We start from the raw sequence: 57,671 nt of genomic DNA on the forward strand, positions 1-57,671 counted from the left end.
TCACTGGTCTACGCTACTGGCGGCCCGGGCGCTGGACACCACCTGCTATGTGATAGCGGCAGGGGAGTGCGGCAATAAGAATATCGGCCAGAGCCGCATAATCGATCCTCTTGGCGTAACGATAGCGGCAGCCGCCGAGGGGCCTGCGCTGCTGCTGGCAGAGATTAGCCGGGAGCGTATCATCCAGGCGCGCCAGCAGTTGCCGGTCCTGCGCAACCGACGCTTCGCGCCGCCGCAATTATTGTGAGTTTTTTAAACAACGCTTGATTCACCTTGTTACAGATTGCTATTGTGTGCGGGCGTCAAATGACCGTTAATAAGGTCGGGTTTTTAAGGCGCGCAATGCAGCCTGTTTACGTCAAGAAGGTATCTATGGGTGAAATTAGTATTACCAAATTGCTGGTGGTAGCCGCACTGGTTGTCCTGCTGTTTGGTACCAAAAAATTACGTACGCTGGGCGGAGACCTGGGTGCTGCCATCAAAGGCTTTAAAAAGGCGATGAATGACGATGACGCAACGGCGAAGAAAACTGCCGACGCGGATATCGCAGCCGAGAAACTCTCTCACAAAGAGTAACGGCAATTGCCATATGGCTTTTGAAAGAAAAAAACCGGCCTGTAAGCCGGTTTTTTTATGGGGGAACTGTAAACTTTTGTGACGGGTTTACTTCACTTCTTCGCCTTTCGCCTGCATATCGGCATGGTAAGAGGAACGCACGAACGGACCGCAGGCAGCATGGGTAAAGCCCATCGCCATCGCTTCGGCTTTCATCTCGTCAAACTCTTCAGGGCTTACGTAACGCTGCACCGGCAGGTGATGACGGCTTGGTTGCAGATACTGGCCCAGGGTCAGCATGGTGACGCCGTGGCGGCGCAGGTCGCGCATCACTTCAACAATCTCTTCGTTAGTCTCACCGAGACCGACCATCAGACCTGATTTAGTCGGGATATCCGGATGGGCTTCTTTAAAACGCTCCAGCAGCTTCAGCGACCAGTTGTAATCTGCGCCCGGACGAACCTGACGATAGAGGCGTGGTACGTTTTCCAGGTTGTGGTTAAACACGTCTGGCGGATTGGCGTTGAGGATCTCAAGCGCACGGTCCATACGGCCACGGAAGTCAGGAACCAGCGTCTCAATCTTAATGGACGGGCTCTTTTCACGAATGGCATTAATACAGTCAGCAAAGTGCTGAGCACCGCCGTCGCGCAGATCGTCGCGGTCAACGGAGGTGATAACCACATAGCGTAATGCCATGTCGGCGATAGTCTGGGCCAGCTTCTGCGGTTCATTGGCATCCGGGGCGACAGGACGACCATGGGCAACGTCACAGAACGGGCAACGGCGGGTACAGATGGCGCCGAGGATCATGAAGGTCGCGGTACCGTGGTTAAAGCACTCGGCAAGGTTCGGGCAGGAGGCCTCTTCACACACGGAGTGTAGGCCGTTTTTGCGCATCGCCGCTTTGATTCCCTGAATACGCGAAGAGTCCGCCGGAAGTTTAATTTTCATCCATGCCGGTTTTCTTAACAGCGCTTCGCGCTCCGTAGCCACGTTTTTAACCGGGATTAGGGCCATTTTATCGGCATCACGGTATTTAACACCGCGTTCCATCACAATGGGTTTACTCATAGCGTGCGTCTTCCAGTTGCGAAAATCGAAGGAAAGCGTTTCAATTCAAGGGAATGTTGTATTTATCAACTATTTTTGAACGAACGACAGGCAGTATATCATTGATACGGACGATAAAGCAGCCTGCCCGGTCGCCAAATTGTAAAATAGTTGTTGTTTAGTGCTTTTTGCGTGGTTCAGCGCAACTTTACGTGGGATGGCCCCGATTAAAAGGCCTGGCGGATAACGTTTATCAGATTTTCCAGCACCGGGTCGCGCATGCTCAGCTTATTGTAATACAGCGAGATTTCGACGGACTCGGCATTCAGCGGGGCGAAGGGGATCTGTTCCACCGGCCAGCAGTGACGCACCATATTAAACAGGCGCTCCGGGATGATACCCAGCAGATCGCTACTGCCAACCAGGGCGGCAATGGTAAAAATATTGTAACTGCTGAAATTCACCAGACGTTCCGGGAAAATATCCTGAACGCGCTGTCGCAGCCCGTTGAGGTTTTGCCCCTCCATCAGCAGCAGCGTTTGCTCGTAGCGCTGCAGATTTTCAACCGTAACTTCCTCCTGCAGCGCCGGATGGCCTTTGCGACAGATCAGAAGTAGCTTATCTGCAAACAGCACGTGGCGGCTTAAGGCCCGGGCATTCAGGGTGTTGCTGTCCACGATCAGATCGGTCTGAAACTGGCTGAGCTGCGCTTCGGGGTCATTAACCGAGATATTGCGTAACATCAGCTGAGGCGCATGCGTCTTCACGGCCTGGTAGATCAGTGGCATCACCAGCGCGCCTATGGCTGGCGTTGTGCCAATGGTGATGATTCGCTGCTTGTCGTAGCTGCCGGTTAAATCCAGCGCCCCGAGGATGGATTCAAGCCCCTGACTGATATATTCATGCAGATGCGTGGCATAGGCGGTAGGCGTCACGCCCTGGCCTTTACGGATAAACAGCGGGTCGGGAAAAATGGTGCGCAATTTCTGGATAGACTGACTAATTGCTGAGGGAGTGAGATTCAGAATTTTCGCAGCATTAACGATCCCTTTGTGCACATATACGGCCTCAAAAATCGTCAATAAATTAAGATCTATATTACGTAAAGTCCGAAAAATTTGTGGCTTTGCATCACTGCCTGGATCGCTCAAGCGCTTTTCTGGAAGATTATTATTATCCACGCTGTCCCTCCGTATGTATTCACAATATAAATAATAGTTGAATTTAAATAATGTGCTTATTGTTATGCTTAAACAGTTTCAAGGAATTAAGAATGTTAAGTAAACTCATGGGGTTGTCTGGTTTTTGCGCAGGCATAATCGCACCGACCGGGTGGCCCTGTCGATGCTGAAAGCAGGCGATCGCGTATACGCAGTTAGGTTGCGGGTGTTTTGAAAATATAGAATCTGCGAATTAATGTAAAGGATAAATGCAGTGGAATAAGAGTGGCTCATAAAATAAATGAGCCAAATGCGGAAAGTCATTAAGCAGGGATATATTTATGCGGCGGATTGTTTAGCAGCGCTAAAAAAGAGTTAACTAAATGTGGCTGTACGATTTCGGGCGTAATGTTCTCTACCCACTGGCGCATTTGTGCCATTTCCATCCCGGCATAACCACAAGGATTGATGCGCTGGAAAGGCGAAAGATCCATATTAATATTGAGGGCAAGACCGTGAAAAGAACACCCTTTACGAATTCGCAGACCGAGAGAACATATTTTCATTTCGCCGACATAGACGCCCGGGGCGTCTGCGCGCGGGTGCGCTTCAATATCAAATTCAGCCAGCGTGTTGACTACCGTCTGTTCAAGCAGCGTCACCAGTTCACGCACGCCGAGCTTCCTGCGCTTCAGGTTGAGCAGGACATACATCACCTGTTGACCCGGCCCATGATAGGTAATCTGCCCGCCACGATCGCTCTGGACAACCGGAATATCGCCAGGCATCAACAGATGCTCGGCTTTGCCCGCCTGACCCTGGGTAAATACGGGGGGGTGCTCTACCAGCCAGATCTCATCCGGCGTGTTCTCGTCGCGTGTGTCAGTAAATTCATGCATAGCCTGGGAGACAGGCTCATAGGGCTGCAGCCCAAGCTGGCGAACGAGAAGGGTGTCCTGATACAAAACGATCTCTCCGAACGAAGGAAAAAACTGTAGCGGGGAGTATATCACAGAGGTGAAACAGGTTACCCGGCGATGCGGGTAACCGAAAGGCGTTACAGCACCATGCGAACGATATCGATGTTGCCGAGCTCTTCATACAGGGTCTCGACTTGTTCAATATGCGTGGCAGTGATGGTGATCGAAACGGAATGGTAGTTGCCTTTGCTGCTGGGTTTCACCGTCGGAGAGTAGTCACCTGGCGCATGGCGCTGTACTACCTCAACCACCTGATCAACCAGCTCAGGCAACGCCTGTCCCATTACTTTGTAAGTAAAAGGAGTAGGGAATTCAAGCAGTTCATTAAGTTTGGTTTTCATGGGAGCTCCGGCAGTACGTCAAAAAAATAATAACTCCCACGTCGGGTGGGAGTTATCAGGTTACATAGTATATGGGGACAGAAATCACACTTTCAAGTGTTCAATTCTTAACCAAACCAGTGATGGAACATCAATTTAATGTAATCAATGATTTTGCCGAAGAAATTGCCTTCAGGGATTTCATCCAGCACCACGAGAGGGCGCTGATCGATGGTTTTACCATCGAGCTGGAAGTTGATGGTGCCGACAACCTGGTTTTTCTGCAGCGGGGCGTGCAGCTCGCTGGAGTTCAGCACATAGCTGGCCTTCAGGTCTTTCATACGGCCACGGGGAATGGTCAGGTAGAGATCTTTATCCACGCCCAGTGAGGCACGGTCGTTATCACCGAACCAGACCGGTTCAGAGGCGAACTCTTTACCTGCTTTCAGCGGGTTCACGGTTTCGAAGAAGCGGAAGCCCCAGGTCAGCAGTTTCTTGCTTTCGGTTTCACGCCCTTTGAAGGTACGGCCGCCCATTACCGCAGAGATCAGACGCATCTGGCCCTCTGTCGCTGAGGCCACCAGGTTGTAACCCGCTTTATCGGTGTGACCGGTTTTGATGCCGTCAACGTTCAGGCTGTTATCCCACAGCAGGCCGTTGCGGTTGGTCTGACGGATACCGTTAAAGGTGAACTCTTTCTCTTTGTAGATGGTGTATTCGTTCGGCACGTCACGGATCAGCGCTTGGCCAATCAGCGCCATATCGCGCGCAGAGCTGTACTGACCGTCCGCATCCAGGCCGTGAACGGTCTGGAAGTGGCTATTTTTCAGACCCAGCGCGCTCACGTAGCTGTTCATCAGACCAACGAAAGCGTCCTGGCTGCCGGCGGCAAAATCGGCCATTGCCACGCAGGCATCGTTACCGGACTGCAGATTGATACCACGGATCAACTGAGAGACGGGAACCTGCATGCCCGGTTTCAGGAACATCAGGGATGAGCCTTTGAATACCGGGTTGCCGGTGGCCCACGCGTCGTTGCCGATGGTGACAAGGTCTGTCTCTTTGAATTTACCTGCTTTCATCGCCTGGCCGATGACATAGCTGGTCATCATTTTGGTCAGGCTGGCCGGGTCGCGACGTGCGTCAGCGTTCTGTTCAGCCAACACTTTGCCGGAGTTGTAGTCGATCAGGATGTAGGATTCCGCGTCGATCTGCGGAACGCCCGGGATCATGGTCTTGATATTCAGGTCATCGGCGTGAGCAACAGAGAGCGTGGCTGCGCAAAGCGCCGTAGTGAGCGCCATGCGCTGCATAAAACGAGCGGAGAAAGTGGTCTTCATGGTCAGAACAACGACATCCGTGATGGAATTAAAAAAAGTGCCTTACTATAGCAAATGCTATACAGGCAGGCATCCGACTTTCAGCATGAGAGTGTGAATCAGCATTACAAATACTGACAATTCGGATACCGCTGATTAATTATTTCGCAACAGCGATAAACGACTGTAACTGCGCTTCATTCTGCAGGCGTTGCTGTAACGCAGCGGCCTCAGATTTGATGGCAAACGGGCCAAGCTGGATACGCCAGACCGCGCCATTTTGCTCAACGCGACCCGGAACGCCAAACTGCTGGCCGAGACGCTGCTGATACTGCTGAGCACGCGCCCGATCGCTAACTGCGCCAACCTGAACGACATAGCCACCGGCCTGAGCAGGGGCGGAAACAGGGGCCGCAACCGGAGCCTGAACTGGGGCAGAGACAGGCGCCGTGACCGGCGCCGTCTGGTTCACCGGGGCGGTGACAACCGGCTGTGGCGCTGGCGGTTCACTGCCTTCCAGCACGCCAGAGGCGAGGGTCGTCGGTGCACCGAGGAAGCCGCTGCTGCTGACCGGCGCGCCCATGCTGTCTTCGCTTTTCAGCGTGTCGTTGCTGATGGGGCGCACGTCACCCTCTGCAGGCATTGGTTCGGATGCGGACGACGCGCTACCCATACCGCCGCTCAGGTCGGGACGCGCGGGCAGGGCATAAGTCTGTTTAGCCACAGTGGTACAGGCCATACCCGGGCCGGACAGAGAGCCGTCCTGGGCAACAATAATCGGGTCGATCCGGACTTTGGTGTTATTTGAGGTGTTCAGACGGTCAGCCGCTGCGCGTGACAGCGAAATAACGCGGTCGTTGCCGTAAGGGCCACGGTCGTTGATACGCACCACAATCATCCGGCCATTCGCCAGGTTAGTAATACGCGCGTAGCTCGGAATGGGGAGGGTGGGATGCGCAGCCGTCAGCTGCATCGGATCGAAGGCTTCACCGGATGCGGTCAGGTTGCTTCCCGGCTCGGCATCATAAATCGCCGCCAGGCCTGCCTGACTGAATCGGGACAGATCCTGAACGATTTTGTAGCTTTTACCGTCACGTTCGTAATCCTGATTCGCGGTAGCGCTCAGTGGTTCAAAACGCGGATCGGCTCCGCTGATCTCAACCACCGGTCCATTACATACGGCTGGCTGCGGCGGCGCGACGGTCGCTTGCTGCTGACCATCGTCACTTGTACAGGCTGCCAGTAAACTCACTGCGATGCAGATCCCAGACCACTGCTTACGCATTGCGTGCCCCTTATACGCTTTTTGACAACATTTTTCTGTGTGTGTGGATCGACATGACGATCCCGAACCCGGCCATCAGTACAATCAGGGCCGAGCCTCCGTAACTCACCAGGGGAAGCGGTACGCCAACCACCGGCAGAATACCGCTCACCATACCAATATTTACGAAAACATAAACGAATAAAATCAACATCAAGCCACCGGCCATGACGCGACCAAAGGTGGTTTGCGCGCGGGCTGCGATCCATAATCCACGCATGATTAGCAGCAGATAGAGCGCCAGCAGAATCAAAATGCCCACCAGGCCCAACTCTTCGGCCAGAACCGCGAAGATAAAGTCGGTATGACGTTCCGGCAGGAACTCAAGCTGTGACTGAGTACCGTGCAGCCAGCCCTTACCGCGCAGGCCGCCAGAGCCGATCGCAATCTTCGACTGTATAATATGATAGCCTGCTCCGAGCGGGTCGCTCTCCGGATCAAGCAGCATCATCACGCGCTGACGCTGATAATCGTGCATCAGGAAGAACCACAGGATCGGGATAAAGGCCGCGACCAGCACCACCGCAATCCCGATAAGCCGCCAGCTCAGCCCGGAGAGGAACAGCACGAACAGGCCGGAAAGGGCGATAAGAATCGAGGTGCCGAGGTCCGGCTGGGCTGCAACCAGCAGCGTAGGCAGGAAGATCAGCACCAGCGCAATCGCAGTATTTTTCAACGACGGCGGACAAACATCACGGTTGATGAAGCGCGCCACCATTAACGGGACGGCGATTTTCGCAATCTCGGAGGGCTGAAAACGCACGATACCCAGGTCAAGCCAGCGCTGCGCGCCTTTCGAAATAGCCCCAAAGGCATCTACCGCCACCAGCAGAATAATACAGAAAATGTAGAGATAGGGCGCCCAGCCTTCATAGACGCGCGGCGGGATCTGCGCCATCACCACCATGATCACCAGACCCATGGTGATCTGACCGATCTTACGTTCGGTCATCCCGAGATCCTGACCACTGGCACTCCAGATAACCAGAGCGCTGTAAACCAGCAGCGCCAGCAGGATCAGCAGCATGGCCGGGTCGATGTGGATCTTGTCCCACAGCGATTTTTTATTCGGATTATCGGTCACGATTATTGGTCCTCCGCGCCAGCGGCAGCCGGGCTCTCGCTCGGCAATTCAGTGTTGTTGTCACCCAGCATAATGTGGTCAAGGATCTGGCGCATAATGGTACCGACCGCCGGGCCGGCACCGCCGTTTTCCAGAATAATCGACACCGCAACCTGCGGGTTATCATAAGGAGCAAACGCAATCATCAGCTTGTGGTCACGCAGACGTTCAGCAATTTTGTGTGCGTTATAGGTTTCGTTCGCCTTCAGGCCGAAGACCTGCGCGGTACCGGATTTTGCCGCGATTTTATACGGAGCCCCGGCAAAGTACTTGTGCGCCGTACCGTTCGCGCGGTTGGCAACGCCGTACATTCCGTCTTTGGCAATTTCCCAGTAGCCGGAGTGGATATCACCCACCGGCGGCTCATGCGGCTGCGACCATGGCACTTTTTTGCCGTCTTCAACGGTGCTCATCAGCAGGTGCGGCACTTTCACCACCCCGTCATTGATAAGGATCATCAGCGCTTTGTTCATCTGAATCGGGGTCGCGGTCCAGTAGCCCTGGCCGATCCCCACCGGAATGGTGTCACCCTGATACCAGGGCTTTTTAAAGCGTTTCAGCTTCCATTCACGGGTTGGCATGTTGCCGGAGCGCTCTTCCGACAGGTCGATCCCGGTGTAATGACCATAGCCAAATTTGCCCATCCACTCGGACAGACGGTCGATACCCATGTCGTAGGCGACCTGGTAGAAGAAGGTATCCGCTGACTCTTCCAGTGATTTGGTGACGTTCAGGTGGCCGTGGCCCCATTTTTTCCAGTCGCGGTAGCGTTTTTCGGAACCCGGCAACTGCCACCAGCCCGGGTCGAAGAGACCGGTATTACGGGTGATCACCCCTGCGCTCAGGGCAGAGACCGCCACGTAGGGTTTCACCGTTGACGCAGGCGGATAGACACCCTGCGTCGCGCGGTTGACCAGCGGCGTGTTCGGGTCGTTGAGCAGGCCAGAGTAGTCTTTACTGGAGATACCATCGACGAACAGGTTCGGGTCATAGCTTGGGGTCGACACCAGCGACAGAATGCTGCCGCTACGCGGGTCGCTCACAATGACCGCCGCACGGCTGCCCGCCAGCAGGGTTTCGATATACTGCTGGAGTTTGAGATCCAGGGTCAGATAGATGTCATGCCCGGCCTGGGGCGGCACCTCTTTCAACTGGCGGATCACACGGCCGCGGTTGTTGACCTCAACTTCTTCGTAACCGGTCTGGCCGTGGAGCAGGTCTTCGTAATAGCGTTCAATACCCAGCTTGCCGATATCGTGCGTTGCCGCGTAGTTGGCGAGCTTGCCGTCTTTATCCAGCCTGTCGACGTCTTTATCGTTAATTTTGGAGACATAGCCGATGACGTGCGTTAGCGCGGAACCGTAAGGGTAGAAGCGACGTTTGTAGCCCTTAACTTCCACGCCAGGAAAGCGGTACTGGTTCACGGCGAAACGGGCAACCTGCACTTCGGTGAGGTTGGTTTTTACCGGGATCGACGTAAAGCGATGCGAGCGGGAGCGCTCTTTTTTGAAGGCGGCGATATCGTCATCATTCAGATCCACTACGCTGCGCAGCGCATCGAGCGTCTGCTGCACGTTATCGACCTTCTCAGGCATCATTTCAATCTGATAGATCGTGCGGTTCAGCGCCAGCGGCGTACCGTTACGGTCATAGATAATGCCGCGACTGGGGGCGATGGGGACGAGTTTGATGCGGTTTTCGTTGGAGCGGGTCTGGTAATCGGTAAAACGGACAATCTGCAGATTATAGAGGTTGGCGATCAGCACGCCCGTCAGCAGCAAAATCCCCAAAAAGGCGACCAGCGCCCGGCGCACAAACAGCGCGGACTCAGCCGTATAGTCGCGAAAAGAATTCTGTAGTTTCATCCGCTGCTTAATCTACCCAAGACTTAATCATTACTCACGGTGATAAGGGTGGTTGGTCGTGATGCTCCACGCGCGATAGAGGCTTTCAGCAACCAGAACCCGGACCAGCGGGTGGGGAAGCGTCAACGCGGAGAGAGACCAACTTTGTTCTGCTGCCGCTTTGCAGGCGGGGGATAATCCCTCCGGACCGCCAATTAACAGGCTGACGTCGCGACCGTCATGCTTCCAGCGCTCCAGTTCGTGCGCCAGCTGCGGCGTATCCCAGGGTTTACCCGGAATATCGAGAGTGACGATGCGGTTTTTGCCTGCGGCCGCCAGCATCAGCTCACCCTCTTTATCGAGAATACGCTTGATATCCGCATTTTTGCCGCGTTTGCCAGCGGGGATCTCCACCAGCTCAAACGGCATGTCTTTTGGAAAACGACGCAGATATTCAGTAAACCCCGTTTGTACCCAGTCGGGCATTTTTGTACCGACGGCTACCAGTTGCAGCTTCACGCATTAACCCCAGAGTTTTTCCAGCTCATACAGGCGACGGCTCTCTTCCTGCATGACGTGGACAATCACATCGCCAAGGTCAACGACGACCCAGTCAGCGGTGGCTTCGCCTTCAACGCCGAGCGGCAGCATGCCGGCAGCGCGAGATTCCTGAACCACATGGTCAGCGATGGAAGCAACATGGCGAGTGGAGGTGCCGGTGCAGATAATCATGCAATCGGTGATGCTTGATTTGCCCTGAACGTCGATGGCAATGATGTCCTGACCTTTCAGATCATCAATTTTGTCGATAACAAAATCCTGGAGTGCTTTACCCTGCAAGTTTTCCCCCTGGGAGAGTGAGATTGAATAACTGTAAATTCGTAGCCAGACAGTATACCTGAACTGGCTGCAGTGTCGGGACAAATGTCACCGGACGGGCATGCGAAGGCGGGTATCATCCCACCCTATGCCGGAGATTGCATCGCCATTTTTGTAAAACAGTTTTTGTAAAACCGTGCTGGCGGGAAGTCTGGCAGCGGAGGATATCAGCCTGGACGGGGGTGTCAATGGCGAGAGCGCGAATGGCACGCTTTTTCTCCCGCACGCCAGTCAGTTGCTGCTTTTCTGATACAGGCCCTGCTGCTGAATGTAACTTAACACCGGCAGCGGTAACATCTCATCACAGGGGAGTCCCTGCTGCAGACGCTGGCGGATAAGCGTCGCTGAGATATCAAACCAGGGGGTTTCCGCGAGGTAAATTTTGCCGGCCGGCAGATTGTGCAGATCCTCAACCTGATACGTCAGATACTGCTCCAGCCACAGCTGGTGCTGCTCCTCTTTCATCGTCAGGGGATAGCCCGGACGACGGCAGACGATTAAGTGGCTGTTATCGAGGATCGTCTGATACTGATACCAGGTGGGGAAATTGAGCAGCGAGTCCTGACCGATAATAAACGCCAGCGGTTTTTCCGGCCCTTGTTCGCTGCGCCAGGCCTGTAAAGTCTGCGCGGTATACGAAGGGCTGTCCCGGCGCAGCTCTCGCTCATCAAGAACAAACAGCGGCTTATCGGCAATAGCCAGCGCCAGCATCTCTTTGCGCTGGGCGGGGGTGGCTTCTGGCTGCGGGCGATGCGGCGGCACGTTGTTGGGCATTATCGTGACGCGCTGCAGGCCAATCTGGTTGGCGAGGATCTCGACCGGTTTCAGATGCCCGTAGTGGACCGGGTCAAAGGTGCCGCCATACAGTGCCTGTAAAGATTGCATCTCAACCTTCTATAAAGATATCGGCCAGCGCCTTGTGGCACAGCAGCAGGGAGAGGCTTTCCAGCTCAGACCAGATCGACTGACCGTAATCCTGCTTCAGGGTCAGCTCGGTACGCGTCAGAAGCTGAACGGCCTGGCGCAGCTGTTCCGGGCTCAGTCGGTTCAAGGCTTCGGTGGTCATGCCGCGGCGATTCTGCCAGACCCGGTGCTTATCAAACAGCGCGCGCAGGGGCGTATGCGCGGACTGACGTTTCAGCGTAACCAGCAGCAGCAGTTCGCGCTGCAGGGTGCGCAGCAGAATAACCGGCTCGCTGCCTTCGAGACGCAGCTGCTGCAGGATATGCAGAGCGCGTTTGCTCTTTGCCGAAAGCAGGGCATCGACCCAGTGAAAAGGGGTGAAGTGCGCCGCGTCGTTAACCGCCTGCTCAACGCGCGGTAAGGTCAGTTTGCCATCCGGCCAGAGCAATGACAGACGTTCCAGCGCCTGGGCAAGGGCCAGTAAATTGCCTTCGTAACAGTAACAGAGTAGCTGGTTCGCGGCGTCATCCAGCTGCAGATTCAGCTGTTTTGCCCGGGCCGCTACCCATTTGGGCAGATGTGCCTGCTCCGGGGTCTGGCAGGATACCTGCACCGAATGGTTTGCCAGCGCGGTAAACCAGGCGGCATTCTCCTGCGCCTTAGTTAGCTTGTTGCCACGAACAATCAGCAACAGATCGCTGTGCAGCAGGCTAACCAACGTGGCAAGCTGTTCGTTGATGGCCGCGTTAGGGCCATTTTCCGGGAGCTGAATAAGCAGGGTTTGCCGGGCGGCAAACAGGCTCATTGCCTGGCAGAGCGAGAAAATCTCCTGCCAGTCGGTGCTGTTATCCAGAGTGAAACTGTGGTGCTCCTCAAAGCCCTGGCTGGCCGCAATCTGACGAACGGCGTCCTGGCTCTCCTGAAGCAAAAGTGGGTCGTTTCCGAGCAGTAGATACGCCGCGCGCAGCCCTTCATTGAGCTGCGCGCGGAGTTGTTCAGGGTACAACCTGAGCATTACTGACCCAGCGTCGTGGAGACGCGAGATGAGGATGCCGCAGGTGTAGCCTTCTGGGCGTTCTCTTTTTCAGCGGAATGGACGCTCGGCAGCTTACGGATCAGCTGCTCCGCTGCCTTGTCATACATTTCGTTCACGATAATGGTCTGCTCAGCGTCTTTCGCAAGGGCTGTCTGCGGGTTATCGAAGAACGAACGGTAGACCTTGGTGCTGATTGGGTAAATATCGCTACCCGGGATCAGAACCGCAGCGTGCACTTCCATCACCATCTGGTATTCCGCAGTACGACCATCCTGGAAGATGGAGGCGGTGTCCTGGCTCAGGGAAGAGCTTATGACGCGGAATGACGGGATATCCTGGCGCAGCGTACTTTTTTCGATCAGATCAACGCCGTTCAGGCGCAGCTGGTTACGAATGGCACGGCTAAGCGGACCATTAGGATCCCCCGAATCGAAAATCATCGTTTTCATCTGTTCCGGCACCTGTGTGGTGTTGCGCAGGTGCCAGCCACATCCGGCGGTGACCAGCACCGCCAGCGATAATAGTAATGTTGCCAGTTGTCGCACGCTTCCTCCCGCGCTTAGCCAACGACCAGGTTCAGCAGTTTACCAGGTACGTAGATCACTTTACGTACGGTAACGCCATCAAGATACTTCGCCACCAGATGCTCCTGGCCGGCACGTTCGCGGACCTGCTCTTCGGTTGCATCAACCGGAACAGTGATTTTACCGCGGACTTTACCGTTTACCTGCACAACGACCAGGGTGGTGTTTTCAACCATTGCGGATTCATCCGCCACCGGCCACGGTGCATTGTCGATATCGCCTTCGCCGTTCAGCTCCTGCCACAGGGTAAAGCTGGCGTGTGGGGTGAACGGGTTCAGCATACGTACGACCGCCAGCAGCGCTTCACGCATGATGGCGCGATCCTGCTCGCCGTCCTGCGGGGCTTTCGCCAGCTTGTTCATCAATTCCATAATAGCCGCAATTGCGGTGTTGAAGGTCTGACGGCGACCAATATCATCGGTCACTTTGGCAATCGTTTTATGAACATCGCGACGCAGCGCCTGCTGATCTTCAGTCAGTGCAGCGGTATCCAGCGCCGGGGCGTCACCCTGAGAGGTGTGCTCGTAAACCAGTTTCCAGACACGTTTCAGGAAGCGGTTAGCCCCTTCAACGCCGGACTCCTGCCACTCAAGGGTCATATCTGCCGGAGAGGCAAACATCATGAACAGACGCACGGTGTCGGCACCGTAGCGCTCAACCATCACCTGCGGGTCAATGCCGTTGTTTTTGGACTTCGACATTTTGCTCATGCCGGTGTAAACCAGCTCGTGGCCCGCGGCGTCTTTCGCCTTAACGATACGGCCTTTGTCGTCGCGCTCAACGATGGCATCAACCGGGGAGACCCAGTTACGCTCGCCGTTCGCGCCCACGTAGTAGAAGGCGTCTGCCAGCACCATGCCCTGACACAGCAGCTGTTTCGCTGGCTCGTCAGAGTTCACCATGCCTGCGTCGCGCATCAGCTTGTGGAAGAAGCGGAAGTAGAGCAGGTGCATGATGGCGTGTTCGATACCACCGATGTAGATATCCACCGGCAGCCAGTAGTTTGCTGCTTTGGAATCCAGCATGCCTTCCTGATACTGCGGGCAGGTGTAGCGCGCGTAGTACCAGGAGGACTCCATAAAGGTGTCGAAGGTGTCGGTTTCACGCAGCGCAGGCATGCCGTTAACGGTGGTTTTCGCCCACTCAGGATCGGCTTTGATCGGGCTGGAGATGCCATCCATAACCACATCTTCCGGCAGGATCACCGGCAGTTGATCTTCTGGCGTTGGCATCACGGTACCGTCTTCCAGGGTAACCATCGGAATCGGTGCGCCCCAGTAACGCTGACGGGAAACACCCCAGTCGCGCAGACGGTAGTTAACTTTACGCTCGCCGACGCCCAGCGCGGCCAGTTTGTCAGCAATGGCGTTGAAGCCTTCTTCGAAGCTCAGGCCGCTAAATTCGCCGGAGTTAAACAGGGTGCCTTTTTCAGTCAATGCCTGTTCGGACAGGTCCGGCTCTGAGCCATCCGCAGCCAGGATAACCGGCTTGATCGCCAGGTTGTATTTAGTGGCAAATTCGTAGTCGCGCTGATCGTGACCCGGAACGGCCATAACTGCGCCGGTACCGTACTCCATCAGAACGAAGTTGGCGGCCCAGACCGGGATCGCTTCGCCAGTCAGCGGGTGCGTCGCGTAGAAACCGGTGGCAACGCCTTTTTTCTCCATCGTTGCCATGTCGGCTTCGGCCACTTTGGTGTTGCGGCATTCGTCGATGAAGGCTGCCAGTTCCGGATTGTTCTCTGCCGCTTTCTGCGCCAGAGGGTGACCTGCGGCAACGGCCAGGTAGGTCGCACCCATGAAGGTGTCCGGACGGGTAGTGTAGACGGTCAGAGTCTGATCGTAGTTCTCAACGTTGAAGGTGATCTCCACGCCTTCAGAGCGGCCGATCCAGTTGCGCTGCATGGTCTTAACGGTATCTGGCCAGTGGTCCAGATTATCCAGATCGTTCAGCAGTTCGTCGGCGTAAGCGGTGATTTTGATAAACCACTGCGGGATCTCTTTACGTTCAACCTTGGTGTCGCAGCGCCAGCAGCAGCCGTCGATGACCTGTTCGTTAGCGAGAACGGTCTGATCGTTCGGGCACCAGTTAACGGCAGAGGTTTTCTTGTACACCAGGCCTTTTTTATACAGCTCGGTGAAGAACTTCTGCTCCCAGCGGTAGTATTCAGGGGTGCAGGTTGCCAGCTCGCGGCTCCAGTCATAGCCAAAGCCCAGCATCTTGAGCTGGTTTTTCATGTAGGCGATGTTGTCGTAGGTCCATGGCGCTGGCGCAGTGTTGTTTTTTACCGCTGCACCTTCTGCAGGCAGACCAAACGCATCCCAGCCGATTGGCTGCAGGACGTTTTTGCCCAGCATGCGCTGATAACGGGCGATCACATCACCGATGGTGTAGTTACGCACGTGGCCCATGTGTAGTCGGCCAGAAGGATAGGGAAGCATCGACAGGCAGTAATACTTCTCTTTGCTCTCGTCTTCGGTGACTTCAAAAGTGCGCTTCTCGTCCCAGTGTTGCTGGACTTTCGATTCTATCTCTTCCGGGCGGTATTGCTCTTGCATGGCAGCCAGTGGTCCTGTGTTCAATACAGCTACAAACGTAGCCAATGGATGTGGTAATTCAGATCCGCATAGCATAGCCCAAACGCCCGCGTCAAAACAGCCTTTACCACTAAAAGCGACTTGCAGGTATTTACGCAGAGTGTGGATGACCTGACAAAGCGGGGCGCAAATAAGGTCTATCATTAGAGAGGTTTACTTACCCGGGAGGCAAAATGATGAACAAGGTTGCTCAATTTTACCGTGAACTGGTCGCCACATTGACAGAACGTCTGCGGAACGGTGAGCGTGATATAGATGCGCTCGTCGAGCATGCACGCGTTAAGGTGATGCAGACGGGTGAGTTAACGCGCACCGAAGTGGAAGAGGTGACCCGCGCGGTTCGCCGCGATCTGGAGGAGTTTGCCCGTAGCTATGGCGAGAGCCAGGATGAGGCTACCGACAGCGTATTTATGCGGGTGATCAAAGAGAGCCTGTGGCAGGAGCTGGCGGACATCACCGATAAAACCCAGCTGGAGTGGCGCGAGGTATTCCAGGATCTCAATCATCACGGGGTGTATCACAGCGGTGAGGTTGTCGGGCTGGGGAATCTGGTGTGTGAGAAGTGCCATTTTCATCTGGCCATCTATACCCCAGAGATGCTGCCGCTCTGTCCAAAATGCGGCCACGATCAGTTCCAGCGTCGGCCATTTGAACCTTGAATCCGTAGTAAAAAGTTATCTTCTTTACAGTAAATCGGTGCGCAAAACTTGCGCACCGTTGTTAAAGTACTGCTTATCTGGTAATGATTTCTGTCGCCTTAAAGTTCTGATTGCCACCCATGTTTGATGCATATTTATGGGAAGAATCCAGAATCATTTTGTTAGCGGTCAATGCACCAACGCCGCAGGTTTTTAAGTTCAGGAAACCACATTTATAACCACCGTTCTCAACTTTTTTGGCAGTCAAGTTCAGCGTATCCTGCGCCGTAATATGGCCGCGGTTAATAATGTTGCCTTTATTTTGCGTACTCAGGGTGAGATCGCCCCAGGAGCGAATCAGCGCTTCGTTATACAGATCGCCAGAGGTAATGACGCTAACCCCAGTACCCTCGATATGACCGTAGTTATCAGTTTTATTATTCTGAATCATGACCGTAGTATAAGTACCTCCCATATAACCGGAGTTGTTCAGCTAGTTGCTTGCCGTAGTCAGACTTTTGCTCGCCTTAATTTGGCTATTAGCGTGTTGGGTGATAGTGCCGTTAGTCTGAATGAGGATATCGCCACCGGACATTGAGCCTGAGTTAATGATTTCACCTGAGGAGAGTTGGTTGTCTTTGGTCGACGTAATTTGCAAAGTTTCAGTGCCATAAATATAACGGTCTGAAGTGAAACTGTTTCCGCCGAAGGTGAACGCGGTGTTGGCACCGTACATTGATCCACCTTTTTGAGTAATATTACCCGCTGCGGAGATGGTCAGCCTATTTCCAGAATGAATATATGCTGCACCCATATTTTCCAGATTGCCGTTGGTGGCAATTACAAGCTCGTTAATTGCCTTAATGGTACCTTTGTTAGAGATATCACTCGCTGCTGAAACGGCCATTTGGTTACCGCTGAAAATCGTGCCGGTATTAACAAGATTATTGGCGCTATTCAGTACGGCAATATTGGCGCTTGAAATATTACCTGTGTTTTTTATTTCGCCCGCAGACATTATCTGGGTCACCATACCACTGTTGGTAATAGAGCGTTCGTTTACCAGCATACCATTGCTGGCCATGGACAGAACGCCCTTCGCAACAATTGCGCCAGTATTGCGTACACCAAAGCCGAGATTATTGCCCACCATGGTAATATTGTCGGCTTTAACACCTCCCATTGCGCTGACGTCAATGCTGTATTCAGGGAAGAGCATCTGTTTCAGGGTGGCTGTTTTTCCGGCGGAGGTGATCTGACCAGTGCTATTGTTCAGGGTGAAGTTACCGGCGCTTATCATGGCATTTTTAACATTAACCTGGCCGTTGAGGCTGATAACGTCAGCCAGCAGAGCGGCATAGTTTTCTGCAGCGTTCATGCCATTACCATCAATGCTAATTTTGCCGCTGGTGATGGTATAGCTGCCGATAGCCCCGGTGTCGGTCATGTTGACTTTACCGGTTGTCATAACCACTTTATTGGCGTTGACAAAGCTACAGCCGGAGCAGGAGATGCCGTTCGGGTTAGCAATGACGACATCGGCTCTCTGACCATTGACCTCGATAAAACCGTTCAGGGCGCTGGATTTATTAGAAGTTACTTCGTTAAGAATGACGGAAGCGCTTCCGTTAGCCAGATTATTGTTCCTGGCAATATTACCCAACGTGCCGTGAACAACATCGCTCGCGCTGTTGTTCAGAATGGCACCTTTATCACTCACGTTAAATTCACGGTACATATTATGCGAAACACCGGCAGCATTAGGTGCTTCGATATCAATGACTTTTGCGCCAGATAAATGGTTATAGCTGAAAGGATCGGCATTTACGCCAGTTGCTGAAAGTGCTGCCGCCAGGGCGACATAGCTGATTTTAAATTTAAACATGTGATTATTCCTTTAATAAAAATATTTCCGAAAATTACTGCTAAATAAACGAGTGATTTTTTATGTTGTTTAGTACCTCCATTGCAATGAAAAACCCATATTAAGCGCATCGGTATGATAACTCTCGGGTTTCACAAGTGGTGTGCCGATAAAAAGATCGTATTGAGTTGCCAGTTTTTCTCCACGCAAACCCACTACCGCGCCGGATAATACTTTTCCGGATTGATACCGATCGCTGCCGATAATTTTTCCTGCATCCAGACCGACATAAAATTGCTGGTCGGGTGTTGGGATGTTCCAGATAAAATCATTGCGCAGATACCATCCCTGGTTACTGAATAGCGTGCTTTCACCATCAAATCCTCTTACTGACCAGCGGTTGCCAATATTAAATAAATTATCGCTGGATAAGGTATCAGGGCTAATTTGCAGACTAAAATGCGGAGCCCAGGCGAACTTTTCTCCGGTGTTGTCAAACTTCATTAATGCTTTAATGTCGGCACGAACGACGCGTGCCTGTTTATTATATAAACCCGCCTTTTCTTCAGGCGTTGGCGTTGAGCTCAGCCAGCCTAACCGATGCTGCATCGTTATTCCGGCATCGACGATCTTTTTGTTAAAGTAGTGCTGGTGGCGTACACCCAGTTCCCAGGCGGGATTTTGCTTACGCATTACCATCAATTCCTCACCGCCAAAATAGTAACGGGAACGGCTTTTAGACACTCGTGCGCTCAGCGAGGTTTTTTGGTCCCGGGTATGAGAGATCAGTCGTTCCAGCGTGGCGCTGTAATAACGGTTCTTGCTTTCATAATCTACCGTTGAGTAATTCCCCCTGAACTGTTGCAGGTAGGTGCTGTGAGACGCATAAACGCTAAGATTCCAGTAGCCGAAGGGAACAGAGTAATAGAGGCTGCTGTTATGGTTGCCGTCATTTTTCTGCTGATATTCCACATCGCCGCCTGCAGCGAGATAAAGGATATCGTCAAGGGCAGTCAAATCATAAAGGTACAGCGCAGCACCGCCCTGATAGCGTCCACTAGCGCGGCTTCCCGCATCATCCAGCCAGGCGCCGAGTTGCCACATTTTATCCAGCTTGCGAGTAATGACGATGTCGGTTTCGCCGTACTGCTTCCCGGGCTGTAATTTCATATGAGCCGATGTGCCAGGGAGGCGCTGGAGATTCGCCATACCCATTTCTAAGTCTTTCAGATTTAATATGTTATCTGAAGAGGTGGGCATTGTGTTCCACAGACGGGTTTCGTCATTTTCGGTTTTCGCATCATATGCTATTTCTCCTACCCGGCCATAAACCAACGTCAGGATTAGAATGCCATTCGCCATATCCTGAGAAGGGATATCAATCAGTGAAGTAATGTACCCACGCGCGATAAGTTCATTTTGTAACGCGTGCGCCAGTAGTTGAATGCCATTTATGCCAAGGCATCGTGATTTCGCCTGGGCGGTCAATTTGCCGAGCATTCTGCGGGTGAGGGCTGCGTCATCTGATTCGATGACCACGTCATTGATATATTTGCAGACGGACTCTTCAGGAAACTTAAGCATTTTCTCACCGGTATAAATGCTGCCGGGTGTATATTCCTGCTCCATCGGTTTTAACGCCGTCTGGCGTGCTTTGTCCTGTTCCGATTGTGTGGTGTCTGGATGACTATTACTGGCGTAGACATGTTTACCCCCCCCGGCATAAATAAACAGGCCAGTAATAAGCATAACGCAAGTTTTTCGCATAAAAGAAATCCATTTCATTTGAAGTTGATTTAATGACTTAATCATTCAGAGTTCCATCCCTGAATTAACGCCGTTTTTATAGTCGAGGTTATCGGAATAATAATAGAAATAAAGTGAATTATATTTTGAGGAGTACTTAATTCCGATTTACTTACTGAAAATTTACTGGGGTGATACCTTTATAAAAAGATGAGGGATAATAGCGAAAGCGCTAGCGCGTTGCTACGTGTCTTTTTCTTAATTCTTTATGAATTGATAGCTGAAATTATGATCTTAATAGATGTGCTGAATGATTCATCTCTGCGCTCTGGTCCTGGGACAAGAGCGCAGGTTTCTGAATTAATTGTAGAATGCAAGTCGCTGCGCCAGCAGATCAACAAAGGCGGCACGGTTTATATCTGTTAACACCGTGGCGTTAGGGGAGTTACCGGTTAAAAAGTAATAATCCACGACGGTCATACCCTGGGTATATTTCCCCTGCGTCTCGACGCCAACCCAGCGCTCGATAGCGGTGAACATATCGGGTTTAAGTAGCCAGGCGATGGTACAGGGATCGTGCAATGGCGCCCCGTGAAAACCCCATTTCTCGGTTTTATGGTACTCCATAAAGAAGTCCAGCAGCTCCGCCACTGTGGTCGCCACCGGGTTACCAATACGGCGACAACGCTCGATATCCTCCGCCATAATTTGCGCCTTGTGCGTCACATCCAGCCCGGCCATTACTACCGGGATGCCGGACTGAAAAACGATTTCGGCGGCTTCGGGGTCGACATAAATGTTGAATTCCGCCGCGGGCGTCCAGTTGCCCAGCCCCATCGCGCCGCCCATGATCACAATCCGGGCGATTTTTGCGTGCAGTTCAGGGTGAGCGTTCAACAGCAGAGCGACGTTAGTCTGCGGGCCGGTTGCCACCAGCGTCACCGGTTCAGGGCTTTTACGCAGTACCTTTGCCATCAGTTCCACGGCCGTGCAATCCTGCGGGGCAAAATCGGGCTCAGGCAGGGCAGGGCCATCAAGACCGCTTTCACCGTGCACGTTGTCGGCAATAATCAAATCGCGCATCAGAGGCTTAGAGGCGCCGCCTGCCACCGGAATATCGCTGCGTTTTAAAAGCGTCAGCATTCGCAGCACGTTGCGCAGGGTTTTGTCCGGAGTCTGGTTTCCGGCAGAAGAGGTCACCGCCTTGAGTTCCAGTTCCGGTGAGGCGAGGGCGAGGACGAGAGCGATCGCGTCATCATGACCCGGGTCGCAATCGAGGATAATAGGTAGTGCCATTGAATTCTCCATTTCTCAGTGTTGTTTTGTGACAAGGCTAACGCTGAAGAGAGGAGCAGACGAGGCAAACAGATGAAAAGCGTGAAGCGGTGCGCAATCTGAGCGATTGCGCACCAGAGGGATTAATGCAGAATTTTGGCGAGGAAGTCTTTAGCGCGTTCGGACTGAGGGTTGGCAAAGAAATCTTCCTTGGCCGAATCCTCGACGATTTTGCCTTCATCCATAAAGATGACGCGGTTCGCCACTTTACGCGCAAAGCCCATTTCGTGGGTCACCACCATCATGGTCATCCCTTCATTGGCCAGCTCAACCATGACGTCCAGTACCTCGTTGATCATCTCAGGATCGAGTGCCGACGTGGGTTCATCAAACAGCATGGCCACCGGATCCATACACAGCGCGCGGGCAATCGCCACGCGCTGCTGCTGGCCGCCGGAGAGCTGCGCCGGGAACTTATCGGCATGTGCAGAAAGCCCTACGCGCTCAAGCAGTTTCAGGCCTTTCTCGCGTGCTGCTGCTTTGTCGCGCTTGAGGACTTTTACCTGGGCCAGGGTCAGGTTCTCAATGATCGACAGATGCGGGAACAGTTCAAAGTGCTGGAACACCATCCCGACGTTGGAGCGCAGCTTCGCCAGGTTGGTTTTCTTGTCATTCACTTTGGTGCCGTTGACGGTGATCTCGCCCTGCTGCACTGGCTCAAGGCCGTTCACGGTTTTGATCAGCGTGGATTTACCGGAGCCGGACGGCCCGCAAACCACCACCACCTCGCCCTTTTTCACTTCCGTGGAGCAGTCGGTCAGCACCTGAAAGTGCCCATACCATTTAGAAACATTTTTCAGGGAAATCATTACACTGTCCTTTTCTTCAGCCAGCTGACCAACAGCGACGCACTTAAACTAATTGCAAAATAGACCGCACCTGCGAACAGGATCATCTCAACCTGAGTACCATCGCGCTCGCCGATGGTAGAGGCGGTACGGAAGAAGTCTGCCAGGCTCAGTACATACACCAGCGAGGTGTCCTGGAACAATACGATGCCCTGGGTCAGCAGCAGCGGAACCATGGCGCGGAACGCCTGCGGCAGAATGATGAGCTTCATCGACTGCCAGTGGGTCATGCCTAACGCCAGCGCGGCGCTGGACTGCCCGCGGGAGATACTCTGGATCCCGGCACGGATAATCTCCGAGTAGTACGCCGCCTCAAACATGGAGAAGGCCACCATCGCCGAGATCAGGCGGATGTCAGATTTCGGCGACAGGCCAAGCACGTCCTGCAGCAGACCGGGTACGATGAGATAGAACCACAGCAGCACCATCACCAGCGGGATGGAACGAAACACGTTGACGTAGGCCGTTGCAAACCAGGCGACAGGCTTAAAGCTCGACAGGCGCATCACCGCCAGCAGCGTACCCCAGACAATCCCGACCACCACCGCCGTCAGGGTGATCTTCAGGGTGATAATCAGCCCATCAATCAGGTAGGGCAGGGAAGGAACAATAGAACTCCAGTCAAACTCGTACATTATTTGCCCCCCAGGTTGCCCGGCAGGCGAACTTTACGTTCGACCAGGTTCATCACCAGCATAATCACAGCGTTAATCAGCACGTACGCCAGGGTAATGGCGGTAAAGGATTCCCACGCGTGGGCGGAATAGTCCAGCAGTTTACCCGCCTGCGCGGCCATATCCACCAGACCGATCGTGGAGGCGATGGCCGAGTTTTTCACCAGGTTCATCATCTCCGAGGTCATCGGCGGCACAATCACGCGATAGGCATTCGGCAGCAGAACATAGCGGTAAGCCTGCGGCAGGGTCAGACCCATCGCCAGTGCGGCATTTTTTTGTCCGCGTGGCAGCGACTGGATCGCCGCACGTACCTGCTCACAAACACGGGCAGCGGTAAACAGGCCGAGGCAGAGCATCGAGGAGACAAAGAACTGAACGTTCGGATCCAGTTCAGATTTGAACCACATGCCGATATCTTCCGGCAACAGTTCAGGAATGACCAGATACCAGGTAAAGAACTGCACGATTAACGGAACGTTACGGAACAGTTCGACGTAGAGGGTTCCCAGCGAAGAGAGAAAACGGTTAGGGACGGTACGTAAAATACCGAACAACGAGCCGACGAGAAACGCAATAATCCAGGCGGTGATCGACAGTGCGACCGTGACCTGAAAACCGCTCCACAGCCAGCCAAGATAGGTGGTGTTGCCGAACGGGGCTTGCTGCAGGAAAATGCCCCAGTTCCAGTCAATTGACATAGTAAACTCCAGAAAAAAAAGGGTAGCAGCGCTACCCTCGAAGATTGGTGAGAAGCTTTAATGTTCGCGCTGAGTGGGGAACGACCACTCAACGTTTAGTCTGTCCGCGCTTCCCGACAATCGAGAGGGCAGGAGATCCCGCCCCTTAGTGGTTCTAATTAGTTAAGTGCCTTGTCATTCGGTTCTTTAAACAGTGCTTTCATGTCGTCAGACAGTTCAAAGTTCATGTTCAGATTCTTTGGTGGGATTGGGTTCTTGAACCACTTATCGAACCATTTTTCCGCGTCGCCAGAGGTCTGAACCTGAGCGATGGTGTCATCGACCAGTTTCTTAAATTCCGCATCGTCTTTACGCATCATGCAGCCGTAGGCCTCTTTGGACTGCGCGGTGCCCACGATCTCCCAGTTGTCTGGTTTCTTCGCTTTAGCACGTTCACCGGCCAGCAGGGCATCATCCATCATAAAGGCAACTGCGCGGCCGCTTTCCAGGGTACGGAAAGAGTCACCGTGGTCTTTGGCGCTGATGATACGCATGTCCATTTTCTTCTCTTCATTCAGCTTGTGCAGCAGAACTTCAGAGGTGGTACCGGAGGTCACAACCACCGCTTTGCCTTTCAGGTCGGCAAAGTCTTTAATCTCGCCGCCTTTTTTGGTCAGCAGTCGGGTACCCACCACGAAGATCGTGTCGGAGAAGGCAGCCTGTTTTTGACGCTCAAGGTTGTTGGTGGTGGAGCCACACTCAAAATCGAAGGTGCCGTTTTGCAGCAGCGGGATACGGTTTTGTGAAGTGATTGGGATCAGCTTCACTTCCAGATTCGGTTTGTTCAGCTTTTTCTTCACCGCGTCAACGATCGCGTTGGAGTAATCCTGTGAGTAGCCCACGACTTTTTGCGTGTTGTCGTAGTATGAGAACGGAACAGATGACTCACGGTGGCCGACCACAATCACGCCGTTTTTAGCGATTTTTTCCAGGGTGCCGCCTGCTGCCGGCGCAGCATCTTCAGCGTGAACCACGCCTGCGGACAATCCCATCACCAGCATTGCTGTGGCCAGTTTACGTAATTGCATATCCAACTCCTTTTTTATCAGCGCCAGAGACGCATTGATATTCGGTGTGATGTTGTTATAGCTCGCGCGATACGAGTGCAGTGTTATACATGTTTGTTAACATTTAGTTTGGCTTAATGTAAAGATTTTGCTGCGTTATTGTTTATTTTTGCGAAGCGCGCCGCACCATTCAGAGGCATAAATCTTTCGTTGCACCGTTTCGGTGCTACCGGTGAACTATGCTGGTGCGACAAGGTTTCACATTAAGCCAAATCGCGTTTACGTGAATAAATAAAGCAACAGGCGTGCCAGAATTAACCCTCACCCCGGCCCTCTCCCTGAAAGGGAGAGGGAGAAAGGCAAGCAGGATGGGGCAAATATGCAAGGACGATCCCCTCTCCCCTAAGGGGAGAGGGTTAGGGTGAGGGGGAAAAAGCTACTTACGACGCTGGCGCAAACTCATCAGCAAAGCGCCGAAACCGAACAGGGCGGTGAGGATCCACAGCGGCCAGTTGCCGGTGCGGGCGTACGGCGTCAGCCCCGTGGCGGGCGTGACTTTTGCCGTCAGTACGTCGCGGGTGAACTGCGGGAGCATGGCCTGAATTTCGCCCTGCGGGCCAATCACGGCAGTGATACCGTTGTTGGTGCTGCGCAGCAGAGGACGCGCCAGCTCCAGAGAGCGCATCCGCGCCATCTGGAAGTGCTGCCATGGACCAATCGACTTACCGAACCAGGCATCGTTAGAGATAGTCAACAGGTAGTCGGTGTTCGGGCGGAAATTATCCCGCACCTGTTCACCCAGGATGATCTCGTAGCAGATGGCGGCGGTCAGCAGAAATCCGTGTGCGCTCAGCTGAGGCTGAACGTAAGAACCCCGGCTAAAGGAGGACATCGGCAGATCGAAGAACGGTGCCAGCGGACGCAGAATCGACTCCAGCGGCACAAACTCACCAAAAGGTACCAGGTGATTCTTGTTGTAGCGGTTAGTCGACTCGTAGCTGTACGGGTTGTCTTTCCCAAGCGTAATGATGGTGTTGTAGGTGTCGTAACGGTTTTGCTTGTTCAGACGCGCGTCAACGATACCGGTTATCAGGGTGGAGTTTCGCGCCCGCAGCAGATCGTCCATCATGGCAAGAAAACGCTGCTGGTTAATCTCCAGATCCGGAATTGCCGACTCCGGCCAGATAATCAGCTGGGATTTGCCCATCTCTTTCTGGGTGGCATCCAGATAAATTTTCAGGGTGTTGAGCAGCTGGCCTTCATCCCATTTCAGCGACTGAGGGATATCGCCCTGAACCATCGACACCTGGGTTGCGCGTTCCGGTTCAAGAGTGAACCACTGGATATAACGCAGCGGGAAAGGCAGGGCAAAGAGCACCAGAGCCATCACCAGCGGTCGCCAGTTGCGCTGCACCAGCGCCAGCACCAGCAGGCCACTCACCACCATCAGCAGGAAGTTGATCGCCTCGACGCCCATCACCGGCGCCAGCCCTTTCAGCGGGCCGTCTATCTGGCTGTAGCCAAACTGCAGCCACGGAAACCCGGTCAGCACCCAGCCGCGCAGGAACTCGGTTACCTGCCAGACCACCGGGGCGGCAATGGCCACACGCAGCCAGCTGGTTTTCGGCCACAGGCGCGAGAGGATCCCGGCGAACAGACCGGTGTACAGCGAGAGGTACGCCGCCAGCAGCACGACGAGGAAGACGTTCACCGGGCCTGGCATGCCGCCAAACTGGGCAATGCTGACGTAAACCCAGTTAATACCGGCGCCAAACAGGCCCAGACCCCAGAAATAGCCAATCGCCGCCGCCTGAACAGGGCGTCGGTTAAGCGTCAGCCCCTGAAGTCCCATCAGGGAGAGCAGGGCAGCAGGCCAGAAGTCGTAAGGGGAAAAAGCCAGCGTACCGCTGGCTCCGAGGATCAGCGCCAGTAGCAAACGCGTGCGCTGGCGTTCAAACAGTGGGGCAAATGCCATTTAAATCAATCATCCAGTGTGGGTTGCGGAGCATCGTCCGGCATTCTTACATGAACCTGAATAATACGTCGACTGTCGGCCATCGCCACCTTGAACTGGTAACCGTCTATTTCCACGGTCTCGCCACGCGCCGGCAGGTGACCAAACGCCTGCATTACCAGCCCGCCGATGGTATCCACCTCTTCATCGCTGAAGTGGGTCCCGAAGGTGTCATTGAAATCTTCGATTGGGGCGAGCGCACGCACGGTCCAGGTGTGGCGGCTAAGCTGACGGAAGTCGATATCCTCTTCTTCGTCATATTCGTCTTCGATTTCACCCACGATCAGTTCAAGAATATCTTCGATGGTGACCAGGCCCGAAACACCGCCAAATTCATCGATAACAATCGCCATGTGGTAGCGCTGGGAGCGGAACTCTTTCAGCATGCGGTCAACACGCTTGCTCTCCGGAACAACCACCGCCGGGCGTAACACTTTTTCCATGCTGAAGGCTTCGGAATCGCTGAGCATAAACGGCAGCAGATCTTTAGCCATCAAAATCCCTTCGATGTGATCTTTGTCTTCGCTGATCACCGGGAAACGCGAGTGAGCGGATTCGATAATGACATCGAGGCACTCGTCCAGGGTCTGGTTGCGTTTCAGGGTAATCATCTGGGAACGCGGGATCATGATATCGCGAACGCGCTGGTCGGCGATGTCCATTACCCCTTCGAGCATCTCGCGCGTATCCTCATCGATAAGCTCGTTTTGCCCGGAGTCACGGATGAGCTCCAGAAGGTCGTCACGGTTTTTAGGTTCCCCGTGGAACAGCTGGCTCAGAAGGAGGGAGAAAAATCCTTTTTTGCTGTTTGGTGTGTCGCTACTGTGTGAATTGTCGTCGCTCATGGCGTTTGTTAAGGGTTCTCATGTTGGTCTATTGATTGCCGCCGCGGACTTTTGTCATACGCAACGGCACATTATGCCAGCAGGGCGCAAGCGCGCCCTACAGACTACTCTTTCTCGGCAATGTACGGATCCTCATAGCCCAGAGCAAGCATTATCTCTGTCTCGAGGGATTCCATCTCTTCTGCTTCGTCATCTTCAATGTGGTCGTAACCCAGCAGATGCAGGCTGCCGTGCACTACCATATGCGCCCAGTGGGCCTCGAGCGGCTTCTGCTGCTCCTGCGCTTCCTGCTCCACCACCTGACGACAGATGATCAAATCACCCAGCAGCGGCAGTTCAATGCCCGGCGGCGCTTCGAACGGGAAAGAGAGGACGTTAGTCGGCTTATCTTTACCGCGGTAGGTCAGGTTCAGCTCGTGGCTTTCTGCTTCATCCACCAGGCGAATCGTCACTTCCGACTCTTCCTGAAACTGGGGGATGACGGCATTCAGCCACGCCTGGAACTGGCTCTCTTCCGGCAGGCCGGAAGACTCTTCACATGCCAGTTGTAAATCGAGGATCACCTGACTCATTTCTGCTCTTGCTCCTGGGCTTCGCGTTTGCGTTCCGCTGCCTGTTCTGCTTTACGTTTTTGATCTGCTGCTTCCCACTCTTCATACGCCGTGACGATACGGGCTACCACCGGGTGGCGCACCACGTCTTCGCTGTGGAAGAAGTTAAAGCTGATTTCGTCCACTTCGCTCAGCACTTCGATGGCATGGCGCAGACCGGATTTGGTGCTGCGCGGCAGGTCGATCTGGGTGATGTCGCCGGTGATCACCGCTTTGGAGTTAAAGCCAATACGGGTCAGGAACATCTTCATCTGTTCGATGGTGGTGTTCTGGCTCTCATCCAGAATGATGAACGCATCGTTCAATGTGCGCCCGCGCATGTAGGCCAGCGGGGCTACTTCGATGACGTTACGTTCGATCAGTTTTTCGACCTTCTCGAAGCCAAGCATCTCGAACAGCGCATCGTACAGCGGACGCAGATACGGGTCGACTTTCTGGCTTAGATCGCCGGGTAAAAAGCCGAGCTTTTCGCCCGCTTCCACCGCAGGGCGGGTAAGCAGAATACGGCGGATCTCCTGGCGCTCCAGGGCATCCACGGCGGCCGCTACCGCAAGGTAGGTCTTACCCGTACCCGCCGGGCCGACGCCGAAGGTAATATCATGGTCGAGAATATTGGCGATGTACTGCGCCTGGTTTGGCGTGCGGGGCTTAATTACCCCACGCTTGGTTTTGATATGGATGGCTTTGCCATATTCCGGAACGCTCTCAGCGCTCTGCTCCAGCACGCGCGCTTCTTTGATCGCCAGATGGATCTGTTCCGGCTCAATATCCTGGATTTCGCCGCGCATTGGCGCGGTATCGACGTACAGGCTATTGAGAATATCCGCAGCTGCATTAACGCAGATGGCGCGGCCGGTGAGTTTGAAATGGTTATCGCGACGGTTAATCTCGATACCCAGACGTCGCTCCAGTTGTTTGATGTTGTCATCAAACGGCCCGCACAGGCTCAGCAGGCGAGCGTTGTCTGCTGGCTCAAGGGTAATTTCACGCGTATCTATATTCAAACCGTTCCTCTTAATGTCTCGGGTGTCATAAGGCAGTGGGTCTGTCTTATGAAATTATTCACGCCACAGGTTAAAGGCGCAAGCATTGCGAAGGATATGGGGGAGAACAGGGGGAAATGCAAGGCCTGCCAGAAACGGCAGGCCTCGGAGATTATGGCTGATAAACGCCGACACCCAGATCGCTTTCTTTACGGGTACGGGCAATGACCGACTCTGGCGATTCAACGACCCGCAGGCCCATTTCATCTTCGGTGCGCACCAGTTTTCCACGCAGGGAGTTGGTCAGCACTTCAAGGATCTCGATATCAACAAACTTACCTACCAGATCCGGCGTGCCTTCGAAGTTCACCACGCGGTTGTTCTCCGTACGGCCAGAGAGCTGCATGATGCTCTTACGTGAAGTGCCTTCTACCAGCACGCGCTGAACGGTGCCGAGCATCCGACGGCTCCAGGCGTTCGCCTGCTGGTTGATGCGATCCTGCAGAATATAGAGACGCTGCTTTTTCACCTCATCCGGCACGTCATCAACCATATCGGCGGCAGGCGTGCCTGGACGGGCAGAGAAGATGAAGCTGTAGCTCACGTCGAAGTTCACATCACCAATGACCTTCATGGTGCGCTCAAAATCCTCGTCCGTTTCACCCGGGAAGCCAACGATAAAGTCAGAGCTGATCTGGATATCCGGGCGCGCTTCACGCAGCTTGCGGATAATCGCTTTATATTCCAGCGCGGTGTGGGTACGGCCCATCAGGTTCAGCACGCGGTCAGAACCACACTGGATAGGCAGATGCAGGAAGCTCACCAGCTCTGGCGTATCGCGGTAAACATCGATGATGTCATCGGTGAATTCGATCGGGTGGCTGGTGGTGAAGCGGATGCGGTCGATACCGTCGATAGCCGCGACCAGACGCAGCAGTTCAGCAAAGGTGCCGGTGCTGCCGTCATAGTTCTCGCCGCGCCAGGCGTTAACGTTCTGCCCGAGCAGGTTAACTTCGCGCACGCCCTGGGCCGCCAGCTGGGCGATCTCAAACAGGATGTCGTCGCATGGACGGCTGACTTCTTCGCCGCGGGTATAAGGCACCACGCAGTACGTACAGTACTTATTGCAGCCTTCCATGATTGAGACGAAGGCGGTCGGGCCATCCGCGCGCGGTTCCGGCAGACGGTCGAATTTTTCGATTTCCGGGAAGCTGACGTCGATGATCGCCTTGCGCTGGCCGGTCCCGCGTACGGAGTTGATCATCTCCGGCAGACGGTGCAGGGTTTGCGGGCCAAAAATTATGTCGACGTAGTGGGCGCGCTGACGGATCAGCTTGCCTTCCTGGGAGGCGACACAGCCGCCGACGCCGATGATCACTTCGGGTCTTTTCTGTTTGATCAGCTTCCAGCGGCCTAGCTGGTGAAAGACTTTCTCCTGCGCCTTCTCACGGATCGAGCAGGTGTTCAGCAGCAACACGTCTGCCTCTTCCGCCACGTCGGTGAGTTGATACCCATGGGTGGCATCCAGCAGATCGGCCATCTTGGATGAATCGTATTCGTTCATCTGACAGCCCCAGGTTTTAATATGGAGTTTTTTTGTCATCGACTTGCTCGTGCTCAGGATTGCAGGGCGCGTATTGTAATGCTTTGGTGCGGTTGTGACCAGTATGAAGCTTGTCAGCCTCAAGACCAAAAAAATCCGGTAAACTTAGGGGATTATCAAATAAGGACAAATGACCATGACAATCCAACAAGCCGGGATCGCCGTTGTCGGCGGCGGTATGGTCGGCGGCGCGCTGGCGCTGGGGCTGGCGCAACAGGGGTTTGACGTAACGGTGATCGAACAGGCGATGCCGCCCGCTTTTGACGCTTCACAGCATCCGGATGTGCGTATCTCAGCGATCAGCGCTGCGTCGGTTGATCTGCTTCGCGGGCTGGGGGTCTGGGACGCGGTGCTGGCCATGCGCGCCCATCCGTATCGCCGCCTGGAGACCTGGGAGTGGGAAAATGCCCATGTGGTATTTGACGCCACGGAGCTTAAGCTCCCGCTGCTGGGCTACATGGTAGAAAATACGGTTCTGCAACAGGCGCTCTGGCAGGCACTGGAGGCGCATCCGCAGGTTACGCTGCGCGTCCCGGCGTCGGTGAAAAATCTTCACCGCCACAACGACCAGCATCTGGTTGAGCTGGATAACGGCGAGCAGCTGGCGGTGAAGCTGCTGATTGGTGCCGACGGCGCGAATTCCCGTGTACGCGAGCTGGCGGGGATCGGTATTCATGCCTGGCAGTATCAACAGTCCTGCATGCTGATTACCGTCGCCTGCGAGAACGATCCCGGTGACAGTACCTGGCAGCACTTTACGCCGAACGGCCCGCACGCCTTTTTGCCCCTGTTCGATCGCTGGGCATCCCTGGTGTGGTATGACACCCCGGCACGCATACGCCAGCTGCAGGGGTTCACGATGGAACAGCTGCAGCGCGAAATCGCCCACCACTTCCCGGCGCGTCTGGGTAAGGTGACGCCGGTCGCTGCAGGGGCGTTCCCGCTGACGCGTCGTCATGCGCTGAAATATGCCCGCGAAGGGCTGGCGCTGGTCGGGGACGCGGCGCATACCATTCATCCGCTGGCGGGGCAGGGGGTTAACCTGGGCTATCGTGACGTAGAGGCCTTGCTGGACGTACTCAGCAACGCCCGCAGCCATGGCGAAGCCTGGGCCAGCCATCAGGTGCTCAAGCGTTATCAGACCCGACGAATGGCGGATAACTTCATTATGCAATCAGGGATGGATCTGTTTTACGCCGGATTCAGCAACGACCTTGGGCCGCTGCGTATCCTGCGGAACATCGGGTTGATAGCGGCACAGCGGGCGGGTGCCCTGAAGCGTCAGGCGCTGAAGTACGCCTTAGGGCTTTAACACTCTTCCATGCCGGGTGAGGCGAAGCCGCCACCCGGCATTTAAATGCAGGAACGCAGAAAAGCAAAAAGCTCGCCGAAGCGAGCTTTTTTTGTGTGGCTGGGGTGCAGGGATTCGAACCCCGGAATGCTGGTATCAGAAACCAGAGCCTTACCGCTTGGCGACACCCCAATTGCGTTAAACAATACATCATTTAACGACTTTGTAAAATGGCTGGGGTACGAGGATTCGAACCTCGGAATGCTGGTATCAGAAACCAGAGCCTTACCGCTTGGCGATACCCCAACAATTTTTTTGGTTTTACCGACCGGAATCGATACAACCTTATATGGTGGCTACGACGGGATTCGAACCTGTGACCCCATCATTATGAGTGATGTGCTCTAACCAACTGAGCTACGTAGCCAGACTGCTTTCTTCGATGGCTGGGGTACCTGGATTCGAACCAGGGAATGCCGGTATCAAAAACCGGTGCCTTACCGCTTGGCGATACCCCAATAACCGCGGAGAACCGCAAAATCGAAGAAATATGGCTGGGGTACCTGGATTCGAACCAGGGAATGCCGGTATCAAAAACCGGTGCCTTACCGCTTGGCGATACCCCATCCGTGCAACGCTTACCTGGGAATGGTGCGGGAGGCGAGACTTGAACTCGCACACCTTGCGGCGCCAGAACCTAAATCTGGTGCGTCTACCAATTTCGCCACTCCCGCAAAAAAGATGGTGGCTACGACGGGATTCGAACCTGTGACCCCATCATTATGAGTGATGTGCTCTAACCAACTGAGCTACGTAGCCATCTTTTTTTCGCGTTACCTTATCGGCGTTGCGGGGCGCATTATGCGTATAGACCCTTGCAGCGTCAACACCTTTTTCAACGAAAATCTCTGGAATGTGACTGTTTGGTTAGGTTGCGAACAGCATGGCCGATTATTCGGCAATTATTGGTTATTAATCGTTTTTGTCCAGCGAAACGCGAGGCAAAAAAAGAGGCCCCGATGGGCCTCATGGCGATCTGATGAATTACTTATAGGCGGACTGATGCACACCCACGGCACGTCCTGACGGATCGTTCATGGTTTTGAATGCTTCATCCCACTCAATGGCTTTCGCAGAGGAGCAGGCGACGGAAGGACCGCCAGGAACACACTCCGCTGCGCTTGGCAGCGGGAACAGCTCTTCGAAGATCTCACGGTACAGATAGGCTTCTTTCGAACCCGGCGTGTTGTACGGGAAGCGGAAGCTGGCGGTTTCCAGTTGCTGATCGGAAATCTGCTTAGCGGCCACCTCTTTCAGGGTGTCGATCCAGCTGTAACCTACGCCATCAGAGAACTGCTCTTTCTGACGCCATGCCACGCTTGCCGGCAGGTAAGATTCGAAGCATTCACGCAGAACGTGTTTCTCCATCTTGCCGTTGCCGCACATTTTGTCCTGTGGGTTGATACGCATGGCCACGTCGAGGAATTTTTTATCCAGGAAAGGTACGCGCGCTTCAACGCCCCAGGCAGACATCGCTTTGTTCGCACGGGCGCAGTCAAACATGTGCAGCGCCTGCAGTTTACGCACGGTCTCTTCGTGCAGCTCTTTGGCATCCGGCGCTTTGTGGAAGTATAGGTAGCCGCCAAAGACCTCATCTGAACCTTCGCCGGAGAGCACCATCTTGATGCCCATCGCTTTGATTTTACGTGACATCAGATACATTGGCGTGGAGGCGCGGATGGTGGTCACATCATAGGTTTCAATGTGATAAATAACGTCGCGGATCGCATCCAGCCCTTCCTGCACGGTGAAATGAATTTCATGGTGCACGGTGCCGAGGTGGTTTGCCACTTCCTGCGCGGCTTTCAGGTCCGGTGAACCTTCCAGGCCGACGGCGAAGGAGTGCAGCTGCGGCCACCAGGCTTCGGAGCGCTCCTGATCTTCCACGCGACGTGCAGCGTATTTTTTGGTGATCGCCGAGATAACGGACGAATCCAGACCGCCGGAGAGCAGCACGCCGTATGGCACGTCTGACATCAGATGGCTTTTTACTGAATCTTCCAGCGCCTGGCGCAGTTCGTTTTTATCGGTGACATTGTCTTTAACGGCATCGTAGTCGAACCAGTCGCGCTGATAGTACTGGCGAATTTCGCCATCCTGGCTCCACAGGTAGCTGCCCGCCGGGAACTCTTTAATGGTGCGGCAAACCGGCACCAGGGCTTTCATTTCAGAGGCGACATAGAAGTTGCCGTGCTCATCGTGGCCCATATACAGCGGGATAATCCCGATGTGATCACGACCAATCAGATACGCATCTTTTTCGCTGTCATACAGAGCGAAGGCAAACATGCCCTGCAGATCGTCCAGGAATTCCGGGCCTTTCTCCTGGTACATCGCCAGGATCACTTCGCAGTCTGAACCGGTCTGGAAGGTATAGCGATCGCCGTATTCCGCACGCAGCGCCTGATGGTTGTAGATTTCACCGTTGACCGCCAGCGCGTGGGTTTTTTTCTCGTTATATAACGGCTGGGCACCGGCGTTGACGTCCACAATCGACAGACGCTCATGCGCCAGAATCGCTTTGTCGCTGGCGTAAACACCGGACCAGTCCGGGCCGCGATGGCGCATCAGACGGGACAGTTCCAGTGCTTTTTTACGCAGTTCGACTGCGTCAGTTTTGATATCCAGTACGCCGAAAATTGAACACATAACCTTCTCCATTAACCCTGTTGCAGTGTGATGTTGCTTGCTTATGAAAATGCCGCAAAAGGGGAGGGGCGGCAAGCGTTTTACCGGGTAAAAAACAAAAAGTGCAATGTCGATTGTCGAATGTTGAAAAAAGCGTACGTATTGAGCTGGTTTATTGATGATTATTCAGTGCCTGGCGTTTTCTATTAGATGGAGGGCTGTTTTAGTGGCGGTAAAATGAAAAAACCACGTCCGGGGACGTGGTTTCGGGTTACAGAACATCAATTTCCGCGACCGAGGGATAAATCCAGCTCGGCCTGAACGGCATTGAATCGATGTCGTCCAGAGTGGATACCCCCGACAACACCAGAATGGTTTCCAGTCCTGCCTGGAAGCCCGCCAGAATATCGGTGCGCAGGTTATCACCCACAATCACGGTATCTTCCGAGTGTGCCTGCATCTTGTTAAGCGCCGCACGGATGATCCACGGGCTGGGCTTACCGACATAAAAAGGCAGGCGACCGGTCATCTTCTCGATGCCGGCGCAGAGCGCGCCGCAGGCCGGATAAAAGCCACGACCGTGGGTATCCGGGTTGGTGGCGATAAAGCGGGCGCCGTTGGCGACGAAGAAGGCCGCCTTGTGCATCATCTCCCAGTTATAGGAGCGCGTTTCGCCAACGATAACGAAGTCAGGATTGACGTCGGTGATGGTGAAGCCCGCTTTATAGAGCTCATGGATCAGGGCGCCTTCGCCGACCACATAGGCTTTTTTGCCTTCCTGACGCTTCAGGAAATCTGCGGTAGCCATTGCTGAGGTATAAAACACGCTGTCGGGGATATTGATACCGGCGGTGGCAAAACGGTTCGCCAGATCCTGTCCTGTCTGCGACGGGAAGTTGGTGAGCAGAACCAGCGGCATGCCTTTTTCCATGATGCCGTTAAGAAATTCCGCTGCGCCCGGTACGGCAACGTTGTCGTGCATCAGCACGCCGTCGATATCACAAATAACATTCTTAATAGTCATGAACTTCCCGACATCCAAAAAAGAAGGCGACACTATAAAACGCTGTCAGCTTTCCAGCAAACGCTGCAAAAGGATACCGTTAAGCATGGCGCGTTTTACCAGCGCAAAGGCGCCGATGGCGGAGCGGTCGTTCAGCGCGGAGCGAACGACAGGCAGATTCTGGCGAAACGCCTTCAGCGCCTGAGTATTGATGCACCCTTCGATAGCGGGCAGCAGCACTTTTTCGGCTTCAGTAATTTCACCGGCGATCACCACTTTTTGTGGGTTAAACAGGTTGATCGCGATGGCAATGGTTTTGCCCAGATGGCGGCCAACCTGTTCGATCACTTCACAGGCCAGTGCATCACCTTTATTGGCGGCCCGGCAGATGGCGTTGATTTTGCAGTCATCGAGCGTGACCCGGCTCTGATAACCCTGTTCCAGCAGGTGGCGGACGCGATGTTCAATGGCAGCGTTAGCGGCGACGGTTTCCAGACAGCCAAAGTTGCCGCAGTGGCAGCGCTCACCCAGCGGATCAACCTGAATGTGGCCAATCTCGCCCACGTTACCGTTACGGCCGATAAAGATGCGCCCGTTGGAGATGATACCGGCACCGGTCCCCCGGTGAACGCGCACCAGAATTGAGTCTTCACAATCCTGGCTCGCACCAAAGTAGTGCTCTGCCAGGGCCAGGCTGCGGATATCGTGGCCGACAAAGCAGGTGACGGCGAAGCGCTTTTCCAGGGCGTCGATCAGCGCCCAGTTCTCTACCTGAATATGCGGCATATAGCGGATCACCCCGCTCTCGGGGTCGACGAGCCCGGGCAGGATCACCGAAATGGCGATCAGCTCGCGGATTTTGCGCTGGCAGGATTCAATGAACTGCTCGATGGCGTTGAGCAGGGCATGTTCAAGGGTCTCCTGGGTGCGTTCCGGCAGCGCGTAGTGCTCTTCAGCAACGGCTTTGCTGCTGAGATCGTACAGGGTCAGGGTGGCGTCATGACGCCCAAGGCGCACGCCAATGGCGTGGAAATTGCGGGTTTCGGTAACGATGGAGATAGCGCGACGGCCCCCGGTGGAGGCCTGCTGATCCACTTCTTTGATCAACCCGCGCTCAATGAGCTGACGGGTAATTTTGGTCACGCTGGCGGGGGCAAGCTGGCTCTGTTCTGCAATCTGGATCCGAGAGATGGGTCCGTGCTGGTCGATCAGTCGATATACCGCCGCACTGTTTAGCTGCTTTACCAGATCAACGTTGCCAATTTGAGCTTGTCCGCCAGGTGTCATACTTTTGTTTACTCTGTAACGACCTCGTTACCATTAACGATGGTCTTGATGATTTTATAATCCTGTGTGAATGCGGTGAGGTTAGCGACCATTCCCGGGGCAATACTGCCCAGCTGTTTGTCTACGCCAATCGCGCGTGCCGGATAGAGCGTCGCCATACGCAGCACTTCATCAAGGGCAATGCTGCAGTGTTCAACCAGATTACGCACGCCTTCGATCATGGTCAGAGCCGAACCGCTTAACGTTCCGTTCTCATCCACACAGAGTCCATTCCGGTAGTATATTGTTTTACCAGCAAAAATGAACTGTTCAATATTTGCCCCTGCCGGTGCCGTTGCGTCGGTCACCAGGCACAGCTTGTCGCCTTTCAGACGTTTGGCGTTACGCACGTTGGCGTAATCGACGTGTAAACCGTCGGCAATGATGCCGCAGTAGACGTCTGGCTCATCGAAGATCGCCCCGGCCAGACCCGGCTCACGCCCGGTAATATACGGCATGGCGTTATAAAGATGCGTTGCGAAGGTGATACCCGCGCGAAAGCCCACTTTGGCCTCTTTCAGCGTGGCGTTGGAGTGGCCGGCAGAGACCACAATGCCCGCGCCCGCCAGCTTGCGGATCACTTCCGGGTCGACCATTTCTGGCGCCAGGGTCACTTTGGTGATCACATCCGCATTCGCGCACAGGAAATCAACCAGCTCGTTGTCAGGTTGACGGACGAAATCCGGATTATGGGTGCCTTTCTTAACGATATTCAGCCACGGACCTTCAAGGTGCAGGCCCAGCGCCTGGTGCGGATATTTCGCCAGGTATTCACGCATCACGCGAACGCCTTGCTTCATCAGGTCGTCGCTGGTGGTGATCAGCGTCGGCAGGTAGCTGGTGCAGCCCGATCTTTCATTGGCGCGCTGCATAATTTCCAGCGTTTCAACCGTTACGGCGTCTGCGGTATCGTTGAACTGCACGCCGCCGCAGCCGTTAAGCTGTACGTCGATAAAACCGGGGGAGATGATTGCTCCATTGAGCGAGCGTTGTTCGATGTCCGCTGGCAGTTCGGCCAGTGGGCAGACACGTTCAATCAGGCCATTTGCGATCACAATCGCATGGTCATCCAGAATTTCATGGCCGGTATAAATCCGACCGTGGGTTAAAGCGTACATAACGACCCCCGGTTTAAAAATAGCATCCCGTCTCTGCAGGCAGAGACGGCGTCACATTACAGACCTTTAATGTTTTCTGCTTCTAATTCGTTGAAATATTTTAACGTCTTGACTTTCAGTTCCATGGTGGAAGGCTCATCACACACCACAACTGCTTTCGGATGCAGCTGCAGGCAGCTGATGGTCCACATGTGGTTGACGTTGCCTTCTACTGCCGCCTGAAGCGCCTGCGCTTTTACGCTGCCCAGCACCAGAATCATCACTTCTTCCGCGTCCAGCAGGGTACCCACGCCAACGGTCAGTGCGTATTTTGGCACCTGGTTAACGTCGCCATCAAAGAAACGGGAGTTTGCCACACGGGTGTCATGGGTCAGTGTTTTGATGCGGGTACGGGAGGCCAGGGAAGAGGCTGGCTCGTTAAACGCGATGTGGCCATCGTTGCCTACGCCACCCATGAACAGATGGATTTTGCCGTAAGCACGGATTTTTTCTTCATAATGACGGCATTCAGCGTCGATATCCGGTGCATTACCATCCAGCAGGTTAATATTTCCCGGTTTAATATCAATGTGATCAAAGAAATTACGGTGCATGAAGCTATGGTAGCTTTCCGGATGATCTTTTGGCAGGCCAACGTACTCGTCCATGTTGAAGGTAACAACATGTTCGAAGCTAACCTGGCCCGCTTTATGCATCTCAACCAGGGCTTTATAGGCGGTAAGAGGTGTGCCACCGGTAGGCAGACCGAGTACAAAAGGCCGATCGGCTGTAGGTTTGAACGCGTTAATACGGTTTACGATATGGCGAGCAGCCCATTTGCCGACTTGTTCTGCGGTTGCCAGGGGGATCAGTCTCATTATTCACCTCTGAAGTTTAGTAAGAGTTGGCGGATTGCTTGTCGGGGCATGATCTAAGCCTAACCTGGTTCACACCGAGAGGGGGCAATTCGTCTTGATTTTTCGTATCATAAAATAAGTTTTCGCTGTTTGCCAGTCCAGGGGAGGGGGATAAACAATATTTGGTGACAAAACTCACAAAAAGTACGCGTTTAATTTGCGATACGAATTAATTTTCCACACACTCTCAAAGCCAGTGAATCATCAACTGTATTTACAAGTTAGTGACACAATAAAAACACAGCTGAGAATACACCGTTAACGGGGTCTCATAGGGGGAACAAATTGAGCATTTTAGGTTACTTACAAAAGGTAGGCCGCGCCTTGATGGTGCCGGTCGCCACGCTGCCAGCGGCAGCGATTCTGATGGGTGTCGGTTACTGGATTGACCCGGTGGGTTGGGGTGGGGACAACGCGTTAGCGGCGTTCTTCATCAAGTCTGGTTCCGCCATTATCGATAACATGTCCGTACTGTTTGCCATTGGTGTGGCTTATGGTATGTCCAAAGATAAAGACGGTGCTGCGGCACTGACCGGTTTTGTGGGCTTCCTTGTGCTGACCACGCTCTGTTCCCCGGCTGCGGTTTCAATGATCCAGAAGATCCCTGCGGACCAGGTTCCGGCAGCGTTCGGTAAGATCAGCAACCAGTTCGTGGGTATCCTGGTGGGTATCATCTCCGCTGAACTTTACAACCGCTTCAGCGGCGTTGAGCTGCCAAAAGCGCTCTCCTTCTTCAGCGGTCGTCGTCTGGTGCCGATCCTGACCTCCTTCGTGATGATCGTTGTGGCCTTCATTCTGATGTACATCTGGCCGGTGATCTTCGACGGTCTGGTGAACTTCGGTGAGCACATCCAGAAACTGGGTTCCGTCGGTGCGGGCGTGTATGCGTTCTTCAACCGTCTGCTGATCCCTGTCGGTCTGCACCACGCGCTGAACTCCGTATTCTGGTTTGACGTTGCCGGTATCAACGATATCCCTAACTTCCTCGGCGGTGCACAGTCGATTGCTGCTGGCAAAGCAGAAATCGGTATTACGGGTCGTTATCAGGCGGGCTTCTTCCCGATTATGATGTTCGGTCTGCCGGGTGCAGCGCTGGCTATCTACCACTGTGCGCGTCCAGAGAACAAAGCGAAGGTACTGGGTATTATGATGGCGGGCGCATTCGCGGCCTTCTTCACCGGTATCACCGAGCCGCTGGAATTCTCCTTCATGTTCGTGGCACCCGTACTGTACGTCATCCACGCTGTACTGACCGGTATCTCCGTGTTCATCGCGGCCTCCATGCAGTGGATTGCGGGCTTCGGCTTCAGCGCTGGCCTGGTGGATATGGTGCTCTCCTCCCGTAACCCGTTGGCGGTTCACTGGTACATGCTGATCCTGCAGGGTCTGGTGTTCTTCGCTATCTACTACGTGGTGTTCCGCTTCACCATCACCAAATTCAACCTGATGACTCCGGGTCGTGAGCTGGCGGTTGCCGGTAGCGAAGCCGATGGTCAGGACGTGAACGTGAGTGCTGCTACCACTGAAGACGTTTCTGGTCTGGCGCGTCAGTACATCGCTGCGGTTGGTGGTTCAGACAACCTGACCGGTATCGATGCCTGCATCACCCGTCTGCGTCTGAACGTGAAAGACTCCTCTCTGGTCAACGAAGCGATGGCGAAGCGTCTGGGTGCGTCTGGCGTAATCCGCCTGAACAAAACCAGCGTGCAGATCATCGTTGGCTTCGTGGCTGAGAAGATCGCCAATGCCATGAAAACCACCGGTCCTGTAGCTGCCGCTGCCGCTTCTCCGGCGCCTGCCGCCGCACCTGTTGCCGCTAAGCCACAGGCTGTTGCCAACGCCACCACCATCGCAGCGCTGGTTTCGCCAGTGACCGGTGACGTGGTTGCCCTGGAGCAGGTTCCTGATGAGGCCTTCGCCAGCAAAGCGGTGGGTGATGGCGTAGCGGTTAAACCAACGGATAAAACCGTGGTTTCTCCGGCAGCCGGTACCATCGTTAAAATCTTTAACACCAACCACGCGTTCTGCCTGGAAACTGAGAAAGGCGCGGAGATCGTTGTCCACATGGGTATCGATACCGTTGCGCTGGGTGGTCAGGGCTTCAAGCGCCTGGTCGAAGAGGGTGCAGAAGTGGTTGCGGGTCAGCCGGTTCTGGAGATGGATCTCGACTTCCTGAACGCTAATGCGCGCTCCATGATAAGCCCGGTTGTCTGCAGCAATATCGACGACTTCAGCGGTCTGGTTATCAAGGCGCAGGGTCAGGTGGTTGCCGGTCAGACGCCTCTGTATGAAATTAAAGGCAAATAAGTGCTCCTGAGTAAGCGTTAATGCCTGAGCGGCGGGGATATCCCCGCCGCTTTTTTTTGCAGCAATCGCCCCCATAATTCTCTCCGGAGACCTTTTTTTGCGTAACTAAAGGTTGTCACTACGCCCGGCTTATAAGATCATATGCCGTTATACGTCGTTTACGCTTTGAGGAATCCACGATGAGTGAGGCTGAAGCCCGCCCGAGCAACTTTATCCGTCAGATCATTGATGAAGATCTGGCCACTGGTAAGCACACCACTGTTCATACCCGTTTTCCGCCGGAGCCGAACGGCTACCTGCACATTGGTCATGCGAAATCGATCTGCCTGAACTTCGGCATCGCGCAGGACTACCAGGGTCAATGCAACCTGCGTTTCGATGACACCAACCCGGTGAAAGAAGATATCGAATACGTAGAGTCCATTAAGAACGACGTGCAATGGTTGGGCTTCAACTGGTCTGGCGACATCTGCTACTCCTCTGACTATTTTGACCAGCTGTATGCCTACGCGGTAGAGCTGATCAAAAAGGGTCTGGCCTACGTTGACGAGCTTTCCGCTGACGAAATCCGCGAATACCGTGGCTCCCTGACCGCGCCGGGCAAAAACAGCCCGTACCGCGATCGCAGCGTGGAAGAGAACCTGGCGCTGTTTGAAAAAATGCGTGCCGGTGGCTTCGAAGAGGGTAAAGCCTGCCTGCGTGCCAAAATCGATATGGCGTCGCCGTTTATCGTTATGCGCGACCCGGTGTTGTACCGCATTAAGTTCGCCGATCACCATCAGACCGGCAGCAAGTGGTGCATCTACCCGATGTACGACTTCACCCACTGCATCAGCGATGCGCTGGAAGGCATTACTCACTCCTTATGTACGCTGGAGTTCCAGGACAACCGTCGTCTCTACGACTGGGTGCTGGATAACATCTCCATTCCGGTACATCCACGTCAGTACGAGTTCTCTCGTCTGAATCTGGAATACACCGTGATGTCCAAGCGTAAGCTGAACCTGCTGGTCACCGACAAGCACGTTGAAGGCTGGGATGACCCGCGTATGCCGACCATCTCCGGTCTGCGTCGTCGTGGCTATACCGCTGCCTCAATCCGTGAGTTCTGCAAACGCATCGGCGTGACCAAGCAGGACAACACCATCGAGATGGCGTCGCTGGAGTCCTGTATCCGCGAAGATCTGAATGAAAACGCGCCGCGCGCAATGGCCGTTATCGATCCGGTGAAACTGGTTATCGAAAACTACCCGCAGGGCGAAAGCGAGCTGGTGACTATGCCTAACCATCCGAGCAAGCCGGAGATGGGCAGCCGTGACGTGCCGTTCAGCGCTGAGATCTGGATCGATCGCGCCGACTTCCGCGAAGAAGCGAACAAGCAGTACAAGCGTCTGGTGATGGGCAAAGAAGTGCGCCTGCGTAATGCCTACGTGATTAAAGCCGAGCGTGTTGAGAAAGACGCAGAAGGCAATATCACTACTATCTTCTGCACCTACGATGCCGAGACCCTGAGCAAGGATCCGGCTGATGGTCGCAAGGTGAAGGGCGTGATCCACTGGGTGAGCGCAGCACATGCGCTGCCGGTTGAAATCCGTCTGTACGATCGTCTGTTCAGCGTGCCAAACCCGGGTGCGGCAGAAGACTTCCTGGAAGTGATTAACCAGGATTCGCTTGTGATCAAACAGGGCTTTGCTGAGCCATCCCTGAAAGAGGCCGTTGCCGGTAATGCGTACCAGTTTGAGCGTGAAGGTTACTTCTGCCTCGACAGCCGCTACGCCACCGCGGACAAACTGGTATTTAACCGTACCGTCGGTTTGCGTGATACCTGGGCGAAAGTCGGTGAATAACTGATTATTGTTTGAAAAACGCCGCGCACCGCGGCGTTTTTTTTGCATCACGATCAAGCTCTTAATCATATAAATGTTCGCGATGCGAATTAATTCCATTTATTAAAACTATTCTCTTTCTCTTCCTTTGCGCAAATTCCACGTAATAGCTTCCGGATAAGCTGCTTAAATCCTGCATGTTAAAAATAAATCGCTCATTCCGAACATTATTTTAATTAAAAATTCTCCTCCATTCGCTTTGTTACAAATGGCAATCAAATATGTGCGCTTTGTCATAATCCTGACTTTTGATCGCGGAAAAGCATTGATAATTCGCGTCGCGAAAAATAGTCTAAAGGCAGGAGATGTAAGCGGGTATTTCCGGTTGCCTCCACTTTTAACTTTTTGTTTTTCGCCGTTTAAGGCGCTTTAAATACGTCAAAGAGGATTAATTATGCGTACGTTTAGTGGCAAACGTAGTGCGCTTGCGCTGGCTATTGCCGGTGTTACAGCAATGTCAGGCTGGATGGTTTCTCCGAAAGCCCAGGCCGAAGGTTTTATTGATGATTCAACCCTCACGGGCGGTGTCTATTACTGGCAGCGTGAACGTGACCGTAAAGATGTCGAGGCAGATAAATACAAAACTAACCTGGCTCACTCCACCTGGAACGCCAACCTTGATTTCCAGTCCGGCTATGCTGCCGACATGTTCGGTCTTGATTTAGCGGCCTTCACCGCCATCGAAATGGCAGAAAATGGTGACAGCGGCCACCCGAACGAAATTGCATTCTCCTCCAGCAACAAAGCTTACAAAGAAGACTGGTCCGGCGATAAGAGCGGGATCAGCCTGTACAAAGCGGCTGCAAAATTCAAATATGGTCCGGTGTGGGCGCGCGGCGGCTGGCTGCAGCCAACCGGCCAGACCCTGTTAGCACCGCACTGGAGCTTTATGCCGGGTACTTACCAGGGCGCGGAAGCCGGGGCGAACTTTGACTACGGTGACAGCGGGGCGCTGAGCTTCTCGTACATGTGGACCAACGAGTATAAAGCCCCATGGCACCTCGAGATGGACAAGTTCTATCAGAATGACAGAAAGACCCGCGTCGATTATCTCCACTCCTTTGGCGCGAAGTACGACTTCAAAAATAACCTGATTCTGGAAGCCGCTTTTGGTCAGGCTGAAGGCTTCATCGATCAGTACTTTGCCAAAGCCAGCTACAAATTCGATATCGTGGGCGGCCCGCTCTCTACCAGCTATCAGTTCTACGGCACGCGTGATAAAGCCGACAGCGGCACCGTAAATGATATTTACGACGGCACGGCATGGCTGCAGGCGCTGACCCTGGGTTACAAAGTCGGTCAGGTCGATTTACGCCTGGAAGGGACTTATGTGAAAGCGGAAGGCCAGCAGGGCTACTTCCTGCAGCGTATGACCCCAACCTATGCATCCTCCAACGGTCGTCTGGACGTGTGGTGGGATAACCGCTCCGACTTCAACGCCAACGACGAAAAAGCGGTCTTCTTTGGCGCGATGTACGACCTGAGCAACTGGAACCTGGCAGGCTGGAGCGTCGGTGCCTCTTATGTCTACGCATGGGATGCAAAACCAGCCGACTGGCTGATCAACAGCGCGGGCCAGCGTGAAGATATTGCCTCTAACAAGATCAAAGAGTCTGCCTACAGCCTGGATGCGATTTACACCCTGCAGGACGGTCGCGCGAAAGGGACCATGTTCAAACTGCACTTCACGCAGTATGACAACCACTCCGACATCCCAAGCTACGGCGGCGGTTACGGCAACATCTTCCAGGACGAGCGTGACGTGAAGTTTATGGTTATCGCACCGTTCACCATCTTCTGATGACTAACCCGGCGGGGGATAACCCCGCCGACCGGAGACCGCTATGCTGAAAAAAATCGTACTGGTCGCGCTGCTGGCATCAGGACTGACCGCCTGCGCACAACCGCAGACCCAGAAAGAAGACACCCGTCTTAAAGAGGCCTACAGTGCCTGTATCAATACTGCTGAAGGCTCGCCAGAAAAAATTGAAGCCTGCCAGAGCGTGCTGAACGTGCTGCGCGAGGATAAGGCGCACGAACAGTTTGCGACCCAGGAGACCGTGAGAGTGGCCGATTACCAGGCCTGTATCATGGCGCGTAAAACGGGTAACAATCAGGACGTCACCAAAAACTGCGATAAGATCTGGCAGGAGATCCGTAGCAACAACGGTAAGTAAAGCTGTTTGCCACGCCCGGTGGCGCTGCGTTTACCTGAGCCTGCACATTCACAGGCCCGGTAAGCGTAGCGCCGCCGGGCTTTTTTACGTTATTACAGGCAAAAAAAAGCCAACCTTCAGGTTGGCTCAGCGTGTGCGGATGAATTATTTCGCGTCGTGCGCGTGGTCATCTTCGCGGCAGTCACCTTCGGCGCAGTGGCCATACAGGTACAGACTGTGGTTGGTCAGACGAATGCCATGACGTGCGGCAATTTCACGCTGACGGGATTCGATAGAGTCGTCGCTGAATTCGATCACTTTGCCGCAGTCAAGGCAAATCAGGTGATCGTGGTGATGCTGCTGCGTCAGTTCGAATACGGATTTACCGCCTTCGAAATTATGACGCGTAACGATGCCTGCATCGTCGAACTGGTTCAGTACACGGTAAACGGTAGCCAGACCAATCTCTTCGCCCATGTCGATCAGACGTTTGTATAAGTCTTCCGCACTGACATGATGGTTATCCGGACCCTGAAGCACTTCCAGGATTTTTAACCGTGGAAGCGTGACTTTCAGTCCGGCCTTCTTTAATGCGGTGTTGTTGTCAGTCATGCGGAATCTGTCCTGTTGCTAAACGATTCACTTCTAAAGAAGAAGTGACAGAAAATGCACCTGGGATAATGCGTCTCATTATAGAACTGCCATGACGTAATGAAAACTGCAAGTCTCAAGTAAAGTATGCTTATAAAAACGTGGTACCGCCAACAAACTTGTTACAGGGTGACCCGTTTGAACCTGGATCATTGTACAGGTATGACAGCAAAAGTTAAAAATTTGTAGCAATTATTTTGATTGCTTATACCTATCAATGCGGCGCAACTTAATCATTGCGCCGCAGCTTCATCAGGCATTAAGAATATCGTCGAGGTGCAACTCTTCGCGGACCTGCTTAACCCATTTATCTACACGCTCAGCGGTCAGTTCCGGCTGGCGGTCTTCATCAATGGCGAGACCGACGAAGTTGTTATCATCGGCCAGACCTTTGGACGCTTCGAAGTGGTAACCGGCCGTTGGCCAGTGGCCGACGATGACGGCGCCGCGCGGTTCAATGATGTCGCGAATAGTGCCCAGCGCATCGCAGAAGTACTCCGCGTAGTCTTCCTGATCGCCACAGCCGAACAGGGCAACCAGTTTGCCGTTGAAATCGATCTCTTCCAGAGACGGGAAGAAGTCGTCCCAGTCGCACTGCGCTTCGCCGTAGTACCAGGTCGGGATGCCCAGCAGCAGGATATCGTAACCTTCGATATCTTCTTTGCTGCTTTTCGCAATGTCATGCACATCGGCAACGTCTTTACCTAGCTGTTTTTGAATGTTTTTTGCGATATTTTCGGTGTTACCCGTGTCGCTGCCGAAAAAAATGCCGATGATTGCCATGAGTAAAATAACCTCTTGAAACTTAATGGTATGGTGGCGCAATTTAGCCACGGATAAGGGCAATCATAGCAGAACAGAGAAGCCTGCGGAAACTGCTATCACCCAGGACTGCACTCTGTGCTACATGAAAGCAACAAGAAGGGGAGTTTTCTGACTTAAGCTTTACCGTGCCATTTCTCAAGCTGTGAAATCAGCATCTCTTCAATAAGCTCACTGCGGCTGATCTCACGGGCATTCGCCAGCTCGTTCAGCGCATCGACGGCGTCAGCATTCAGTTTCAGCTCGACGCGTTTAAGCCCGCGGCTTTTATCGCGTTTAAGCTGATTGCGCTTGTTGATGCGCAGCTGTTCATCACGCGAAAGCGGATTGGTTTTCGGTCGTCCCGGGCGACGCTCATTCGCGAACAGATCTATTGTCGTGCGGTCCGTGTGTTCTTTGGCCATGATTTTGAGACTTCGGGGGAAACAAGACACCCTGCTAATGCCCGGGCGATAAGCGCGCCATCATACATCACCGAAAACGGCACGCCAACGACTGGAGGCCCACGGGCGACCAGTCGCTCTCTTTTTAATCAATTATTGATGTCAGCGAGGTACCGACGGATGGCGCGCAGCACCGCGTCCGGTTTTTCGGCATGAACCCAGTGCCCGGCCCCGGCAATCACATGCGCACGCGCCAGGGGGAATTGCGCCAGCAGCGCATCACGATACGCTTCGGTTACATAGGGCGAGTTGCCGCCGGTAATAAAGAGGGTCGGGTGCGGCCACGCCGGAACCGACTCCCAGCCGACGATATGGTCATACTGATCCCACAGCACCGGCACGTTGAAGCGCCACTCGCCGTCCACAAAGGATTTCAGCAGGAACTGCACCACGCCTTCTTCGTCCAGATGCTCACGCATCAGCGCGGCAGCCTGCTGGCGGGTGCTGACGCCCGCGTCCGTCACGGCATTAATGGCGGCGAAGATCTCATCGTGGCGGCGCACGTCATAATCTACCGGCGCTACGTCGATCACCACCAGGCCGGCGATACGCTCTGGCGCAAGAGCCGTCAGCGCCATCACCGCTTTGCCGCCCATCGAATGGCCAATCAGGATCGCTTTTTCGATATGGTGTTCATCCAGCGTATCCAGCAGATCCTGCGCCATGTCAGCGTAGGTCATCTGCGGCGAGCGCGGCGACAGACCGTGGTTGCGCATATCCACCTGCAGCAGCGCGTGGTCGGTCACCAGATCCCGTGCCAGCACGCCAAGGTTATCCAGGCTACCAAACAGGCCATGAACCAGGACGATGGGAGAATTATTGTGCGGCGATTGTGCAGATTGCGCTCGGGTATTCAATTTCATGGCAAAGTTCTTTTTTTACGTATGTCAGGTTAGGGTATCATGTTGACCATTCTGCCGCCCGGCTGCAAGGAAACAGTTAATTCTGACTTTTGCCGCCATTCTGGCTTGACGCTATCCGCTGTTGGGTTTTGAACTTATACTCCCAACGACTTGTATTCAGATAAGATATCGCACTGGATTAAGATGAAAACAATCGAAGTTGATGACGAGCTTTATCAGTATATTGCCAGCCAGACGCGGCATATCGGTGAGAGCGCGTCCGACATTTTACGGCGCATGCTGAAAATTGCCGCCGCCTCTCAGCCTGCCGCTCCGGCCATCAAAGAGACGCGCCAGCCTGTTGCCGTAGCGCAGGAAAAGCCGCTGTCGCCTGTCAAAGACAAAGTGCGTGCGATGCGCGAATTGCTGCTTTCTGACGAATACGCTGAGCAGAAGAAAGCAGTTAACCGCTTTATGCTGGTGCTGACTACACTCTATTCACTGGATAACAACGCGTTTGCCGATGCGACGGAATCCCTGCATGGCCGTACCCGCGTCTATTTCGCGGGTGACGAGCAGACGCTGTTACAGAATGGCAATCAAACTAAACCCAAGCACCTGCCTGGTACACCGTACTGGGTGATCACCAATACCAATACCGGACGTAAGCGCAGCATGATCGAACACATCATGCAGTCGATGCAGTTCCCGGTGGAATTGATTGATAAGGTTTGCGGTACTATCTAACCCTTGCATCAGAAGGACCAGGCAATGGCAAATCACAATCGTGCGGGTCAACCTGCACAACAGAGCGATTTGATTAACGTCGCCCAGCTTACCGCGCAGTACTACGTGCTGAAGCCGGAAGTGGGTAACGCAGAACACGCAGTTAAGTTTGGTACATCCGGCCACCGCGGCAGTGCGGTTCGCCACAGCTTTAACGAGCCGCATATTCTGGCCATTGCTCAGGCCATCGCGGAAGAGCGCGCTAAAAATGGCGTCACCGGTCCGTGCTACGTGGGTAAAGATACGCACGCCCTGTCAGAGCCTGCTTTTATTTCCGTGCTGGAAGTGCTGGCCGCTAACGGCGTGGACGTCGTGATTCAGGAAAACAACGGCTATACGCCGACCCCTGCCGTCTCTAATGCCATTCTGGTGCATAACCAGAAGGGTGGGGCGCAGGCTGACGGCATTGTGATTACGCCGTCCCACAACCCGCCGGAAGATGGCGGTATCAAATACAACCCACCCAATGGCGGCCCGGCTGACACCAACGTCACCAAAGTGGTGGAAGATCGTGCCAATGCCCTGCTGGCCGACGGCCTGAAAGGCGTGAAGCGTATCTCCCTGGACGAAGCGATGGCCTCCGGCCATGTGAAAGAGCAGGATCTGGTGCAGCCGTTCGTTGAAGGGCTGGCGGATATCGTCGATATGGCGGCGATCCAGAAAGCCGGTCTCAAACTTGGCGTCGACCCGCTCGGCGGTTCCGGTATCGAATACTGGAAACGTATTGCGGAGCACTACAAGCTGGATCTGACCATCGTTAACGATCATGTCGATCAGACCTTCCGCTTTATGCACCTGGATAAAGACGGCGCAATCCGTATGGACTGCTCCTCCGAGTGCGCAATGGCCGGTCTGCTGGCGCTGCGCGACAAGTTCGACCTCGCGTTTGCTAACGACCCGGACTACGACCGTCACGGCATCGTCACCCCTGCGGGCCTGATGAATCCAAACCACTATTTGGCCGTGGCGATCAACTATCTGTTCCAGCATCGTCCACAGTGGGGCGCAGAGGTTGCCGTAGGCAAGACCCTGGTCTCCTCCGCAATGATCGACCGCGTGGTTAACGACCTGGGCCGTAAGCTGGTGGAAGTACCGGTTGGCTTCAAATGGTTTGTTGACGGTCTGTTCGACGGCAGCTTCGGCTTTGGCGGCGAAGAGAGCGCGGGCGCATCCTTCCTGCGCTTCAACGGCACGCCGTGGTCCACCGATAAAGACGGCATCATCATGTGCCTGCTGGCAGCGGAGATCACCGCCGTTACCGGTAAGAACCCGCAGGAGCACTACGATGAGCTCGCAGCCCGTTTCGGTGCCCCGAGCTACAACCGTCTGCAGGCCTCTGCCACCTCCGCCCAGAAAGCGGCGCTGTCTAAACTGTCACCAGAAATGGTCAGCGCCAGTACCCTGGCGGGTGACCCGATCACCGCGCGTCTGACCGCAGCACCGGGTAACGGCGCGTCGATTGGCGGCCTGAAGGTGATGACCGAAAACGGCTGGTTCGCGGCGCGTCCATCCGGTACGGAAGATGCGTACAAGATCTACTGTGAAAGCTTCCTCGGCGCGGAACACCGCCAGCAGATTGAGAAAGAAGCGGTAGAGATTGTCAGCGAAGTACTGAAGAACGCGTAAGTGCGGTCTGTGCGCCGGGCGGCACTGCGTTTGCCCGGCCTACAATTTCAGCAATTTTGTAGGCCCGGTAAGCGTTAGCGCCACCGGGCTTTTTTGTGCTCAAAGCATAAACCGATAACCGATACCGGTTTCAGTTAATAAATGGCGGGGGCGCGCGGGATCCACTTCGAGTTTCTGACGAAGATGCCCCATATATATGCGCAGGTAGTGACTATGCTCCACCGCATTCGGTCCCCAGACCTGGCTTAACAGCTGACGTTGGGTAAGGACTTTGCCGTGATTGTTGAGCAGAACCGCCAGCAGGCGAAATTCGATGGGCGTCAGGTGGATTTCCGCGTTCCCCTGCTGAATACGCCGTGCCGCCAGATCGACGCGGATATCGGAAAAGGTATACACCGGGTCGACGGGGGCGGTGGTTGCGTGGCGGCGCAGGGCAACGCGCAGTCGCGCCTGAAGTTCGCCAATGCCAAACGGCTTGCTGAGATAGTCGTCGGCACCGGCATCGAGGGCGGCAATTTTGTCGGTCTCTTCCAGTCGCGCAGAGAGCACGATGATCGGCATCTGGCTCCACTGGCGCACTTCGCGGATAAAATCGAGGCCGTCGCCGTCCGGCAGACCTAAGTCGAGGATCACCAGGTCCGGCTTGCGGGTGGCGGCTTCAATCAGGCCCCGCTGTAGCGTCCCGGCGTCATGAACGCGCAACCCTTCGCCTTCCAGCGCGGCGCGCAGAAAACGGCTGATGGCGAGTTCATCTTCAACAATCAGGACGTTAATCACAGATCCTCTGGAAATTCATTCAGTTCGGGTGGCGCATCGAGCGGCAGTGTAACACAAAATACCGCCCCGCCTTCGAGGCGGTTATGGGCCGTGATGGTGCCGCCGTGTACCTCAACAATCGCCTGGCAAATCGCCAGCCCCAGCCCCACGCCGGGAATGGCAGACTCCTTATTACCCCGGGCGAACTTATCAAAGATAGCCTGTTCCTGGCCCGCCGGAATGCCCGGACCGCTATCCCATACCTCCAGCTGTAACGTATCGGGCGTGACGCTGGCCTGGATGCCAATTTGCGCTTTGCTACCCGCGTATTTAGCGGCGTTCTCCAGCAGGTTGATCAGCACCCGCTCGAACAGCGGTCCGTCAACGTGGATCAGCGCCAGCGGGGCCGACATCTCCAGCGCGATATACCGCCCCCCGAGCCCCGGCTCCAGCATTTTTAAGGCGCTGCCAATTACCTCTTCCAGCGTCAGCCACTCTTTTTTGAGATTAAAGCCGCCGGACTGGATCCGCGCCATATCCAGCAGGTTATTCACCAGCCGGGTGGTGTTGAGCACGTGCTGGCGGATCTCGCTGGCCTGCATGGCGTGGCGGGAGCCTTCAGCCGCCAGGTCGAGGGTCAGGATCTCCGACTGGCCGAACAGCACCGTCAGGGGCGTACGCAGATCGTGGGAGAGGGCCGCCAGCAGCGAGTTGCGAATGCTCTCACGCTCGCTGGCTAACCGCGCCTGCTCTTCGCTGGCGGTGAGCGCCAGCCGCTCCAGGGCGCTTGCCACCAGCAGGGTAAAGGTCTCCAGTAGCCGCTGCTGCTCGGGGATCATCAGCTGGCGCAGGTTGGATGGTTCCACAACCACCACCCCCTGGCTCTGTAACGGCAGGATCTGCCAGGGCACGCCCGGCAGGGTGTCGGTGCCCGCACCCGCAGGCTGGCCTTTATCGAAGCTCCAGAGGGCAATGGCCTCATCCCACGGAGTCATCCCCGAGGCCGGGGTCAGCGGGCCCAGCTTGCCTTCCGCATCCGGGAGCAGGATCAGGCTGCGGGCGTTGAAGGTGGAGTGAATAAACTGCTGGCTGGTCTGGACGATATCCTGCGGCGTGCGGCCCACCGCCAGCGCTTTCGACATCTCATACAGATGGCGGGTGCGCTGCTCGCGATAGCGGGCGATCCGCGCCTGATAGCGCACTCCTGCCGTCAGGTTACCGATAAGCAGACCCACCGCCAGCATCACGGCGAAGGTGAGGACGTACTGGACATCCGACACTGCCAGGGTGCCGCGAGGGGCGATGAAAAAGAGATCGAAGCTGATGACGTTGATGACCGTCGCCAGCACCGAGGGCCAGCGGCCGTAAAACAGCGCCACAAGCACTACCCCCAGCAGGTAGATCATCACAAGGTTGGCGGCATCGAAGCCGGGTAGCCACTGGCTGGCAACAAAGGTGATCAGGGCGCAGAGCAGCACCGCCACCATGCAGCCGCGCAGCTGGATCCGCCATTTGTCGCTGAACGTCCGGTTATCCGGGGCTCTGGCGGGCAGGGGGGCCGGTTTGTCGTCCAGGGCGACGATCAAGAGATCGAGGTCGGGAGCCCGCTGCGCCAGCCTGTCGGCAAAGCTCTGATGGCTGAACCTGCGGCGGCGGGCGCGCCTGCCGATGACAATCTTGCCGAGGTTGTGCTCCCGGGCGTAGCGCAGAATGGCTTTCTCTTCCGCCTGCTCGGCCAGGGTGGCGGTTTCTGCGCCCAGCTCCTGGGCCAGGCGCAGGGCCGCAAGAATGGCGCGGCGCTGGTTCTCCGGCAGACGGTGCAGCTGCGGCGTCTCGACGTAGACGGCGTGCCAGACGCTGCCAAATTTAGCCGCCAGACGCGCGGCGGTGCGCACCAGCTTTTCATTACCGCTGCCGTGACCAATGCAGAGCAAAATCGCATCCCGGGTATGCCAGACTTTCTCCTCGCCCTGACGGTCGCGCCAGGCCCGCATCTGGTCGTCCACCCGGTCGGCGGCGCGGCGCAGCGCCAGCTCGCGCAGGGCGATCAAATTACCTTTACGGAAGAAGTGCTCAATTGCCCGCTCGGCCTGCCCGGCGATGTAGACCTTGCCCTCATGCAGGCGCTGGCGCAGATCGTCCGGAGGCAGATCCACCAGCACCACTTCGTCCGCCCCATCGAAAAACGGGTCCGGGACGGTCTCCCGCACCTGAATGCCGGTGACGCCGCTGACCACGTCGTTGAGGCTCTCCAGATGCTGGACGTTCACGGTGGTGAAAACATCAATGCCCGCCTCCAGTAGCTCCTCGACATCCTGCCAGCGTTTGGGATGGCGCGAGCCGGGGGCATTGGTGTGCGCCAGTTCGTCCATCAGGATCAGCGCCGGGCGGCGGGCGAGGGCGGCATCGAGATCGAATTCCGTCACCAGACGCCCACGATGATGGATGCGCCGGGGCGGCTGGGTGGCCAGCCCGGCCAGCAGGGCGGCGGTCTCCTGACGTCCGTGAGTTTCCGCCACGCCGATCAGAATATCGAGCCCCTGGGCGCGCAGACGCTGGGCTTCGCTCAGCATGGCGAAGGTCTTCCCGACGCCCGCGCAGGCGCCGAAGAAGATTTTCAGCTTGCCGCGATGGGGCGTGGCGGCCTGCTCCAGCAGTTTGTCCGGGTCCGGGCGCTGAGGCTCGTCGATCATTTACTCTTTCCTTAGCGCGTCCAGCGCCAGATTTAATTCAACGATATTCACCACCGGATTGCCCATGGCGCTGAACAACGGCTTTTGCGTATGCGCGGCAACCAGCTGGCTGAGCTGTTCGCTGCTGAGCTGACGCGCCTGCGCGACGCGCGGGATCTGCCAGGCAACGGCCTGCGGGGTCAGGCTGTAGTCCAGCCCGCTACCGGAGGCGGTCACCAGTTCAACCGGCACCGCCGGGCTGGCCTGCGGGTTGGCGGCGCGCAATTGCGCCACCCGCGTGCGAACGGTGTTATCCAGCGCGGGGTTGCTGCCCGCCAGGTTGCTGCCGCCCGAGGCCATAGGATTATACGGGCTCTCTGCCGTAGCGGAAGGACGCCCGTGAAAGTAACCCGCCGCGGTAAAGTTCTGTCCAATCAATCGGGAACCGCGGATCTCCCCCTGCTGGCGGATAAGCGATCCGTTGGCCTGGTCGTGAAACCACCACTGACCCAGCGCGGTGGTCATCAGCGGATAGAGCCCGCCGGTGATCAGGGCCAGCAGAATAAACAACAGTATAGCGGGGCGTAACATAGCCATTTGATTTTCCTCTTAAACCAGCCCAAACAGAGTCAGCACGACGTCGATGGCTTTAATGCCGATAAAAGGCACCACCAGCCCACCCAGGCCGTAGTTCCACAGATTGCGGCGCAGCATGGCGGCGGCGGTGAGCGGCTTGTAGCTCACGCCTTTCAGCGCCAGCGGGATCAGGAAGATAATGATCAGCGCGTTGAAGATCACCGCGCTCAGAATTGCCGAGGCGGGGGAGTGGAGATGCATGACGTTCAGGGCGTTCAGCTGCGGGTACGTCGCTGCAAAGGCCGCCGGGATGATGGCGAAATATTTCGCCACGTCGTTGGCGATACTGAATGTAGTGAGTGAGCCCCGGGTCATCAGCATCTGTTTGCCGATGTGCACCACTTCGATCAGCTTGGTGGGGTTGGAGTCGAGATCGACCATATTCCCGGCCTCTTTTGCCGCCTGGGTACCGGAGTTCATCGCCACCGCCACGTCCGCCTGGGCCAGCGCCGGAGCGTCGTTGGTGCCGTCACCGGTCATCGCCACCAGGCGTCCTTCTCCCTGGTACTGGCGGATCAGCGCCAGCTTAGCTTCAGGTGTCGCTTCAGACAGAAAATCATCCACTCCTGCCTCGGCAGCAATGGCGGCGGCGGTCAGGCGGTTATCCCCGGTGATCATCACCGTTTTAATGCCCATCTTACGCAGCTGGGCAAAGCGCTCCTTGATGCCGCCTTTGACGATGTCCTTCAGGGCGATCACCCCCAGCACGGTAGCGCCTTCCGCCACCACCAGCGGCGTGGCTCCCTGACGGGCGACGTTCTCCACCAGGGTATCGACCTGCGGCGGGAAGTGGCCGTTGTTGGCCGCGATGTGACGGCGAATGGCGTCCACCGAGCCCTTGCGGATCAGGCGATCCTGAATGTTAATCCCGCTCATCCGGGTCTGCGCCGTAAAGGGGACAAAGGTGGCATGCAGGCTCTGCACGTCGCGCTGGCGCAGATTGAAGCGCTGTTTGGCGAGAACCACGATGCTGCGGCCTTCCGGGGTTTCGTCCGCAAGTGAAGCCAGCTGTGCGGCGTCGGCCAGCGTTTTTTCGTCCACGCCCGGGGCGGGAAGAAACTCGGAGGCCTGGCGGTTGCCCAGGGTGATGGTGCCGGTTTTATCCAGTAGCAGCACGTCGACGTCGCCTGCCGCCTCGACGGCCCGTCCGCTGGTGGCGATCACGTTAGCCGCCAGCATCCGGCTCATGCCCGCCACGCCGATGGCCGACAGCAGGCCGCCGATAGTGGTGGGGATCAGGCAGACCAGCAGGGCAACCAGCACCGTGACGCTCACCGCCGTCCCGCCATACGACGAGAAGGGCCACAGGGTCGCCGTCGCCAGCAGGAAGACGATGGTCAGCGCCACCAGCAGAATGGTCAGGGCGATTTCATTTGGGGTTTTGCGCCGCTGGGCGCCTTCCACCATGGCGATCATCCGGTCGAGGAAGGTTTCTCCCGGGTTGACGCTGCACTGGATCACCAGCCAGTCGGAGAGAATACGCGTCCCGCCGGTGACCGAGGCGAAATCGCCGCCGGACTCACGAATGACCGGCGCAGACTCCCCGGTAATGGCGCTCTCATCCACCGAGGCCCCCCCTTCGATAACCTCCCCGTCGCAGGGGATAATGTCTCCGGCTTCGACCAGCACGATATCGCCTTTGCGCAGCGCATCCGCCGGCACCCTGTCGGTGGCGGCACCGTATTTCGCTTCGCGTAGCTTGCGGGCGAACGCCGTCTTCTGGACGCCTTTCAGGCTGTTGGCCTGGGCTTTACTGCGTCCTTCCGCCAGCGCTTCAGCCACGTTGGCAAACAGCACGGTGAACCACAGCCACAGGCCGATCGCCGCGGTAAAGGTGGCGCTCCCGGCCAGTAACCCGGCCGCCATGGCAACGGCAAGCAGGGTGGTCAGCAGGCTTCCCAGCCAGACGATAAACATCACCGGGTTGCGCCACTGCACGCGCGGATCTAATTTTTTTATCGCATCCATCAGCGCCTGGCGAACCAGAGAAGGTTCGAGCAGGGCCAGTTGCTTACGACTCATGACGATTACTCCGTTAAATCAGCGTAAAGAGAGATGTTCCGCAACCGGGCCTAATGCGAGGGCGGGAATAAAGGTAAGGGCGCCTACCAGCAGGACGGTGCCGATCAGCAGGCCGACAAACAGCGCCCCGTGTGTGGGCAACGTGCCGCCCGAGGCGGGCTGGCGGGTCTTGTTGACCAGCGATCCGGCGATGGCCATTACCGGCACAATCACCCCAAAGCGGCCGATCAACATGCAGAACGCCAGCAGGCAGTTCCAGAACGGCGAGTTGGCGCTCAGGCCCGCAAAGGCGCTGCCGTTGTTGTTGGCCGCGGACGAAACCGCGTACAGCACCTCGCTGAAGCCGTGGATCCCGGGGTTGAAAATGCCGCTGCGTCCGGCATCGGTCATCAGCGCCAGCGCGGTACCGAGCAGCACCAGCGCCGGGGTGACGAGGATCGCCAGGGCGGTCAGCTTCATCTCGCGCACGTCGATTTTCTTGCCCAGATATTCCGGGGTGCGGCCAATCATCAGCCCGGCGATAAACACCGCCAGCAGCACGAACAGCAGCATGCCGTACAGGCCCGATCCGACGCCGCCAAACACCACTTCGCCAATCTGCATCAGCCACAGCGGGATCATCCCGCCCAGGGCGGTGAAGGAGTCATGCATAGCGTTGACCGCGCCACAGGAGGCAGCGGTGGTGATCACCGCATACAGGCTGCTGGCAAGAATGCCAAAGCGGCTCTCTTTCCCTTCCATATTGCTGTTGCTGTCCGCACCCAGCAGCATGAAGTGGCTGTTGCCCTGCCATTCCGCCCACATCACCAGCCCCGCACAGACCACAAAGATGGCGGACATGGTCCAGAGGATCGCGTGCCCCTGGCGGCGATCGCTCACCGCCTCGCCAAAAGCAAAACAGAGCGCGGTGGGGATCAGGAAGATCGCCAGCATCTGCACGGCGTTGGTCAGGGCGGTCGGGTTCTCAAACGGATGGGCGGAGTTGGCATTAAAGAATCCACCCCCGTTGGTACCAAGCATTTTGATCGCTTCCTGGGAGGCCACCGGCCCCATCGGCAGCAGTTGTTTAGCCCCTTCCAGCGAGGTAAACGGCTGATACGCCAACAGGTTCTGCAATACGCCTTGCTGGATAAACAGCAGCGCGATGACCAGCGACAGC

49 protein-coding genes, 7 tRNA genes and 1 pseudogene (2 of these 57 only partly in view) are annotated in these 57,671 nt (G+C 55.2%); 10 read left to right on the forward strand and 47 right to left on the reverse strand.

All coding sequences use genetic code 11. The annotated features are described in order from the left end of the window. Both FHN83_RS17925 and tatE read left to right on the forward strand, forming a co-directional pair. On the forward strand, positions 1-247 hold the end of the coding sequence (locus tag FHN83_RS17925) for a deaminated glutathione amidase (protein WP_039031371.1). It extends 542 nt beyond the left edge of the window; only the last 247 of its 789 coding nucleotides appear in the window; its start codon lies off the left edge, out of view; it ends in the stop codon at positions 245-247. A gap of 125 nt (positions 248-372) precedes the next feature. After that, entirely contained in the window at positions 373-576 is a 204-nt protein-coding gene (gene tatE, locus FHN83_RS17930) for a twin-arginine translocase subunit TatE (RefSeq protein ID WP_039031370.1), read from the forward strand. 87 nt (positions 577-663) lie between these two features. Here the strand turns inward: tatE and lipA are convergent, their stop codons facing one another. From lipA to leuS, 14 genes are all read right to left on the reverse strand, one after another. Beyond that, the gene (lipA, locus tag FHN83_RS17935; RefSeq protein ID WP_138369603.1) at positions 664-1,629 is read right to left on the reverse strand and encodes a lipoyl synthase; all 966 of its coding nucleotides are present in this window, start codon (positions 1,627-1,629) and stop codon (positions 664-666) included. Positions 1,630-1,835: 206 nt separating this feature from the next. Then, positions 1,836-2,789 (reverse strand): YbeF family transcriptional regulator, encoded by a 954-nt coding sequence (locus FHN83_RS17940; RefSeq protein WP_039031368.1) that lies wholly within the window; start codon positions 2,787-2,789, stop codon positions 1,836-1,838. A 302-nt stretch (positions 2,790-3,091) separates the two neighbouring features. After that, complete coding sequence (lipB, locus tag FHN83_RS17945) at positions 3,092-3,733, reverse strand: lipoyl(octanoyl) transferase LipB (protein ID WP_039031367.1); 642 nt, start codon at positions 3,731-3,733, stop codon at positions 3,092-3,094. A gap of 92 nt (positions 3,734-3,825) precedes the next feature. Further along, positions 3,826-4,089 carry a DUF493 family protein YbeD gene (gene ybeD, locus FHN83_RS17950; protein WP_003022706.1) on the reverse strand — a complete coding sequence of 88 codons (264 nt, stop codon included), beginning with the start codon at positions 4,087-4,089 and terminating at the stop codon, positions 3,826-3,828. A gap of 107 nt (positions 4,090-4,196) precedes the next feature. After that, positions 4,197-5,408, reverse strand: a complete 1,212-nt coding sequence (gene dacA, locus FHN83_RS17955; protein ID WP_039031366.1) for a D-alanyl-D-alanine carboxypeptidase DacA — start codon at positions 5,406-5,408, stop codon at positions 4,197-4,199. Positions 5,409-5,547: 139 nt separating this feature from the next. After that, entirely contained in the window at positions 5,548-6,672 is a 1,125-nt protein-coding gene (gene rlpA, locus FHN83_RS17960) for an endolytic peptidoglycan transglycosylase RlpA (RefSeq protein ID WP_139564546.1), read from the reverse strand. A gap of 10 nt (positions 6,673-6,682) precedes the next feature. Next, positions 6,683-7,795 carry a peptidoglycan glycosyltransferase MrdB gene (gene mrdB, locus FHN83_RS17965; protein WP_039031364.1) on the reverse strand — a complete coding sequence of 371 codons (1,113 nt, stop codon included), beginning with the start codon at positions 7,793-7,795 and terminating at the stop codon, positions 6,683-6,685. Positions 7,796-7,797: 2 nt separating this feature from the next. Beyond that, a complete protein-coding gene (gene mrdA / locus FHN83_RS17970) occupies positions 7,798-9,699 on the reverse strand; it encodes a peptidoglycan DD-transpeptidase MrdA (RefSeq protein WP_039031363.1) in 1,902 nt (633 codons plus the stop codon). A gap of 30 nt (positions 9,700-9,729) precedes the next feature. Further along, the gene (gene rlmH / locus FHN83_RS17975) at positions 9,730-10,197 is read right to left on the reverse strand and encodes a 23S rRNA (pseudouridine(1915)-N(3))-methyltransferase RlmH (RefSeq protein ID WP_139564547.1); all 468 of its coding nucleotides are present in this window, start codon (positions 10,195-10,197) and stop codon (positions 9,730-9,732) included. A 3-nt stretch (positions 10,198-10,200) separates the two neighbouring features. Next, positions 10,201-10,518, reverse strand: coding sequence for a ribosome silencing factor (gene rsfS, locus FHN83_RS17980; protein ID WP_032617029.1), 318 nt, complete (start codon positions 10,516-10,518; stop codon positions 10,201-10,203). A gap of 270 nt (positions 10,519-10,788) precedes the next feature. Next, on the reverse strand, positions 10,789-11,442 hold the full coding sequence (gene nadD, locus FHN83_RS17985; RefSeq protein WP_139564548.1) for a nicotinate-nucleotide adenylyltransferase: 654 nt from the start codon (positions 11,440-11,442) through the stop codon (positions 10,789-10,791). A gap of 1 nt (position 11,443) precedes the next feature. Then, positions 11,444-12,475 carry a DNA polymerase III subunit delta gene (gene holA, locus FHN83_RS17990; RefSeq protein WP_139564549.1) on the reverse strand — a complete coding sequence of 344 codons (1,032 nt, stop codon included), beginning with the start codon at positions 12,473-12,475 and terminating at the stop codon, positions 11,444-11,446. Beyond that, positions 12,475-13,041 (reverse strand): LPS assembly lipoprotein LptE, encoded by a 567-nt coding sequence (lptE, locus tag FHN83_RS17995; protein ID WP_139564550.1) that lies wholly within the window; start codon positions 13,039-13,041, stop codon positions 12,475-12,477. Before lptE ends, holA begins: the two co-directional genes overlap by 1 nt. Before the next feature lie 14 nt (positions 13,042-13,055). After that, positions 13,056-15,638: a leucine--tRNA ligase gene (gene leuS, locus FHN83_RS18000; RefSeq protein WP_139564551.1), complete on the reverse strand. Its 2,583-nt coding sequence runs from the start codon at positions 15,636-15,638 to the stop codon at positions 13,056-13,058. A 215-nt stretch (positions 15,639-15,853) separates the two neighbouring features. On the opposite strand from leuS, the gene FHN83_RS18005 reads away from it, so the two are divergent. Next, positions 15,854-16,336, forward strand: coding sequence for a zinc ribbon-containing protein (locus FHN83_RS18005; protein ID WP_139565456.1), 483 nt, complete (start codon positions 15,854-15,856; stop codon positions 16,334-16,336). Positions 16,337-16,409: 73 nt separating this feature from the next. Here the strand turns inward: FHN83_RS18005 and FHN83_RS18010 are convergent. The 12 genes and pseudogenes from FHN83_RS18010 to miaB all read right to left on the reverse strand — a co-directional run bounded on the left by FHN83_RS18010 (position 16,410) and on the right by miaB (position 30,585). Further along, positions 16,410-18,200, reverse strand: a pseudogene (locus FHN83_RS18010) (filamentous hemagglutinin N-terminal domain-containing protein). A 69-nt stretch (positions 18,201-18,269) separates the two neighbouring features. Further along, the gene (locus tag FHN83_RS18015; RefSeq protein WP_139565457.1) at positions 18,270-19,928 is read right to left on the reverse strand and encodes a ShlB/FhaC/HecB family hemolysin secretion/activation protein; all 1,659 of its coding nucleotides are present in this window, start codon (positions 19,926-19,928) and stop codon (positions 18,270-18,272) included. Between the two features lie 357 nt (positions 19,929-20,285). Then, the gene (rihA, locus tag FHN83_RS18020) at positions 20,286-21,221 is read right to left on the reverse strand and encodes a pyrimidine-specific ribonucleoside hydrolase RihA (protein WP_139564552.1); all 936 of its coding nucleotides are present in this window, start codon (positions 21,219-21,221) and stop codon (positions 20,286-20,288) included. A gap of 122 nt (positions 21,222-21,343) precedes the next feature. Beyond that, on the reverse strand, positions 21,344-22,069 hold the full coding sequence (locus FHN83_RS18025; RefSeq protein ID WP_138369598.1) for an amino acid ABC transporter ATP-binding protein: 726 nt from the start codon (positions 22,067-22,069) through the stop codon (positions 21,344-21,346). Continuing rightward, entirely contained in the window at positions 22,069-22,743 is a 675-nt protein-coding gene (gltK, locus tag FHN83_RS18030) for a glutamate/aspartate ABC transporter permease GltK (RefSeq protein WP_039031355.1), read from the reverse strand. The genes FHN83_RS18025 and gltK overlap by 1 nt, the downstream gene beginning before the upstream one ends. After that, positions 22,743-23,483, reverse strand: coding sequence for a glutamate/aspartate ABC transporter permease GltJ (gene gltJ / locus FHN83_RS18035; protein ID WP_039031354.1), 741 nt, complete (start codon positions 23,481-23,483; stop codon positions 22,743-22,745). The genes gltK and gltJ overlap by 1 nt, the downstream gene beginning before the upstream one ends. 158 nt (positions 23,484-23,641) lie before the next feature. After that, positions 23,642-24,550 (reverse strand): amino acid ABC transporter substrate-binding protein, encoded by a 909-nt coding sequence (locus FHN83_RS18040; RefSeq protein WP_039031353.1) that lies wholly within the window; start codon positions 24,548-24,550, stop codon positions 23,642-23,644. Positions 24,551-24,965: 415 nt separating this feature from the next. Then, a complete protein-coding gene (gene lnt / locus FHN83_RS18045; protein WP_139564553.1) occupies positions 24,966-26,504 on the reverse strand; it encodes an apolipoprotein N-acyltransferase in 1,539 nt (512 codons plus the stop codon). 5 nt (positions 26,505-26,509) lie between these two features. Then, positions 26,510-27,388, reverse strand: coding sequence for a CNNM family magnesium/cobalt transport protein CorC (gene corC, locus FHN83_RS18050; RefSeq protein ID WP_039031351.1), 879 nt, complete (start codon positions 27,386-27,388; stop codon positions 26,510-26,512). Positions 27,389-27,492: 104 nt separating this feature from the next. Further along, positions 27,493-27,960: an rRNA maturation RNase YbeY gene (ybeY, locus tag FHN83_RS18055; protein ID WP_039031350.1), complete on the reverse strand. Its 468-nt coding sequence runs from the start codon at positions 27,958-27,960 to the stop codon at positions 27,493-27,495. Beyond that, entirely contained in the window at positions 27,957-29,003 is a 1,047-nt protein-coding gene (locus tag FHN83_RS18060; protein WP_139564554.1) for a PhoH family protein, read from the reverse strand. Before FHN83_RS18060 ends, ybeY begins: the two co-directional genes overlap by 4 nt. Positions 29,004-29,154: 151 nt before the next feature. Next, entirely contained in the window at positions 29,155-30,585 is a 1,431-nt protein-coding gene (gene miaB, locus FHN83_RS18065) for a tRNA (N6-isopentenyl adenosine(37)-C2)-methylthiotransferase MiaB (RefSeq protein ID WP_039031348.1), read from the reverse strand. A gap of 136 nt (positions 30,586-30,721) precedes the next feature. Here miaB and ubiF point away from each other — a divergent pair, with 136 nt between their 5' ends. Beyond that, a complete protein-coding gene (ubiF, locus tag FHN83_RS18075) occupies positions 30,722-31,897 on the forward strand; it encodes a 3-demethoxyubiquinol 3-hydroxylase (RefSeq protein WP_138369593.1) in 1,176 nt (391 codons plus the stop codon). 96 nt (positions 31,898-31,993) lie between these two features. Here ubiF and FHN83_RS18080 read toward each other — a convergent pair. The 12 genes from FHN83_RS18080 to nagB form a co-directional block, all read right to left on the reverse strand. Further along, positions 31,994-32,068, reverse strand: a tRNA-Gln gene (locus FHN83_RS18080). A 39-nt stretch (positions 32,069-32,107) separates the two neighbouring features. After that, positions 32,108-32,182 (reverse strand) — tRNA-Gln (locus tag FHN83_RS18085). A 44-nt stretch (positions 32,183-32,226) separates the two neighbouring features. Then, a tRNA-Met gene (locus tag FHN83_RS18090) sits at positions 32,227-32,303 on the reverse strand. Positions 32,304-32,319: 16 nt separating this feature from the next. Continuing rightward, a tRNA-Gln gene (locus FHN83_RS18095) sits at positions 32,320-32,394 on the reverse strand. 33 nt (positions 32,395-32,427) lie between these two features. Continuing rightward, a tRNA-Gln gene (locus FHN83_RS18100) sits at positions 32,428-32,502 on the reverse strand. A 23-nt stretch (positions 32,503-32,525) separates the two neighbouring features. Continuing rightward, positions 32,526-32,610 (reverse strand) — tRNA-Leu (locus tag FHN83_RS18105). A gap of 8 nt (positions 32,611-32,618) precedes the next feature. Next, a tRNA-Met gene (locus FHN83_RS18110) sits at positions 32,619-32,695 on the reverse strand. 225 nt (positions 32,696-32,920) lie between these two features. Continuing rightward, positions 32,921-34,585: an asparagine synthase B gene (asnB, locus tag FHN83_RS18120; protein WP_138369592.1), complete on the reverse strand. Its 1,665-nt coding sequence runs from the start codon at positions 34,583-34,585 to the stop codon at positions 32,921-32,923. Between the two features lie 250 nt (positions 34,586-34,835). Next, positions 34,836-35,588 (reverse strand): HAD-IIA family hydrolase, encoded by a 753-nt coding sequence (locus FHN83_RS18125; protein ID WP_139564556.1) that lies wholly within the window; start codon positions 35,586-35,588, stop codon positions 34,836-34,838. A 45-nt stretch (positions 35,589-35,633) separates the two neighbouring features. Beyond that, the gene (gene nagC / locus FHN83_RS18130) at positions 35,634-36,854 is read right to left on the reverse strand and encodes a DNA-binding transcriptional regulator NagC (RefSeq protein WP_039031344.1); all 1,221 of its coding nucleotides are present in this window, start codon (positions 36,852-36,854) and stop codon (positions 35,634-35,636) included. Positions 36,855-36,862: 8 nt separating this feature from the next. Then, positions 36,863-38,011: an N-acetylglucosamine-6-phosphate deacetylase gene (gene nagA, locus FHN83_RS18135; RefSeq protein ID WP_039031343.1), complete on the reverse strand. Its 1,149-nt coding sequence runs from the start codon at positions 38,009-38,011 to the stop codon at positions 36,863-36,865. A 56-nt stretch (positions 38,012-38,067) separates the two neighbouring features. Continuing rightward, entirely contained in the window at positions 38,068-38,868 is an 801-nt protein-coding gene (gene nagB / locus FHN83_RS18140; RefSeq protein ID WP_039031342.1) for a glucosamine-6-phosphate deaminase, read from the reverse strand. A gap of 324 nt (positions 38,869-39,192) precedes the next feature. Between nagB and nagE the strand changes: the two genes are divergently transcribed. The 4 genes from nagE (at position 39,193) to chiQ (ending at position 45,277) form a co-directional block, all read left to right on the forward strand. After that, positions 39,193-41,214: an N-acetylglucosamine-specific PTS transporter subunit IIBC gene (gene nagE, locus FHN83_RS18145; RefSeq protein WP_139564557.1), complete on the forward strand. Its 2,022-nt coding sequence runs from the start codon at positions 39,193-39,195 to the stop codon at positions 41,212-41,214. A gap of 179 nt (positions 41,215-41,393) precedes the next feature. Then, positions 41,394-43,061 (forward strand): glutamine--tRNA ligase, encoded by a 1,668-nt coding sequence (gene glnS, locus FHN83_RS18150; protein ID WP_139564558.1) that lies wholly within the window; start codon positions 41,394-41,396, stop codon positions 43,059-43,061. Positions 43,062-43,494: 433 nt separating this feature from the next. After that, the gene (chiP, locus tag FHN83_RS18155; protein WP_139564559.1) at positions 43,495-44,901 is read left to right on the forward strand and encodes a chitoporin ChiP; all 1,407 of its coding nucleotides are present in this window, start codon (positions 43,495-43,497) and stop codon (positions 44,899-44,901) included. Between the two features lie 46 nt (positions 44,902-44,947). Then, positions 44,948-45,277 (forward strand): ChiQ/YbfN family lipoprotein, encoded by a 330-nt coding sequence (gene chiQ, locus FHN83_RS18160; RefSeq protein ID WP_138369723.1) that lies wholly within the window; start codon positions 44,948-44,950, stop codon positions 45,275-45,277. A 144-nt stretch (positions 45,278-45,421) separates the two neighbouring features. Here the strand turns inward: chiQ and fur are convergent, their stop codons facing one another. From fur to ybfF, 4 genes are all read right to left on the reverse strand, one after another. Further along, positions 45,422-45,868 (reverse strand): ferric iron uptake transcriptional regulator, encoded by a 447-nt coding sequence (gene fur, locus FHN83_RS18165; protein WP_010428651.1) that lies wholly within the window; start codon positions 45,866-45,868, stop codon positions 45,422-45,424. Between the two features lie 291 nt (positions 45,869-46,159). After that, positions 46,160-46,690, reverse strand: coding sequence for a flavodoxin FldA (fldA, locus tag FHN83_RS18175; RefSeq protein WP_039029310.1), 531 nt, complete (start codon positions 46,688-46,690; stop codon positions 46,160-46,162). Between the two features lie 155 nt (positions 46,691-46,845). Next, entirely contained in the window at positions 46,846-47,133 is a 288-nt protein-coding gene (gene ybfE / locus FHN83_RS18180; RefSeq protein ID WP_039029311.1) for a LexA regulated protein, read from the reverse strand. 128 nt (positions 47,134-47,261) lie between these two features. Then, complete coding sequence (gene ybfF / locus FHN83_RS18185; protein ID WP_138369588.1) at positions 47,262-48,035, reverse strand: esterase; 774 nt, start codon at positions 48,033-48,035, stop codon at positions 47,262-47,264. A gap of 183 nt (positions 48,036-48,218) precedes the next feature. Here ybfF and seqA point away from each other — a divergent pair, with 183 nt between their 5' ends. Further along, positions 48,219-48,761, forward strand: coding sequence for a replication initiation negative regulator SeqA (gene seqA / locus FHN83_RS18190; protein WP_039029313.1), 543 nt, complete (start codon positions 48,219-48,221; stop codon positions 48,759-48,761). Positions 48,762-48,785: 24 nt separating this feature from the next. Then, entirely contained in the window at positions 48,786-50,426 is a 1,641-nt protein-coding gene (pgm, locus tag FHN83_RS18195; RefSeq protein ID WP_039029314.1) for a phosphoglucomutase (alpha-D-glucose-1,6-bisphosphate-dependent), read from the forward strand. Positions 50,427-50,525: 99 nt separating this feature from the next. Here pgm and kdpE read toward each other — a convergent pair whose 3' ends face one another. The 5 genes in view from kdpE to kdpA are tightly spaced (at most 18 nt apart) and all read right to left on the reverse strand, a layout consistent with a single transcriptional unit that may run on beyond the window. Beyond that, complete coding sequence (gene kdpE / locus FHN83_RS18200; RefSeq protein ID WP_039029317.1) at positions 50,526-51,203, reverse strand: two-component system response regulator KdpE; 678 nt, start codon at positions 51,201-51,203, stop codon at positions 50,526-50,528. Continuing rightward, positions 51,200-53,875 carry a two-component system sensor histidine kinase KdpD gene (kdpD, locus tag FHN83_RS18205; protein WP_139564560.1) on the reverse strand — a complete coding sequence of 892 codons (2,676 nt, stop codon included), beginning with the start codon at positions 53,873-53,875 and terminating at the stop codon, positions 51,200-51,202. The genes kdpE and kdpD overlap by 4 nt, the downstream gene beginning before the upstream one ends. Further along, complete coding sequence (gene kdpC, locus FHN83_RS18210; RefSeq protein ID WP_139564561.1) at positions 53,876-54,451, reverse strand: potassium-transporting ATPase subunit KdpC; 576 nt, start codon at positions 54,449-54,451, stop codon at positions 53,876-53,878. It abuts the gene before it with no gap. A 12-nt stretch (positions 54,452-54,463) separates the two neighbouring features. Then, positions 54,464-56,512 carry a potassium-transporting ATPase subunit KdpB gene (kdpB, locus tag FHN83_RS18215; protein WP_139564562.1) on the reverse strand — a complete coding sequence of 683 codons (2,049 nt, stop codon included), beginning with the start codon at positions 56,510-56,512 and terminating at the stop codon, positions 54,464-54,466. A gap of 18 nt (positions 56,513-56,530) precedes the next feature. Next, positions 56,531-57,671, reverse strand: partial view of a potassium-transporting ATPase subunit KdpA gene (gene kdpA, locus FHN83_RS18220; protein ID WP_139564563.1) — the 3' portion only. 539 nt of this gene lie beyond the right edge of the window; the window shows 1,141 of its 1,680 coding nt (coding positions 540-1,680); its start codon lies beyond the right edge, outside the window; the stop codon is at positions 56,531-56,533.

Origin of the sequence: Leclercia adecarboxylata (assembly GCF_006171285.1) — a bacterium.
Lineage (GTDB): Bacteria > Pseudomonadota > Gammaproteobacteria > Enterobacterales > Enterobacteriaceae > Enterobacter > Enterobacter barmai.

Coding starts and splice junctions, on each gene's coding strand:
- tatE (WP_039031370.1), top strand. CDS start 373: ATGGGTGAAATTAGTATTACCAAATTGCTGGTGGTAGCCGCACTGGTT.
- lipA (WP_138369603.1), bottom strand. CDS start 1,629: ATGAGTAAACCCATTGTGATGGAACGCGGTGTTAAATACCGTGATGCC.
- ybeD (WP_003022706.1), bottom strand. CDS start 4,089: ATGAAAACCAAACTTAATGAACTGCTTGAATTCCCTACTCCTTTTACT.
- dacA (WP_039031366.1), bottom strand. CDS start 5,408: ATGAAGACCACTTTCTCCGCTCGTTTTATGCAGCGCATGGCGCTCACT.
- rlpA (WP_139564546.1), bottom strand. CDS start 6,672: ATGCGTAAGCAGTGGTCTGGGATCTGCATCGCAGTGAGTTTACTGGCA.
- mrdA (WP_039031363.1), bottom strand. CDS start 9,699: ATGAAACTACAGAATTCTTTTCGCGACTATACGGCTGAGTCCGCGCTG.
- nadD (WP_139564548.1), bottom strand. CDS start 11,442: ATGCAATCTTTACAGGCACTGTATGGCGGCACCTTTGACCCGGTCCAC.
- holA (WP_139564549.1), bottom strand. CDS start 12,475: ATGCTCAGGTTGTACCCTGAACAACTCCGCGCGCAGCTCAATGAAGGG.
- leuS (WP_139564551.1), bottom strand. CDS start 15,638: ATGCAAGAGCAATACCGCCCGGAAGAGATAGAATCGAAAGTCCAGCAA.
- FHN83_RS18005 (WP_139565456.1), top strand. CDS start 15,854: ATGAACAAGGTTGCTCAATTTTACCGTGAACTGGTCGCCACATTGACA.
- FHN83_RS18015 (WP_139565457.1), bottom strand. CDS start 19,928: ATGCTTATTACTGGCCTGTTTATTTATGCCGGGGGGGGTAAACATGTC.
- rihA (WP_139564552.1), bottom strand. CDS start 21,221: ATGGCACTACCTATTATCCTCGATTGCGACCCGGGTCATGATGACGCG.
- FHN83_RS18025 (WP_138369598.1), bottom strand. CDS start 22,069: ATGATTTCCCTGAAAAATGTTTCTAAATGGTATGGGCACTTTCAGGTG.
- gltK (WP_039031355.1), bottom strand. CDS start 22,743: ATGTACGAGTTTGACTGGAGTTCTATTGTTCCTTCCCTGCCCTACCTG.
- gltJ (WP_039031354.1), bottom strand. CDS start 23,483: ATGTCAATTGACTGGAACTGGGGCATTTTCCTGCAGCAAGCCCCGTTC.
- FHN83_RS18040 (WP_039031353.1), bottom strand. CDS start 24,550: ATGCAATTACGTAAACTGGCCACAGCAATGCTGGTGATGGGATTGTCC.
- lnt (WP_139564553.1), bottom strand. CDS start 26,504: ATGGCATTTGCCCCACTGTTTGAACGCCAGCGCACGCGTTTGCTACTG.
- corC (WP_039031351.1), bottom strand. CDS start 27,388: ATGAGCGACGACAATTCACACAGTAGCGACACACCAAACAGCAAAAAA.
- ybeY (WP_039031350.1), bottom strand. CDS start 27,960: ATGAGTCAGGTGATCCTCGATTTACAACTGGCATGTGAAGAGTCTTCC.
- miaB (WP_039031348.1), bottom strand. CDS start 30,585: ATGACAAAAAAACTCCATATTAAAACCTGGGGCTGTCAGATGAACGAA.
- ubiF (WP_138369593.1), top strand. CDS start 30,722: ATGACAATCCAACAAGCCGGGATCGCCGTTGTCGGCGGCGGTATGGTC.
- asnB (WP_138369592.1), bottom strand. CDS start 34,585: ATGTGTTCAATTTTCGGCGTACTGGATATCAAAACTGACGCAGTCGAA.
- FHN83_RS18125 (WP_139564556.1), bottom strand. CDS start 35,588: ATGACTATTAAGAATGTTATTTGTGATATCGACGGCGTGCTGATGCAC.
- nagC (WP_039031344.1), bottom strand. CDS start 36,854: ATGACACCTGGCGGACAAGCTCAAATTGGCAACGTTGATCTGGTAAAG.
- nagA (WP_039031343.1), bottom strand. CDS start 38,011: ATGTACGCTTTAACCCACGGTCGGATTTATACCGGCCATGAAATTCTG.
- nagB (WP_039031342.1), bottom strand. CDS start 38,868: ATGAGACTGATCCCCCTGGCAACCGCAGAACAAGTCGGCAAATGGGCT.
- glnS (WP_139564558.1), top strand. CDS start 41,394: ATGAGTGAGGCTGAAGCCCGCCCGAGCAACTTTATCCGTCAGATCATT.
- chiP (WP_139564559.1), top strand. CDS start 43,495: ATGCGTACGTTTAGTGGCAAACGTAGTGCGCTTGCGCTGGCTATTGCC.
- fur (WP_010428651.1), bottom strand. CDS start 45,868: ATGACTGACAACAACACCGCATTAAAGAAGGCCGGACTGAAAGTCACG.
- fldA (WP_039029310.1), bottom strand. CDS start 46,690: ATGGCAATCATCGGCATTTTTTTCGGCAGCGACACGGGTAACACCGAA.
- ybfE (WP_039029311.1), bottom strand. CDS start 47,133: ATGGCCAAAGAACACACGGACCGCACGACAATAGATCTGTTCGCGAAT.
- ybfF (WP_138369588.1), bottom strand. CDS start 48,035: ATGAAATTGAATACCCGAGCGCAATCTGCACAATCGCCGCACAATAAT.
- seqA (WP_039029313.1), top strand. CDS start 48,219: ATGAAAACAATCGAAGTTGATGACGAGCTTTATCAGTATATTGCCAGC.
- pgm (WP_039029314.1), top strand. CDS start 48,786: ATGGCAAATCACAATCGTGCGGGTCAACCTGCACAACAGAGCGATTTG.
- kdpD (WP_139564560.1), bottom strand. CDS start 53,875: ATGATCGACGAGCCTCAGCGCCCGGACCCGGACAAACTGCTGGAGCAG.
- kdpC (WP_139564561.1), bottom strand. CDS start 54,451: ATGGCTATGTTACGCCCCGCTATACTGTTGTTTATTCTGCTGGCCCTG.
- kdpB (WP_139564562.1), bottom strand. CDS start 56,512: ATGAGTCGTAAGCAACTGGCCCTGCTCGAACCTTCTCTGGTTCGCCAG.